Origin of the sequence: Rhizobium sp. WYCCWR 11128, from assembly GCF_013416305.1 — a bacterium.
GTDB lineage: Bacteria > Pseudomonadota > Alphaproteobacteria > Rhizobiales > Rhizobiaceae > Rhizobium > Rhizobium indicum.
In genome coordinates this window covers 57543-114655 of sequence record NZ_JACCEZ010000015.1, presented here as the reverse complement: position 1 = coordinate 114655, position 57113 = coordinate 57543, and the positions used below count along the sequence as shown (strand labels likewise).

Sequence of the window (57113 nt, the reverse complement as noted above, 5' to 3'; positions counted from 1 at the left end):
GCCCCACGCGTCATCGCCGGCTTCAGCGGCAAAGTGGTCCCAATCTCCCTTGTGCCCCCTGGCCCACACCATGACATTGATGCTCGAACCGCCGCCGAGCCCCTTGCCCATGCTGAGAGGAAGACGTCGGCCGTCCAGGCCAGGTGCCGGTTGTCCGACAAAACCCCAGTCCCGGATCGAGCCGAGATTGAGCGGCCACTGCGCAGGGTTTGTAACGGTCTCGGCCGCATCGTCACCGCCTGCCTCGAGCAGTAGGACGCTTGCATTTCCATCCTCTGCCAGTCGCGCGGCAACGACGGAGCCGCTGGACCCGGCGCCGCAGACGATGAAGTCGAAAACACCACCGACCTCGTTCTGAGGAATGGGCGGATTTTCGGGTGCATTTTGGTCATGACTATTCAGCTTCACGTGACTACCTCCGTGAATGGATTCAAAACAATAGCGAATTTGCTGGGGATTCCGGGGGCGAATGCGGGCAATGGATCCCAGTCCGAGATCGTGCGGCCTTCCATGTGCTCGCTTCGGCCCGACCTCGCTCGGTTCGACAGCCCCTGCTCGTCGTCATCGGGACAGTGCGGACTGTCCCGATGAGGCTACGTCTGTCATCGCTTCTTCGCCGAGACGGCCTTAGCGGCCTGATCAATGGTATCGGCGACCACCTTCGGCTGCGTCATGAACAGGGCGTGGCTTGCCGAAACCTTGGTGATCTTCGCCTTGATGCGCTCTGCCATGTGGATCAGCATCGCCTGATCGAATGCCTTGTCTTCGGTAGCGATGACGGCCCAGCTCGGCTTAGTGCGCCATGCAGCATTTTCCAACTTCGTGCCGAACGCCGACATGTTGATCGGGACCTGCGCATCCCTCATGAATGCAACATCCGCATCACTGACGTCATGAGCAAAGCCAGCCTTGAACTTTTCCGGGCTGACATATCCAAAGCCATCTTTCGTGGTCTCAATGACGAATTCCGATGCAGGAGCAAATCCTTGGTATTGCTGTGCCGTTGTCTCGCCGGCATCGGGGGACAGAGCGGAAACATAGACGAGGCCAGCAACCTTTGCGTCGATGCCCGCTTCCGTGATGACCGTGCCGCCCCAGGAATGTCCAACGAGAATGACCGGACCATCCTGCCGTTCCAGCGCACGTTTGGTGGCGGCAACGTCGTCTTCGAGGGAGGTCAGCGGGTTCTGGACGATCGTAACGCGATAGCCGCGCTTGGTGAGATTGTCGTAAACACCCTTCCAGCCAGAACCGTCCGCAAAGGCGCCGTGGACAAGCACAACGTTTCTGACCGGCTGGTCTTGAGAGATGGTGTCCGCTGCGTTCGCCGGCAATGCGGCGGCGGACAGTGAGGCTGCAGCAGCAATTGCGGCTACGGTGGTCGTGGTCTTGCGTGTCATGGCTATCTCCTCGTTAACTGCGATAACTGTTATCGCGATATATGTAAGCTCGCAGACTTTGGGTTTCGCGTCAAGATAATTCTTATCGCGATATTTAATTTCTCTCTAGGATGGGCTATATGGAGTCTACAGGAGCTCACAATGACCGCACGCCATAACGACCCGCCCCCTCTGCACGACCAATTGTGCTACGCAATTTACACTGCTGGTATTGCCATCCAGCGTGCTTACAAGCCCCTTCTCGATGAGTTGGGCCTGACGTACCCGCAGTACCTCGTGCTCAACGTGCTGTGGGGCGAGGATGGGCAGACGGTGGGCGCCATTGCCAATGCCCTTGCCCTGGAATCCAGCACGCTGACGCCGCTTCTAAAGCGCCTTGAGGTATCCGGCCTGCTGCGTAGGACCAGAAACCTGAGCAACGAGCGCCAGGTGTTGATTGCGTTGACCGACGAAGGCAGGGCGTTACAGCACAAGGCTGGTTGTCTCAGCGACACCTTGCTTGCAGCTTCGACCCAGACGCCACAGGAATTGGGCGCTTTGAACCGCGACGTCCGCCATCTCCGCAACGCGATCTATTCCCAGATCGGCGGCTGGGACGCGCCCGCCTGATTTGCCGTGTATGTCGGCGCCTAAGCTGTTGGCACTGTCCCCCCATCGATTGTATATTCGGTACCGGTGATCGATGCAGCCCGGTCCGAGGCGAGGAAGGCAATCAGGTTTGCGACCTCTTCCGGCTTTGCCGGACGCCCCAGCGGAATGCCGCCCAGCCCGTCCATGATGATCTTTTTGCCACCCTCGAGGTCTGTTCCGGCCTGCTTCGCCAGGCGCTCTGCAAGGTGGACCGAAGCTTCCGTTTCGATCCAGCCTGGCGACACCCGAACGACACGAACACCTTTGGGCGAAACTTCCTTCGACATCGCCTTGCTGTAAGTGGAAAGCGCTGCCTTCGCCGCAGCATAGGCCGTCGTCGATTCCGGAAGCGGCAGGACTCTCTGGATGGATGTCACATGCACCACCACACCGTTTCCTTGAGCGACCATGTCCGGAACCAGTTGCCGATCCAGGCGAACGGCTGGAAAAAGGTTGAGCGACAGCTCCTTATGCCAGTCGTCTTCCGACAGTGCAGAAAATCCACCTCCGGCCGCTGAAGAGCCACCCAGCATATGGACGATGACGTCGACGCCGCCAAGGCGCCGCCGTGTGGCCTCTGCGACGATTGCACATCCCTCTTCGGTGGTCAGGTCCGCCTCGACGAACAGATCTTCCGACAGGCTGTCCGGACGGGCCCGAGCGGCTGTCAGCACCTGCGCGCCGAGCTCCCGAAACAGTCTGACGGTCGCGGCACCAGTACCTTTGGTTCCAGCCGTAATGAGGGCCCGTTTGCCTCTCAGGTTGAGAAAGTCGGCCATTATAATATCTCCAGCCTGACGATTCTGTCGTCCTTGATGGTGAAGGCGTGGGTGAGCATCACCGGGCTACCGGGAAACTGGCCGCTCACCCTCGCCCGGACGAGTGCCTTGTCGCCGTCAACCGCGGATTCCACGGGTTCGGCACGGTATTGGGTCGCCTTCTTCGCAGCCACCCACCAGTCGCGGATTGCGACGGCGCCCTGATGGCGAGCGTTCTCATCTTCGACCACGGCATCGACCGCGAGGGTCTTCACCAGCGCATCGGCATCATTGCGACTGTCGGCGTCAAAATACATGTTCACGATATGGGGCAAATCCATCCTGTTTCTCCTCATGATCTGCTCCGATAGTTAGCGCTCGACCATTGCATAGATAAGTGGGATAAACCGGAATGCGGTATTGAACAGATCGGGACAATGGAACATGCCAGCTTGAAGGAACTCGAAGCGGCCATTGCGATTGCCCGGCGCGGGACATTCCGCGCAGCAGCCATCGATCTCGGCATGTCGACCACCGCGCTCAGCCACACCATAGGCAGGCTTGAGGCCGGGCTCGGCGTGCGACTGTTCAACCGCACCACCCGCAGCGTGTCGCTGACTGATGCCGGCAGGCTGTTTGTGCAGCAGGTAGGGCCCACGCTTCAGGATCTCCATGCTGCTCTGGATCTGGTGCGCTCCCACCGCGAGACTCCTTCCGGAACACTACGGATCAACGCAGCGCCGTTTGCGGCGCGCGCCATCATCTCACCGCTCGTGCTGGAGTTCCTGCGCCGCTATCCCGACATGACTGTCGATATCGTTACCGAGGGTAAAATGGTCGATATCGTCAAGGACGGGTTCGATCTGGGCGTCAGGGTTGAAGGCCTCGTTCCCAGCGACATGATTGCCGTTTCGCTCGGCCGGCCTCAGCGACACGCAGTGGTTGGGTCTCCCGAGTATTTCGAGAAACATGGTAAGCCCATGGTGCCTCCGGATCTTCTCAATCACAGGTGCATTCGTGTTCGCCTGCCAGACGGCTCCTTGTTTCGATGGCGGTTCGAAAAAGACGGCGAGCCGGTGCAGATAGACGTGCGGGGGCCAATCGCACTCGATGAGGCCAGCCTTACGCGGACTGCTGTGATCGAAAGCGCCGGCGTGGGCTACCTCTTTGAACAGGACATTCTCTCGGACATAGAGGCGGGGCGCGTTGTTCGTGTTTTAGAAGATTGGACGCTGCCGTATCCAGGGCTATGCCTATACTATCCTGGACGTCGAAATCTATCGGCTGGCGTCCGAGCATTCCTCGACTTAGCTCGTGAGTTCTCCCGAAAAGCGGCTTGACCCACTGCCTTCACCTTGAACGGTTTCGAACCGTTGGCCGGTGAACCCTCCTGCGTCGCTCCTGTCTATCGCCCGCCCTGCTATTGCGCCGGTTCCAGCATCGCGCAATCTTCCCCTCCGGTGCACTCTCCAGAGAGGGTACGCTGACCGAGCGCAATGATAAGGACGGTCGCGGCCCCGGCGGCTGCAGACACCCAGAATCCGCTCTGGGGACCGTAGCTGTCGACGACCCAGCCCGAGACGAAGGCGCCAAGCGCCATACCGATGCCGATGCCGGTCATCACCCAGGTGACGCCCTCCGTCAGCACCGATTCCGGTACACGACGCTCAATCAGTCCGAAGGCCGTTATAAAGGTCGGCGAGATCGCGATGCCGCTGACGAAGACGGCGATAGCAAGCAGGGCTACCGAGCTGCCGGCGATGAGAAGCGGCAGCGAGGTCAGTGCGAGGATCGCAACAGCGATCAGCAACTGACGATGAAGGGGGATGCGCAGATTAAGCGCGCCGAGGGTCAAACCCACTAGGAAGGAACCGAGGGCATAGACACCGATCACCAGGCTTGCCGCATTCGGCTGACCAAGCTCTTTGGTGATGGCGACAACACTCACTTCAGCGGTTGCGAAGGTCGCGCCGACGAAGATCAGCGCGAGTGTGATGATCTGCACCGGACGCTGGCGGATCGCGGAGCCAACCGAAGCTGCGCCGGCGACATGCCGCACCCTCGGCTCGGTGCCGCGCTGCACGATGAAGGCGGCCGTCCCGAGTGCCAGAAAAGCTGTGCTCACCATCATGCCGGCTTCCGGGAAAAGTGACACGGCGAGCCCGACGGACAGTGAGGCGCCGGCGATATAGACCAGTTCGTCCGCCGCACTTTCGAACGCGAAGGCCGTGTTGAGCTCGGGCCGATTGCGAAAGAGTTCCGTCCAGCGCGCCCGCATCAGCGCCGGAATGCTCGGCATGGCTGCCGCGAGGAAGGCTGAGGCGAAGAGCGTCCACACCGGCCAGTTCTGGTTGGTCGCGGTGATCAGCGCGATAAACGCCAGCACGGATACGATGGTTGTGGGAACGACGACTGCCGTTTGGCCCAGCCGGTCGACCGCGCGCGAAATCTGCGGCGAGATCACTGCATTGGTGAGCGCATAGGTCGCCGACACGGCCCCTGCCAGCCAATATTCGCCATGTGCCTGGGAGAGCATGGCAACGATGCCGATCGGCGCCATGGCGATGGGAAGGCGTGCGAAAAAGCCGGCTGCGGAGAAGCCCTTGGCCCCAGGTGCCGCGAATATCTGTTTATACGGATTTGACATGGGACGATCCTTCCAGTTATCGGAGAGAGCACTTATATACGGAGCGTATGTGTTTAGATAATGCATACGTCCCGTATGTCAATGAAAAAGATACGCGGCGTATGCCAATGGAGAAGCAATGCGCAAACCGCGCCAGGAGATGATCGCAGAGACCCGCGGCAAACTTATCGCAGCCGGCCGGCGCGCCTTTGGCACGATCGGCTACGCGGAAGCGTCGATGGACGATTTCACCGGCGAAGCGGGATTGACGCGCGGCGCCCTCTATCACCACTTCGGCGACAAGAGGGGCCTGCTCCAAGCCGTCATCATGGAAATCGACGCGGAAATGACTGAACGGCTGAACGAGGTCTCGGCCGCCGCTCCGACGCGCTGGCAGGGTTTTGTCGACGAGTGCTCCGCTTATATCGAAATGGCGCTTGAGCCCGAAATCCAGCGTATCATGTTTCGCGATGGCCCGGCTGTACTCGGCGACATCTCGCAATGGCAGAACACCCCCGGCTGTATCGCCGCCCTCTCCCGCAGCCTCGACCGTCTCAAGGCCGATGGCGAGATCATCGACATCGACACCGAAACCGCCGCTCGCCTCATCAATGGCGCCAGCAGCCATATGGCGCTTTGGATCGCCAATGCGGAGAATCCGGAGGCTGTTTCGAAGCGGGCGGTCGCGGGATTCAAGGCTATGCTGGGCAGCCTCCGCAGACAGCAATGAGGTGATTGATTTCCCGTTCAGGCGCCGTAGGCCCAGGTCGGTCCTCGACGATCGCGTTCCCGCCCCTCTGTAGCCGCCACTCCACACTCTGATACGTTTTTGGCACTTCTTGAAACATGCCAGATACGCAGACCCGTCAGAGATCACTCCGTCACGAAATGTCGCCCTGGGCGACAAGAACATGGAGTGCCACATGAAGAAGTTTGACAATATTCTCGCCTGGCGCCGGCTTGCCCGCGGAGCAATGGTGATGGCGGCTGGACCGATGTTGCTGTTCCCAGCCGGTTACCTTGTGCCAGCGAGTGCCGCCGACGTCACATCGGCCGGGCCAGCTACGTCCATCGGGGCCGACGAAACGATCCGCCCGTTCCAGATCCACGTTCCGCAGTCACAGCTTGACGATCTGCGCAAGCGCATTGCCGAAACGCGTTGGCCAGATAAGGAGACCGTGAGCGACACCTCGCAAGGCATCCAGCTTTCGCGCGTCCAGGATCTGGTCCGTTACTGGGGCACTGATTACGATTGGCGCAAAGCCGAGGCGGAGCTCAATGCCCTTCCGGAATTCATCACGACGATTGACGGGGTCGATATCCAGTTCATCCATGTGCGATCGCGTCATCCCAACGCCCTGCCGGTCATTCTGACCCATGGTTGGCCGGGTTCGACCTTCGAGTTCATCAAGGCGATCGGCCCTCTTACAGATCCGACTGCTTATGGCGGTAAAGCGGAGGACGCGTTTGACGTGGTCATCCCTTCCATCCCCGGCTACGGCTTTTCGGGTAAGCCGACGGAGCTTGGCTGGGGCCCCGACCGCGTTGCGCGAGCATGGGACGTCCTGATGAAGCGGCTCGGCTACGCGCACTATGTTTCCCAAGGCGGCGACCATGGTTCCGTTATCTCCGACGCGCTGGCGCGCCAGGCACCGAAGGGCTTGCTTGGTATCCATCTCAACATGCCGGCGACCGTTCCGGGCAATCTCACCAAGGCGATCAACAGTGGAGACCCGGCTCCCGCAGGACTGTCGGCGCCCGAGCGTGATGCCTATCAATCGTTGAGCACCTTCTTCGGCCGGAATGCCGCCTATGGGGCCGTGATGGTGACGCGTCCGCAGACGATCGGCTACTCGCTTTCCGATTCGCCGTCGGGCCTGGCTGCCTGGATCTACGAAAAATTTGCGCAGTGGAGCGACAGCGAGGGCATTCCCGAGCGTGTTTTTTCCAAGGACGAAATGCTGAATGACATCACATTGTACTGGCTGACCAACACCGGGGCATCCTCGTCGCGGTTCTATTGGGAAAACAACAACAACAACTTCAGCTCAGACGCCCAGAAGACCAAAGAGATCAAGATCCCAGTGGCAATCAGCGTATTCCCAAAGGAGATCTACCAGGCGCCGGAGAGTTGGAGCAAGGAGGCTTACCCCACGCTGCATTACTACCACCGTGTCGATATGGGCGGTCACTTCGCCGCCTGGGAACAGCCCCAGCTTTTCGCTGAGGAACTGCGAGAGGCATTCAGGTCGGTGCGTTGATGACATCGCCTGCAGAATGACGGCTTGGCAAATCCGCGGCTGAGAGTGGCGAATTCAAAGCCGCGGAGAATCCAGCTCGAACCGTTTCATCAAATCATCCTCATCTCACTGTATTTTCCTGGGGTCAGTTCAATGCGCCACCGGCCGCCAATACCTCGTCCGGCGTATCGACATCGAGCAAGGCTGCGTCGCCAACATCGACATCGAGCACGGGCAAGCCTGATGCCGTGACGATATCGCGCGCGCCGACATCGCCTCTAAGTCTGTGGATTGCCTGATTGAGAGAATGGGGCAGGATAACGGGATTGCCGGGCTTGCCGTGTGAGACGGCGCGCACGACGGCCTTGCCGTCCGCGTTGCGAAATGCGGAAATCAGGGCATCGAGATGCGTCGTGGAAATGCCGGGCATATCGGCCAGCATGACGAGAATGCCTTCGGCGCTGTCAGCGTCATTCGATGAGAAGCCTGCTATGAGTGAGCTCGCCATGCCGCTGGCGTAATCGGGATTGTCGACGAAAGTCAGAGCGAGCCCCTGGAGCGCAGCTTCAATTTCGCTTCTTCGATGGCCCGTGACGACAATAACGGAGGCTGCATCCGCACCGAGCGCGGTCAATGCCGACCGCCGCACAAGCGGCACGCCATCGAACTCGGCCAGCAGCTTGTGCTTCCCGCCGTCACCCATGCGGCTTGCCTTGCCGGCAGCGAGAATGACGATCGCGACCGATGCCTTACGCATGAGCCACCAGTCTTGCCGCGGCGATATCAGCCAGAACCGACAGGGCGAGCGAGGTTGCATCCCGCGTCGGGCCGAACATCCCGATGGGCGCCTTGATACGACCGATGTCGTGCTGCCCGAAAGCCATGGCTGTCAACCGCTCGACCCGCCGACGATGCGTCCGGGTGCTGCCGAGAGCGCCGATGTAGAACCCGGGCGAGCGAAGCGCGGTCTCGAGAATGGCGGCTTCGGCGTCGAGGTCATGATGCAGGAGCACGACGGCCGTGAAGGGGTCGATGATGTCGGCTGCGACCCTGCCCCCCTCGCCCTGTCCCTTGACGATCACGTCGTAGCCGGAAGCTTCGGCCAGTCGTGCGACGGCCTGCGCTTCGATCGTCTGCCCGGAAAGGACGACGCGGGTGCGGGGACGGTAGACCGTCAGGAAATCGCGCTCGAGCCAGCACGCCCGGGGCGGTGGGTCTACCGGTTCGAGCGTCTGCCGCTCTGGCAAATATGCAAGGCCGGCTGCCTGCCTGCGTTCGAGACGCTCCAGAACATGCCGCAAAGCTCCGGCATCTTTCAGGACGTGGATTGCGACGGAGATTCCGCCGCCGCAGGGAAGGACGATGTCGAAGAAGGGCGAGCCGTCGCCGAACTTGACCGTGCGGTCGCGCCCTTGCGCCATTGCAAGAAGCGCTTCGGAAGCGACCGCGGCTTCGACACATCCGCCAGAGACATAGCCGCAGAACCGCCCGTCTGCGGCAACCACCATATGAGCGCCGAGCGCACGCGCCGCTCCGCCTCGGATGTCGACGAGGGTCGCAAGTGCCGCCGCGCCGACATCATGGGCGTCTATCGCGAAGCGAAGCAGTTCCGCAGGATCGTCGGTGGACGAGGCCCTGACGGGAATTGGCGCCGTGATGGGCGCAAGTGTCTGATCCATCGGAAATCCTACAGGAAGTGACGGCGGTCCGCTTTCGAGACCGCCGCCGAAATAATCACGCCACGTCCGGCAAGCCGCCGATGAGCTTGTCAAGCGTCAGCGGATAGTGCCGAACCCTGACGCCGGTCGCGTTGTAGACGGCGTTGGCGATTGCTGCCGCGACGCCGCAAAGGCCAAGCTCGCCGACGCCCTTGGCCTTCATCGGCGAGGACATCGGATCGGTCTCGTCCATGAAGATTACCTCCTGGTGCGGAATGTCGGCATGCACCGCCACTTCGTAGCTGGCGAGATCGTGGTTGACGAAGAAGCCGCGGCGGGTGTCGACCGCCAATTCCTCGGACAGCGCGCCGCCGGCCCCCATCGTCATCGCGCCGATGACCTGGCTGCGGGCGGTGATCGGATTAAGGATTCTTCCCGCCGCACAGACCGCGAGCATCCTGCGGATGCGGCTTTCTCCTGTGGCTATGTCGACGCCAACCTCCACAAAGTGCGCTCCGAATGTCGATTGCTGATGTGTTTCGGTAAGCTCGCCCCATTTGATCGTGTCCTCGCCGACAAGACCATCCGGACCGGCGGCCTCGGCAAGAGGCACCGAACGATTGCCCGAGCGAGCCTCGCCATTCTCGAAGACGATATCTTCGGAGTTGAAGCCGAGCTTCTTGGCGATGGCCTCACGCAGCTTGACACAGGCTGCGTAGACGCCGGACGTGGAAGAGTTCGCACCGAACTGTCCGCCGGAACCCGCAGAAACCGGAAAACGCGAGTCGCCGAGTTGGACGGCGACCTTGTCGATCGTGACCCCCATCATCTCGGCGGCGGTCTGGGCGATGATCGTGTAGCTGCCGGTCCCGATGTCGGTCATGTCGGTTTCCACAGTCACGACGCCTTCCCGGTCGAGCTTTACCCGAGCTCCGGAGGGAAGGACGAGGTTGTTGCGGAAGGCGGCGGCAACGCCCATGCCGACTAGCCAGCTGCCGTCACGCCTGGAGCCCGGCCTTCCTCTTTCACGCCAGCCAAACCGCTCCGCACCGAGCGTGAGGCAGCCGATGAGATTGCGCTGGGAAAAAGGTCGCTGCGGCTTCTCCGGATCGACCTGCGTGTCGTTGACGATCCGAAACTGCACAGGATCGATCCCAACTTTTTCGGCAATCTCGTCGATGGCGATTTCGAGCGCCATCAGTCCGGGGGCTTCCCCCGGAGCGCGCATGGCATTGCCCTCCGGGAGATGAAGCGTCGCCAACCGCATCGCGGTCATCCGGTTTGCACCCGCATAGAGGAGCCGCGTCTGGTTGACGGCGGTCTCCAGTCCGCCGCCCGGAAGGTCGCCAGACCAGCTTTCGTGGGCAATGGCGGTTATCTTGCCGTCACGCTCGGTTCCAATGCGGATCCGCTGGATCGTCGCCGGCCGGTGGGTGGTGTTGTTTATCAGGAGGGGTCGGGGCAAGGCGACCTTGACGGGCCGCTTGACCGCTCGGGCCCCGACAACGGCCAGCACGGCGTCGGCCCGCAGAAATAGCTTACCGCCGAAGCCGCCGCCGATGAACGGCGACATGAGGTGGATCTTCTCCTTGTCGATGTCGAGCGTCGTTGCAAGGTCGGAGCGCCACCAGTCGATCATCTGGCTGGAGGTCCAGACGGTCACCTCGTCGCCGTTCCAGGCCGCGATCGATGCGTGCGGCTCCATCATCGCATGCGACTGGTCGGGCGTCGTATAAGATGCGTCAACAGTGACGGGAGCTGACCTGAAGGCAGCCTCGAAGTCGCCGACCGCGGTATCGGGCTGCTGCGATTCATCCGGCTTGACGGCTGAATCCTTTGCCTTGCCGAGATCGAACACACCCTTTTCTTCGGCATAGTCGACCTTGACCAGGGAGGCTGCGGCGCGTGCCTGCTCGAAGGTCTCGGCGACGACGACCGCGATTGCCTGGTGATAGTGCTGAACCTCGTCGCCGCCGAAAAGCTTGGCGGTGTTGAACCTGCCCTTCTTCCGCTCGCCGATGTCGAGCGTCGTCACCACGGCAAGCACACCCGGAGCCTTTTTGGCGGCGGAAACGTCCATGGACGTGATGCGGCCCTTGGCGATGGCCGCACCGACGGGATAGCCGTAGGCGTAGGACAAATTCGGATCGTGCCACTCATAGGCGTACATCGCCCGGCCGGTCGTCTTGAGCTGACCATCGATGCGGTGGATCGGCTGGCCGACGACCTTCAGATTGTCGATCGGGTTGGTTGTTGCTGGCGTATCGAACTGCATGGCTCAACCCCTTGCTTCAGCAATGACCGCGCCGAGCGTGCGCTCGACCAGGTCCACCTTGAAACGGTTCTGTTCGGTCGGGCGGGCGCCGGCAAGAAGCACGCCTGCCACCGCCCGCGCGCCTTTCGGCAGCTCGGCTTCGGCTGCCTCGATGCGCCACGGTTTGTGGGCGACGCCGCCGACTGCGACCCGTCCTGTGCCGTCCGGCTGGATCACGGCTCCGACCGAGACGAGCGCGAAGGCATAGGAGGCGCGGTCGCGGACTTTGCGATAGATGTGCTTGCCGCCGATCGGGGGCGGTAGCAGGACCGCCGTGATGAACTCGCCGCGCTCGAGAACAGTCTCGATATCAGGCGTGTCGCCGGGCAACCGATGAAAGTCGGCGATCGCAATCGCGCGACGACTGCCGTCGGCCTTGACCGTTTCCACAACTGCATCGAGCGCCCGCATGGCGATGGCCATGTCACTCGGATGCGTGGCGATACACGCTTCGCTTGTGCCGACCACTGCATGCTGGCGGCTGAAGCCGCCGATGGCGGAACAGCCACTGCCCGGCTGCCGCTTGTTGCACGGCTGGTTCGGGTCGTAGAAATAAGGACAGCGCGTGCGCTGCAGGAGGTTGCCGGCCGTCGTCGCCTTGTTGCGCAGTTGCCCGGAGGCGCCCGCGACAAGCGCCCTGGAAAGCAGGCCGTAGTCGCGGCGAACAGTTTCGTGAGCTGCAAGATCGGTGTTGCGGACCAAGGCGCCGATGCGCAGCCCACCCTCCGGCGTGGGCTCGATCTTGTCGAGGCCGAGACCGTTGACGTCGATCAGATGCGTTGGCGTTTCGATCTCCAGCTTCATCAGGTCGAGGAGATTGGTGCCGCCGGCGATGAACTTGGTTTCAGGATTTAAGGCGGCCGCCTTGGCCGCGGCCTCGGCGGATGAGGCGCGTTCGTAGGTGAAGGCTCTCATGCTTTTATCCCCGCGACTTCCGAAATGGCATCGATAATGTTGGAATAGGCGCCGCACCGACAGATGTTACCGCTCATGCGTTCGCGGATCTCGGCCGCAGTGACGGCCGCCTCTGCCGTAAGATCGCCAGTGACGTGGCTCGGTATGTTCGCCTTGATCTCTTCGAGCACCGCCACGGAGGAACAGATCTGTCCCGGCGTGCAGTAGCCGCACTGGAAGCCGTCATGCTTGACGAAGGCCGCCTGCATCGGATGAAGGTTTTCAGGCTGGCCGAGGCCCTCGATCGTGGTGATTTGATCGCCTTCGTGCATGACCGCCAGTGTCAGGCAGGAGTTGATGCGGTGGCCGTCGACTATGACGGTGCATGCGCCGCATTGGCCGTGGTCGCATCCCTTCTTCGTACCTGTGAGATGCAGGTGCTCGCGCAGTGCGTCGAGCAGCGACGTTCTATTGTCGACCTCGAGATCGCGGTTCTCGCCGTTAACCGCGAAAGAAACTTTCGATGTATAGGCCATGTCATTTCCTGGGGACTGTGCCGCCGCGGGCGCCACGGCTCCGGTGACCGCAATCGTTGCGGCCGACGAGATAAGTAGATCTCGGCGGGAAAGTTCCAGTTGTATCCGGCTTGGCATGAACTGTTCCACTTTGCTCGTTGGACATAGGCGCGCGTCAACGCCGTCTGCTGAGGTAGTGCAACTCCGCCTTCTGATTAGGCCCTTTCCGTTGCATACGGTTATCGATCTGGCTCATGAATTCCCCGAGCCGCGGTCATAAGATGCCGCGAACCACATCTTCAATGAAGTTGGCTTGGATGCGGAAGCGCCGGCGGAGTAACACCCGCCGATGCGCGCGAAAAAAAGCAGCGCCATGCGCAAAAAATGATGCTTTTCCGGCTTATCTTTATTCCCTACTCCCTATCGAAGCAGGTGACGAAAAGGGATGACCGCATGCCCACGCCGTTTTACTGGAACGAGCTCAATACATATGATTTTGCCGACCTCTCTCCCGAGACCACGATTGCCGTTCTGCCCATCGCCTCGACGGAACAGCACGGCCCGCATCTGCCGATCGCAACGGATGTCGCCATCGCGACCGGCATGCTGGCGGAGCTGAAGAGGCAGCGGCCGGAGGATCTGGACATCCTGGTCCTTCCGACACAGGAGATCGGCAAGGCCAACGAACACATCCACGGCCCCGGCACGCTGTCGCTCAGTGCAGAGCTGCTCATCCCCGTCTGGACGGCGATTGGTGCCAAGGTTGCCGAAGCCGGGCTGCGGAAGATGGTGATCGTCAATTCCCACGGCGGCAATGTCGACATCATGAGCATCGTCGCGCGCGAACTGCGCGTGCGCCATCAAATGGCGGTGGTCTCCACGCAATGGGGCCGTTTCGGTCATCCGGAAGGCATGGTCAGCGATCATGAGAGCAGATACGGCATCCACGGCGGCGATGTCGAGACGTCGTTGATGCTGCATTTCCGCCCCGAGCTGGTGCGCATGGACAAGGCGCAGAACTTTGCCTCGAAGGCCGAAGGGATGCGGCAGCAATCCAAATATCTTCAGCCTCTACCACCGCATTCGCTGGCCTGGATCGCGCATGACCTCAATCCCCTCGGCGTGGTCGGCGATGCCTCGATCGCCACGGCCGAAAAGGGCGAGGCGATCTGCAGCCATCAGGTCAAGGGGTTTGTCGAGCTGCTCCGGGATCTCAAGGCCTATCCGCTTTCGAATCTCTATGTGAAATAGGCTCAGCGGCCGGTTTCACATCCGGTGGGATATGACCCTTGGCCTGCAATTCCTGCACCAGGCCGAGCAGTTCGGCGAGAAGATATTCGACGAAAAGGCTGGTCGCTGCGTCGAGGGGCGCGCGGGCACGGGCAAACAGCTTCATCTGCTGATAACGCGTATGCGGCTCGGCGATCGGGCGGAAAACGAGTTCACCGCGCCGGCATTCGGTGATGACATCGAGCGGATTGAGCAGCGTCAGCCCCGTGCCGCATTTGACCAGCTGCTTCAGCATCTCCGATGCATTGGTTTCCAGCACCGGCTCGACCGAGATTGGCAGGCGCGCAAAAGCAAGGTTGATCACCTCGCGCAGGCTGGTGCCCGGCTGCGCCAGAACCAGTTTTTCCTGGGTGACATCGGCCAGGTTGATTGGCCCGGGGCCGATCAGGTGATGCCCTGGCGGCAGCACGACACCGATCGGGATATCGAAATTTCCGAGCGTGCGGATGCCAGGCGTGGCGGGGATGTTGAACCCGAGACCGATATCCACCTCGCCTGATACAACGGGGCTGGCCGTCGTGCCGCCGGTGTCGTTGCGCAGTTGGACGAAGACGCGCGGATGCTCTGAAAGAAAGCGCGCGATGATTTCGGGCAGCGGCCCGGCGGCAAGCCCAACGGTCGTCACCATGCGCACCTTGCCTGCCTGCTGCATCTTGAGGCTGCGGATGCGCCCTTCCAGGCGCTCGTAATTCTTCAGCACGTCCCGGATATGCTCGATGCAGAGTTCGCCGGCAGCCGTCAGCCGCAGGCCACGCGGGAGCCGTTCGAAAAGCGGCGCTCCGATCTCCTCCTCCAGCGCCAAAATCTGCCTGTTGACTGCCGACGACGCCACATTGAGGCGCGCGGCCGCCTTGCGGATCGAACCGCAACGAGCAATCTCGTTGATGTAGAGAAGGCGTCTGGAGTGCAGCATGGTCTCTCCGATGCATAAATTTTGCGCAGGGCGCACAAATTATCTTCAGCTTTCCGACAGATGCCGAAAAGGCATCAATGCGCACGAATTTTGATGCTTTTCAAAGCGCATGGCAATGGCTCAAATTCCCTCAAAAGGAGGCCGAGCAAGGTCTCCCTCGGTCAAAAAGGGGAACTGCCGACCATGTTGAAAGCACAGACGAAGACGCAATTCCTGAGCTGCCTCGGCCTCGCCTCGATGCTTGCCGCCGCCTCGCCGGCGCTTGCCCTCGACAAGGTGAGCTACGGGACGAACTGGCTTGCCCAAGCGGAACATGGCGGCTTCTACCAAGCCGTCGCCGACGGCACCTATGCAAAATACGGCCTCGACGTCACCATCGTCCAAGGCGGCCCGAATGCTGCAAACAGCGCGCTGCTGATCTCCGGCAAGCTCGATTTCTACATGGGTGGTCCGCAGGGAGAGATATCCGCTGTCGAGCAGGGCATTCCGCTGGTCGATGTCGCCGCGATCTTCCAAAAGGATCCGCAAGTACTGATCGTCCATCCGGATAACGGCGTCGACAAGTTCGAGGACCTCGCCAAGCTGAAAACGCTGTTCCTCAGCAAGGATGGCTACCTCACCTATTTCGAATGGATGAAAGCCAACTTCAAAGGCTTCAAGGACGAGCAGTACAAGCCCTATAACTTCAGTCCCGCCCCCTTCCTCGCAGACAAGGAGTCTGCCCAGCAGGGATACCTGACCTCCGAACCCTACGAGATCCAGAAGCAGGCAGGCTTCGAGCCAAAGGTCTTCCTGCTCGCCGACAACGGCTACTCACCCTATTCGACGATGATCACGACAACGCAGGCGATGATCGATGGCAAGCCCGATGTCGTGCAGCGCTTTGTCGATGCCTCGATCGAGGGCTGGTACAATTACCTCTACGGCGACAACGCCAAGGCGAACGCGCTGATCAAGAAGGACAATCCTGAAATAACGGACGGCCAGATCGCCTATTCGATCACCAAGATGAAGGAATACGGCATCATCGAATCCGGTGACAGCCTCGACAAGGGCATCGGCTGCATCACCGACGCCCATTACAAGAAGTTCTTCGACGAGATGACTGCCATCAAGGTCTTCAAGACCGACACCGACTATACCAAGGCCTTCACGACGAAGTTCGTCTGCAAGGGCGCCGGAATGGCGCTGAAGAAATAAGCCTCCCAGGCCAGGTCCGCCGCTTATCTGGCGGCGGACCGCACTCCTTCGATAAATGAGCGAGAAAATGTCCCTAGCCGAAACCAAGGCGGCGCCTTCGAAGGAAGCGAGAAAGCGGCCGCTGGTCGTCATGCAGTCAGTGTCGAAGGTCTTTTCCAGCGGCACGACAGCGCTTTCGGGCATGTCGCTGACGGTCGAAAGCGGCGAATTCATCAGCCTGCTTGGCCCCTCCGGCTGCGGCAAGTCCACGGCGCTGCGCATCATCGCAGGCCTTGGCGACATCACCGCGGGCAAGATCGACTGGCCAAGTTCACGCATCAATTCGAAGGGCCAGCCTGAAGGCGATATCGGCTTCGTCTTCCAGGAGCCGACGCTGATGCCGTGGAAGACCGTTTTCGGCAACGTCTACCTGCCGCTGAAACTGCGCGGGATCTCCAAGGCGGAAGCCCGCGACCGGATCACCGAAGCGCTGGCGACCGTCAATCTTCAGGATTTCGCCGATGCCTATCCGCGCGAACTCTCCGGGGGCATGAAGATGCGCGTGTCGATCGCCCGCGCGCTGGTGACAAAGCCGAAGCTGCTGCTGATGGACGAGCCTTTTGCCGCACTCGACGAGATCACCCGCCAGAAGCTCAACGACGACGTGCTGCGGCTGTGGAAGGCGACCGGCATTACCGTGATCTTCGTGACGCATTCGGTGTTCGAATCCGCTTATCTCTCGAACCGGATCGTGGTGATGAAGGCGAGACCCGGCCGCGTGCATGCCGATTTTCCGCTGACCACCAGCCTCGAGCGGGATTCGCATTATCGAACCTCGGAACAATATCGGCAGGCCTGCGAAAAGGCGTCCCGTTCGCTGATCGAGGCGATGGGCGGATCGGAGGAGCACTGATGAGCGTCGAAAGCATCGAAGCCGCCGAAGCCGTATCCCCGCCCGCCTCCCAACCGGCGAACGCCCGGCGGCGTGAGCTGGCGCTGCGCATCACCGTGCCTTTCCTGGTCATCACCGTGCTCATCATCACTTGGGAGCTTTACGTGGTGCTCTCGGGCGTTCCGCCATACATCCTGCCCGGTCCCGGCGCGGTGGCTGCGGCCTTCGTCAATGATTGGGGCACGCTGGCGCCGGCCCTCTGGGTCACGACCAAGATCACCTTCATCTCGCTGATGCTGGCGCTGATTGGCGGCGTGGGGTTTGCAATCTTCCTGGTGCAATCGCGCTGGATCGAGATCGCCTTCTATCCGCTCGCCGTTATCCTGCAGGTGACGCCGATCGTGGCGATCTCGCCGCTGATCCTGATCTACGCTCCCTCCACGCAGGTCGCGCTGCTCATCTGCGCCTTCCTCGTCGCATTCTTCCCGATCCTTTCGAACATGGTGCAGGGCCTGAAGAGCGTCGACCATAACCTCATCAACCTCTTCGAACTCTATGGTGCCTCGCGCTGGCAGACGCTGATCCATCTGAAGATCCCGGCCGCCCAGCCCTATTTCATGACCGGTCTTCGCATCGGTGGCGGGCTTGCGCTGATCGCCGCCGTCGTCGCTGAATTTGCCGCGGGCTCCGCCGGTGCCGGCTCCGGCCTCGCCTTCCGCCTGCTGGAAGCGCAGTACCGGATGAACATCCCGCGGCTCTTCGCGGCGCTGTTGATGCTCTCCATGCTTGGCGTAGCGATCTTCGGCCTCACCACCCTCATTGCCTGGCTGAGCCTTCACCGCTGGCATGAAAGCAGCATCAAACGGGAAAACTGATGACCTATTCCTTCATATCCCCGCCGAATGCGGCCCGCTTCGTGCTGAGCAATGCGACAGTGCCCGCCATCACCGTCGAACATGTCGGCGTGCCGGTCACGGAAGGACTGGCCACGGTCGATATCGTCATCAGCGACGGCATGATTGCCGCCATCCGGCCGGCCGGCGCCGCACCCGCCGATTATGCCAGGATCGATCTCAAGGACGGCATGGTCTGGCCGTGTTTTGCCGATATCCATACCCATCTCGACAAGGGCCATATCTGGCCGCGCCAGGCCAATCCCGACGGCAGCTTCATGGGCGCGCTCGATGCCGTCAGGGCCGACCGTGAAGCCAACTGGTCGGCCGCGGACGTCAAGCGGCGGATGGAATTCTCGCTCCGCTCCGCCTATGCCCATGGCACCAGCCTGATCCGCACGCACCTGGATTCGCTTGCGCCCCAGCATCGCATCTCCTTCGAGGTCTTTGCCGAAATCCGGGATGCCTGGAAAGACAGGATCGCACTGCAGGCGGTCGCCCTCTTCCCGCTGGATGCCATGGCAGACAGCGCCTTCTTTACCGATCTCGTCACAACAATCCGGCAGAGCGGCGGCCTGCTTGGCGGCGTCACACGGATGGGGCCGGAGCTTGTCTGGCAGCTCGACACGCTCTTCAGGACTGCCGCGGAGCATGGCCTAAATATCGATCTGCATGTCGACGAGACGGATGACCGCGGCGCCGAGACGCTGAAGGCAATTGCCGAGGCCGTGCTGCGCAACGGGTTCGGGGGCAAGGTGACCGCCGGCCATTGCTGCTCGCTCGCCCGCCAGGACGAAGACACCGCCGCGCGCACCGTCGAATTGGTCGCCAAGGCAGGGATCGCGGTCATCGCGCTGCCGATGTGCAACATGTATCTGCAGGACCGCCATCCCGACCGCACCCCGCGCTGGCGCGGCGTCACCCTGTTCAAGGAATTGGCCGCCGCCGGCGTCGCGACTGCGGTCGCATCCGACAATACTCGTGACCCCTTCTATGCTTATGGTGATCTCGATCCGGTCGAGGTCTTCCGTGAGGCCGTCCGGATCCTGCATCTCGACCATCCGCTCGATACCGCCGCCCGTGTCGTCACCACCTCGCCCGCCGCCATCGTCGGACGGCCGGACAAGGGCCGCATCGCCGCCGGCGATCCGGCCGATCTCGTGCTCTTCAGCGCGCGGCGCTGGAGTGAATTCCTGTCCCGTCCGCAGTCTGACCGCGTCGTGCTTCGCCGCGGCAAGGTGATCGACCGCAGCCTGCCGGATTACCGTGAACTCGATAACGTCGTTGGAGCCTGACATGGCCGATTATCAGAAGATCAAAAAAGAACTCGAGGGCATCGCTGTTGAGGACAATCCAGCGCTGGTGCGCCAGAAGAGCCGGGATTTCTATTGGTACTCGCCGATCCTGAAGGCGCAGCTCGACAATGTTTCCGCCGATCTCGTTGTCACGCCGAAGACCGAGGACGAGGTCATCCGGACGCTGAAGGTCGCCTATGCGCATGGCGTGCCGGTCACGCCGCGCGGCGCCGGCACCGGCAATTACGGCCAGGCCATGCCGCTTTCCGGCGGTATCGTGCTGAACCTTGCGGCGATGGACAAGATCAAGGAGATCCATCCCGGCCGTGTCGTCTGCGAACCGGGCATCGTACTTGCCCAACTCGACAAGCAGACCAAGGCCCATTCCGGCCAGGAGCTGCGCTTCCACCCCTCCACCGCGCAGACGGCGACGGTCGGCGGCTTCATCGCCGGCGGTTCCGGCGGCGTCGGCTCGATCACCTGGGGCGGCTTGCGCGACCTCGGAAATATCCTGCGCCTGCGCGTCGTCACCATGGAAGCCGAACCGCGCGTGCTCGATCTCACCGGCTGGGATCTCCAGAAGGTGAGCCACGCCTACGGCACGAACGGCATCATCACCGAGATCGAGATGCCGCTTGCACCCGCCTATGACTGGGTCGATGTGCTCGTCGGCTATGACGATTTCATGGAGGCGGTGCGCTTCTCCGACGCGCTGGCGAAATGCAATGGCATTCTCGTCAAGGAGATCGCGCCGATCGCAGCTCCCATCCCTTACGACTATTTCACCCGCCACAAGCCCTATATCCGTCAGGGCCAGTCGATCGTCGTACTGATGATCGCGCCACATTCCATGGATGCCTTTCTGGCTTTCACGGCGGCGCAGAAGGGCGAGATCATGTTCCGCTCCGACAAGGTGGAAAGCATGCGCGGCATCCCGCATGCCTATGAGCTCGCCTGGAACCACACGACATTGCGTGCCCTGAAGGTCGATCCGAGCTTCACCTATCTGCAGGTTCAATATCCGGGACCCGATCATGTCGCCAAGGTCCGGAAGATGATGGAGATCTTCGGTGACGAAGTGCCGGGTCATCTCGAATTCATCAAATTCGACGGCCAGATCCAGTGCTCCGGCCTGCCGCTGGTGCGTTATACCACCGAGGAGCGGCTGGAGGAGATCATCAAGATCCACCAGGACAATGGATGCCCGATCTTCAACCCGCACCGCTACACGCTCGAAGAAGGCGGCATGAAGCGCACCGACGCGGTGCAGCTCGCCTTCAAGCAGGAAACCGATCCGAAGGGCCTGCTCAATCCCGGCAAGATGATTGCGTGGGACAATCCTGATTTCGATTTCAACGCCGGCAAGAATTATCTCTTCCCAGGCCTGGCAGCCGTCATGGAGGCGTCATGAGGGTTCTTGTCCTCCACTCTCACCCGGTCGAGGAAAGTTACGGCAAGGCGCTTTACCGGCAAACCGTCGAGAGCCTTGAGAAGGCCGGGCATATGGTGGATGGCTGCGACCTCTATGAAGAGCAGTTCGATCCGGTGCTCTCGCGCTACGACCGGCTCGTCTATCACGACTATCCGGAAAACCTGAAGCTGGTGGGATCGCACGTCGAACGGCTCAAGGCGGCCGAGGGGCTGGTGATCTGCACCCCGATCTGGAACTTCGGCTTTCCGGCAATCCTGAAAGGCTATTTCGACCGTGTATGGCTGCCGGGCGTGTCCTTCGAGCTGGTCAACGGCAAGGTGGAATCGCGGCTGCGCCACATCCGCAAGCTCGCGGCCGTCCTGACCTATGGCGCAACACCCTTCCGGGCCTTCGCCGCCGGCAACCCTCCAAAGAAAATCGTCAAGCGCGTGCTGAGGGCGCAGATCAATCCGGTGAGGCCGGTGACGTTCCTCGCCCATTACGACATGAACAATTGCACGCCGGAGACGCGGGCAAAATTCCTCGCCCGTGTCGGAGGCGCGATGGAGCGCTTTTAGAAGATTTTCGCGGCCGTAACCTCGACTTCGACCAGGAACTCAGGACGCGTAAAGCCGCTGATGACGAGCAAGGTCGAAACCGGCTTCGGATCGAGCGTATAGCGATCCCGCACGGCCATATAGGCCGGGAAATCCTCACGGCGGGTGACGAAGCCCGAAATGCGGATGACGTCGGCAAAACTCATTTCCGCCTCTTCGAGGATCGCCTTGATCGCCTCGAAGCAGAGTTCAGCCTGAGCACTGATATCGCTCGGAACAGTATTGTCGAGACCGATACCAAGCTGACCCGACGTGACCAGAAGCGATGCGCCGGGCGGCACCAGCAGGCCGTGATTGTAATTTCCAAAAGGCCGGCGCACCGAGGCCGGATTGAAGGTCTTCTTCATCGATCGCTCTAAGTTTCCTATAGGTCCGCAGATCCCGCGACCCTACAGGATGCGGCAAGATATGAGAATATCGCTGTCCTCCACGATGTCTTGCGACAAAAGAGACAGGATGACCGTGGCAGTATCACTTCGGGCTATCGGACTTGCGCTCGCCTGAATTTCAGCCAAAATCCTGATGGTAATACGCGGGCCCCTGACAGCAGGGCGGCGTGCCTGAAAAATATTCCTTTAATAAATCAAAGATGATTGCAGATTGATGGCAGCGTGGCGGCGGAAATCGGCCAGCCGAGACTGAACAATTCGAGTTTAGATCTAGCTTCACGGCGCGGATGCGACATGACTTTCGTAGAATCGCAAGGGGACAGAAAGTATCGGACCAGCGAGAGAGTGGGCGGGCTCGTTGAGTGCTCGTCGCTGCAGGTGGAGCTCCGGCGTTTCGATCCGGGCTGGCAGGTCGACCTTACACTCGAATGCACGGAAATAGCCGTTCTGCTGTCGGGTCAGTCGAAGATCAGGTGGACTGGTGACGGTCACAGGCAGGAGGCTATCGCTCGGCCCGGTGTCGCTTGGATATGTCCGGCTGGTGTCCATGAGAGCGATGTAGAAATCATCGGCACCATGCCCGAGTCCCTGCACATCTTCCTGCCGCCGTCGCTCGTCGGTGAGAGCGCTCTTTCGAACTTTGATATCGACCCGGCCAGGGTGCAGCTCGCCTATGCCGGCGGCGTCCCCGATCCCATGGTGCTGCAGATCGGCCAGCTCTTTCGCGGTTTGTTGAATCGAAGTTTAGAAGCGACCGATCGACTCTTCCTCGACGGGATTCAGATGGCGCTGGTGGCGCACCTGCTCGGCACCTATTCATCTGGCCGGTGGCGACCTGCCGCGCGGGCGCCGGCCATCGATCCAAAAAGGCTGCAACGCGTCTTCGATTTCATCGAAGCCCGCATCGCCGCACAGATCTCGCTGAATGACCTTGCTGCCGAGGCCTGCCTTAGCCCCTTTCATTTTGCCCGTATGTTTCGCAAAGCCACCGGCCTGACCCCGCATCGCTACGTCACCGAGCGACGGATCGAGGCGGCCAAGGAAAAGCTGCGGCTTGCGCGATCCTCGCTCGTGGAGATCGCGCTCGATACCGGCTTCGGCTCGCAAGCGAATTTTACCCGCGTCTTTCGCAAGATGACTGGCTTGACGCCCGGCCAGTACCGCACGCTCATCACCGATTAATGGTAGCCGCCTGCCGGAGCGCACACCGGAGCGCAAGATTTGCGCATAGCGCAGCAAGAGCTGAAAATACTGCAAAACCCTTTTCGGCCTACACCTGTCTCATCGAACGGGGAGCACTCATCCCCAAACGAAAAGAGGAGGCAGGCAGATGATTACCACCGACCAAGCTCGCAGGATCATCGCCGCAGGCGAGTCGCGGGCTCAAGAAATCGGCGTGCCGGTCAATATCACGGTCCTGGACGCCGGAGCCCATCTCAAGGCGTTCAGCCGAATGGACGGCGCAGTGCTCGGTTCGATCGACCTTGCTATGGGCAAAGCCCGGACGGCCGTATTGTTTCAAACCACAAGCGAGGCCGTCTGGGAATATTGCAAGCCCGGCGCTCCCGCCCATGCCCTCGAATTATCCAACGGCGGCTTGGCTCCCTTTCCCGGTGGCATCTCGCTTTTTGCCCGCGACGGCACAGTGATCGGCGCCGTTGGCGTTTCCGGCGGAGCGGTGCCGCAGGATCTCGAAATCGCGCAGGCAGCGGCTGCAGCCGTCGTGTGATGCTTGTGCCGATCCTTGATTTTGACCAACCCAAAAGTATCGAAAGGAATGTCGCATGACCAAGACCATTTTGATCACTGGTGCAGGCTCTGGCTTCGGCAAGGCTGCCGCCATCGGCATGGCTAAGAACGGCCACAGCATCATCGCGACCACGCAGGTTTCGTCACAGGTCACGCCGTTGCGTGAGGAAATCGCCGCCCTCGGACTCAAGGACTTCCGCGTCGAGCGTCTCGATCTCACCGATCCCTACGACATCAAGCAGGCGCAGGGCTGGGACTTTGACGTCCTCTGGAACAATGCCGGCATGGGCGAAGCCGGCCCGGTCTGGGAAATCCCGATCGAGCTCGTCCGCAAGAACTACGAAGTCAACGTCTTCCTGCCGCTGGTGCTGACCCAGGGCGTCGTCCAGAAATGGGTGCGCGAACGCAAGAGGGGCAAGGTGGTCTTCACGTCCTCGATGGGCGGCCTCTTCACTCCGGCCAACTGGGGCACCTACGTCTCCACCAAGCACGCTTTGGAAGCGATCGCCGAAGCGCTGCAGCAGGAACTCGCCCCTTATGGCATCAAGATCCAGACGATCAATCCGGGCGCCTACTACACCGGCTACAACGAGACGATGGCCGACAATCCGTTCCGCTGGCTGGACGACAGCAAGAACTTCACCAAGCGCGCAGATCTGCGCAAGGGCTTCGACGATTTCTTCGCCACCCCCGAAGGTAAGATGGACCCGAAGGAAATGATCGACCGTATGATCGACGTCGTCCCGGCCGACACCGGCAGGTTCCGCAACGTGGTTCCGAAGGTAGTCGAGGACATGCTGAAGGAGCATCAGCTGAGAGCCTGGGAAAACCAGATCTGATCAGCGTTTTTGGCGGCGAGCGCTGCAAGCGGCACCCGGCCAGCGGATGTCGCGCCACCAACCCGATCCTTGGAGGAACCCATGTCCACCACCGCAACCGCAACAGTCCGCAGCCAGGAATCCTTTGTCCACCGCATCTTCAACGCTGCCCTCGGCATCGCCGCCACCATTCTGGCTATGGGTGGGCTGGAGGCTCGCGCCGCACCGCAGACGCTGACTGAAACCGAACGCCGCAACAAGACGACCGTCGAGGCTGGCTTTGAAGCGTGGGCGGCCGGCACAGGCAGCCCTTATGACCTCCTCGCCGACGACGCCCGCTGGACGATCGAGGGCTATTCGCTGGCGTCGAAGACCTATCCTAGTCGCGAGGCGTTTTTACGCGAAGTGATCCGCCCGTTTAATGCCCGCATGAAGGCGCCGCTGAAGCCCGCGATCCGCAACGTCTATGCCGACGGCGACACTGTGATCGTCTTTTTCGACGCCCGCGGCATCGCCCGCGACGGGGAGCCCTACGCCAACACCTATGCCTGGTTTCTCGACATGCGCGACGGCCGTATCGTCCGCGCCTCGGCCTTCTTCGATTCGGTCGTGTTCAACGCGTTCTGGACCCGCGTGACGCCGGCCGAATAGCCGGAACGGCCACGTGCTGGATCCATGCAGCAATCGTCAGGACGGCAATTCAATTTATCGCGTGCATCTGATCTGCCGTCGGTCGCGCGTCATCTTTGTATCACGCGCCGCGAAGCGACCAGGTGGATTGGCCTGTTGCCTTCAAAGGCCCGTCCGCTGCGCTGCACGTCCGCCGTGCTTTTGTCGCCGTCCAATTGAAACTGGTTGACCAGATCCCGCAGGCGGCCTGCCTCGGAGGACAACGAGGCAACGGCGGCCGTCGACTGCTCGACCATCGCCGCATTTTGCTGGGTCGCCTGGTCCATCTGATTGACGGCCGTGTTGATCTCGGCAAGTCCCGTCGATTGCTCGCGCGCCGAGGTGGCAATCGCATCCATGAGTTGGTTGATCTGGACGACGTACTCACCGATCGACTTCAGCGAGGTTCCGGTTTCGAGAACCAGTTTCACGCCATTTTCCACGTCAGTTGATGACTTTTGAATAAAGCCTTTGATTTCCTTGGCGGCTTGAGCTGCCCGCTGGGCAAGCTCGCGGACCTCCTGGGCGACCACGGCAAAACCTTTGCCCGCCTCTCCCGCACGGGCGGCTTCAACGCCGGCGTTCAGCGCCAAGAGGTTCGTTTGGAAGGCGATTTCATCGATTGCACCGATGATGTTCGAAATCTGCTGTGAGCTGTCTTCGATGCGGCGCATGGCCTGTTCCGCCTCAGAGACGACCGTTGCCGACCGCTGGGCACTGATATCGGCTTCTTTGGCCACATTGCGCGCCTCGTCGGTGCGTTTGGTCGACATCGTCACATTCGAGGTGATCTCGTCCAAGGCTGCAGCCGTCTCCTCGAGAGAGGCGGCTTGTTGTTCGGTGCGTTTGGAAAGATCCTGCGCGGCAGATGCAATTTCACCGGTTCCGTTGTCGATGCTGTGTACCGTCTCGAGCACGGCGCCGATGGTCGCACCCAATTGCCGGAGCGAAGCGTTGAAGTCTTCGCGCAAGGCTTCGTATTCGGCCGCAAATTGCTCCGAAAGCTGGAAGGAAATGTCGCCTGATGCAAGCCGCCGGAGACCTTCGCCCAATGTCGTGGTCGCGAAGCGCAACTGTTCCGCCTCGCGTTCGGCGCGCTGCTGGGCTGCGGCGCGCGCTGCCTCGCTCTCGCTGCGGGATTCGGCGGCTTCCTTCTCCAGCCTGACGACGTTGAGGGCATTCTGACGGAAGATTTCAACCGCGCCGGCCATCTCGCCGACTTCGTCGGCGCGACCGGCATAGGGAATATCGCTGTCAAGATCGCCATCCGACAAGCGCCTCATGGCGGAGGCGATGCTTCGGATTGGGTTGGCGATGCCCGATATCGCAAACAAGATGCCGGCTAAGGCAAGAAGCACGGCCAGCGCTGCGATCGCGGCCGTCAGCATGAAAGCGGATTGTGCGGAAGCACCGCTCGCGGCCACAAAGCCTTCGGCCTGGCTGAGAATAAAAGCAGCCAGATCTGCCACCGCCTTGTTCACCAGCTCGGCTTGTGGCTCCATATTTTCCTTGAAGAAGCGGATTGCTTCAGGCGTCTTTCCGTCATTTTCAAACGCAATCATCTGCTCTGCCAGCGCGCGATATTTGGCGAGTTCCGGCTTGATCTGATTGATCAGTTCGCGCCCCCGCTCGGTGCGGACGCCTTTTTCGTATTCGGCGACAACTTTCTCGAGCGTGGCAACGGCGGCATCGATTCGTTGCTGCCCGACATTCCGCTCCTCCGCTGTATCCTCCAGGAGGTAATGGGCATGGACCAATTTCAGGTCGAGGAAGTCATCCTTGATCTCGCGAGCCGTCACAAGCCGCTGCATCCAGAAGGTCCCGATCTGCTCAGTATTGGCACGAAGTGTCGAAATCGTGCTCAGCGAGATATAGGACAGGCCAACCATGAACAGACTGATGATCGACAGCTTTAAGATCAGGGCTTGCTTGATGCTCGGGCGCTTCATGCGGGTCTCCTCGAAGGTATCTGGAACGACCGGCATGCCGGCTGATGCAAGATCTCGCGCTAGATTCAATAATTTAGTATTAACTAAACAATGATCTCGCTCTATTTTCCTGAGATCTTCTGATCAGATCCATACTTCCGCGATCAATTAAACGCCCTGCGACTTAAAGTTCCTGGAAATCCAAGGAAATAGCAGCCATGGCGAGCGAAAATGGCAGCGCCATCAGGTCTCGATACCAAGAAATGAATCGGTCGACATTGACCCGGTTTTGGACATCGAGCCCTGATGAGAGGGAGCAGATCGGCACGATCTGGTCATCTTCGCCATGGAGAACGAGCGTTGAAACGCCAATCGCCTTCAGGACGGGAAATGCCGATCCGCTCACGCAGCTGTCCTGCCGTCTGTGACGTCGGCAAGCACCTGCATGCTTGCCAATAGGTCCACGGGACAGATACTGGACCCATGCACCAATTAGAAAAGCAATTTGCCGGCATTGAAATCGTTCTCTGGCAGTATTCCGAGAACGAAGGCGATCGGAACCGCAGGATGCAGTCGCTTTCACCGGATGAGCTGGAGCGCGCCGCGACCTACCGCTTCGAACGGGATCGGGCCTCGTTCGTTGCCGGCCGGTATCTCTTGCGGAAACTGTTGAGCGTGCAAACCGGGATATCGCCGAGCAAGGTCCCATTGTCTCCGGACAGGCACGGCAAGCTGAGGCTTGAAGGTCGTGAGAGGCCGCAATTCAGCCTCGCAAATACCGACGGGCTTGTCGCGGTCGCTGTCGCTTCAGGATGTGACCACCTGGGAATAGACTGCGAACGCGTCGATACCGAGATCGAAGCGGCGGCAGTGGATAACTATTGCAGCGCGGACGAACGGCGCTGGCTCATGGAATTGCCTGCGTCCGAACGCACGCGTGCGGCCATTGCACTTTGGACCCTGAAGGAGAGCCATCTGAAGGCACTCGGCGTCGGGCTGCGCGAGGATCCCCGCAACGTGGCCTTTTCCTGGAAGGATGGCATCCCCGTCATGGTCGATGGCGGCGATCGCGATCGGCGATGGCATCACCGTCTGGTCGAAAGTGGCAGCCAGCACGTCGTTGCGCTGGCTGCTCGCTCTCAATTCGGGCTCCCCGGCATTTCGACGCGCCTGTTTCAGGACGACAGCATGCCGTCCGAATAGCCGGCTCGGAGCTGATGAGGCATTGCGGAAGCGGTCTCCGTCGCCCAGGCGAGTTGCCCATTGTCGGGTTCCGCATCGAAATGCTGCCGGCCGAGAAGGGCATTGACGATGGTTGCGCTGCGCCAGGCCATGAGGCTGAGCTGAGAGTCGGCGATACCGTGCGAATATCGCCCCGCATTCTGCGCAAACAGCCGGTTGGTCCGCGGACCCGTCCACTGCATCGTGTAGTCGTCATTGAGAAGCGGATAGCCGTTTCTATCGAGCGTTATCCTGTCGCTCAGCGAGCCGAGAGCATCCGGCAATCGGAACCGATAGCCGGTTGCCAGAACCACCGCATCCGCATGAAGCACCTCGATGCCACCGTCGAATTGGTTCCTGACGATGAGCCGATAGGCATTGCCGTTCCGCTCCATCTGAATCACATCGCGATTTGGCGCCAGAGAGGCATTGAGTGTGCTCGGCTCGAGATAGCGCAATGCATAGAGGCGGCGGTAGATCGAATGGATCGTCGAAATCGACAAGCCGTCGCTGGTCAGGATCGAGTTTTTCAAAGCGGCCTGCTTCTGCTCGCCACCGAGCTTCAGATAGGCCTGCACATATTCAGGCGAGAAGACCTGGTTCGAAAACGGCGTATCGTTGATCGGCTCGAAATTATGACGCCGGCTGATCCATGTCAGCTCCGTCATCGAACCGGGATCGGTCAGCAAGGCTTCGACGACTTCACCGCCGCTTTGACCGCCGCCGACCACAACGATGCGGGCAGCACCGAGATCGGTGAGACGCGATTTGGCCTCGCTGTTATGAAAGCAATCGGTTCCTAGAAACGGTTTTGCCCAGTCGGGCACGAAGGGCGAAGATCCCGTGCCGATCACCAGGTTTCGCGCTTCTTCCTGCCCGTTGTCGAACCGCAGGAAGAAGCGGTCGTCGCGGTGCTCGACGTCGCGGATCTCCGTGCCAAAGCGCAACCCGTCCAGGCCGTTGGCGACCCAGGCGAGATAACGTGCAAACTCCTGCCGGGGAACGGCCTCATAATTGGCGTTCAGGAAAGCGTAGAGCCTTTTATGGGCAACCAGATAGGAGACGAACGACCAGCGGCTGGTCGGCAGGACCGGGGTGACGAGGTCTTTCAAAAAGGACGATTGCAGCTCGACGCCGGGCATCATCATGCCGGGGTGCCAGTCGAACGACGGGCGCCGCTCGAAGAAGCGGCTTCTGATCTCGGGCGCCGACTCGAACAGGCAGGCGAGGCTCAGATTGGAGGGGCCGATGCCGATGCCGGCAATATCCAGCGGCTCTGCATCCCTGCGGGCAAAAGCGACGGTCATGCGATATCCTTCTCTGTTTCCTTGAGACGCAGGGCAAGCCTTGAGTGGAAGGCGGGAGACCCGATCATGTGCAGATGGTTGGTGCCGGTGATGATTTCGGCCGCACGCGCCCGCGGCGACAGGCGGCGCCAGTCGATCAGATTGAGGCCGCGGTTGAGGCTGTCGTCGGCAGCCCAGGGATAGATCGGCACATCGTGGGGAACCAGCCGGTGCTTGCGGAAGATCAGGGCATTGTCGATCAGCACCCAAAACGTATGCTCGCGACTGCTGATATCGGGCCCGTCGTTTGGAAGCGGGTCCTTTTCGTCGCCGACAAAGCGCAGGAACTGATCGCAAGTATCCGCGTCCATCGTCGACAACAGCCGGTCCCATTCGGGGCGCATCGCCGTTTTTCCAAGCCATGCCTCTACGTCTCGATGAAGCGCATCGCGCTCGCCCGGCCGGAACCTCGGCTTTGCTCCGATCGCGAATTCCGATCCGAGATCGCAGACGTCGACCATTGCCATCATCCTGACGTCGACCTCATCACCGAGGGCGCGGGCGGCCTCGTAGGCCAGAAGCCCGCCCCACGACCAGCCGAGGAAATAGCAGGGCGCTCCCTGGCTATGCATCCTGATGTAATCGACATAGCTCTCGATGATCTCTTCGACCGGAGCGCCGACTGCCTTTTTCTCGGAAAGCGAGTGGCAAATGAAGCCAGTCGCCGGCTGATCGGCTCCGAGATAATCGACGAGCTTGACATATTCACGGGTGCTGACGAGAAGCCCCGGAAAGCAATAGAGCCGCGGCTTGGCGCCGGAAGCACGCAACACGATCACTTCCGAGATATCCCGCTCGTCGCCCTGCTCCACGACGCCGGCAAAGGAGCGTATGGTCGGGTTGTTGAAGATATCGGCGACGGTGAGCGGGGTTTTCGGCCGGCGCTGCCGCAGCTGCGAAAGGATGCGGATCGCGCCCAGCGAATTGCCGCCGATCGCGAAGAAATTGTCCTCGACGCTGATCGCTTCCAGCTTGAGAACCTGCCGCCAGACATCCAGCACCTCTTCTTCAAGCGCGGTCGTCGGCTCGACGATGGCACGCTTGACCGGCTGCGGCGCCGGCAGCGCGAAGCGATCGAGCTTGCTGTTCGGATTGGTCGGCATTTTTTCCAGTTCGACCACGGCAGCCGGCACCATATAGGACGGCAGGCTACGTTCGAGACCGGCGCGGATCGTCTCGACGTTCAACGTCTCGTCCTTCTTCGGAACGACGTAGGCAACGAGCGCCTTTTCACCGCCGGCATCGTCATCGCGCAGGACGACCAGAGCTTCGCCGACGCCGGGTTGCTGAAGCAGAGCCGCTTCGATCTCACCAAGCTCGATCCGGTAGCCGCGAAGCTTCACCTGATGGTCGACACGACCGACGAATTCGACGGTTCCGTCATCACGCCAACGCGTCAGGTCGCCGGAGCGATAAAGCCTGCCGCCCTCCGTGAAGAACGGATCGGGGATGAAGCGGTCCGCTGTCGTGTCCGGCTTGCCGAGATAGCCGCGTGCGATACCCTCGCCGCCGATATAGAGCTCGCCGGTGACGCCGATCGGGCAAGGATTGAGATCGGGGTCGAGCACATAGACCCGCCTTAATCCGACAGCACGACCGAGCGGAGCATAGACCCCCTGAAATTTCGTGCCGGCCCTCACCTTCCAGACCATCGGCGTCATGATGGTTTCGGTCGGCCCGTAGCCGTTGATCAGCCATTCCGATTTCAGCGCCCGCGACAGTAGATCGAAGGTCGGTTGCGCCAGCCCCTCGCCGCCGAAGGAGTAAAGCCGCATCGGCGGTGCGCCGTCGGTTATATCGGCCCATTCCGCCAGTTGCTGCAGATAGGTTGTGGGAATGCTGGCATTGTTGGCGCCGTGCTTGCGCATGGCCGTCAATGTCTCTTCCGGCGTCCACAGCGGCTGATCGGGAAGAATGATGCTGCCGCCCTCCATCAGCGGGTTCATCCATCGCTCGTGCCCGCCATCCGAACTGAAAGGCAGGAACGGCAGCTCGCGGGAGGCCGAACTCATGCCGTAGACACGCGAGGTGTTCTGCAGATGGTGCGTCAGCGGACCGTGCTCGACGGCGACACCCTTCGGCAATCCCGTCGATCCTGACGTGTACATGACATAGGCGAGCTGATCCTTGTGAGTGGGAATATCAAGGGGCGTATCCGGCTCGCCGTCGAGGTCGATCTTGTCGAGTTCGAGGATAATCGTGTCGAGCTCTTCCGGCAGCCGATGGCGAAGCCAGCTATGGGTCAGAACGATCTTGACGCCGCCATCGCGCAGAATGTGATGGTTGCGCACCGGCGGATGGTCGGGCTCGACCGGGATATAGGCGCCGCCCGCCTTCAGCGTCGCGAGGATCCCGACGATTGCCTCCGGCGAGCGCTTGATGAAGATGGCGACCGTCACCTCGGCGCGAACACCCAGCTGCCGCAACCGATGTGCGAGGCGGTTGGTGCCCGCCTCCAGCCAGCCATGGCTCCACTCCTCGTCGCCGTAGACGATCGCCGTCTTCTCCGGCGTCTGGCGCGAATGGGCCGATATCAGCTCGTGGACCGGTCTGTCATCGTTGACGACGTCGTCTTCATAGGGCGCCGACAACGGGTCGAGTTCGTCACTGCCGACGAGTTCGATGTCCTTGATCCGCACATTCTGCCGCGCAACGATCTGCTCGAGCACAAGGGTGAAATGCCGGGAGACACGCGCGATCAGGGCGCTGTCATAGAGATCCTGTGCATAGTCGATCAGCCCGGATGCAGCACCATCCAGACCTGCTTCGATCACCAGAGAAAGCTCGCTGTCGGCGCGCGCGCCCAGGGGCTCCAGATTGGTTGCCTGCCTGGGGATCGAATACGGCTCGCGGAATTCGAACAGGGCCTTGACCACGGCTTCCTGGGCCGCCGCTTCGTCGACGACCAATTCCTGCGTGATGCGCTCCAGCGGAACGAGCCGGCGAAGGCCCTCCTCCGTTACCGATGAGATTGCAGCAATGACATCGTCAAGAGAGTTTCTGGAGGCGAGCGACAGGATGAGGGGAAGGACCTGTTCGGCACGGCCGCGGTTCGCAAGGTGTTCCTTCTCCGGCCGCGCGATCAGGAGCCCGGTCAGCAAAGCATAGTTCCCGCTGTAGCGTGCCAGCAGCGCGCAAAAGGCGGCATGAAGCACGCGCTCGACCTGATATCCCTTATGCTGCGCATGTCGACCGAGCTTTTCCCAGAGACCAGGCTCGATCGAAAATCGATGCTGAGCGCGCGCGACACCTGCCAGCCCGCCGCTGTTGAAGCGGGTGGGAAAGGTCGAGGCCGCGTAGTCGAGACCGATCGTGTTCCGCCAATAGGAGAGGGATTCCTGCGCCTGCTCGGTCTGCAGCCATTCAGCCTCCCGCGTTCCGGCCAAGATCTCAGTCAGTTGCGTGTCGCCGGAGGGTGCGCCTTCGAGAATTCGCGTCAGGGAGCCGGCGAGAATAGACTTCTCGCGATCGTCCGAGATTACAGGATGAAGCACGATCGTCAGAAGCGACTGCCCATCGGCAAGCAAGATGATTTGAACACGCGTCGGTGGACCAGTAAGGAGATCGAAGCGCCCGTCGCGGAAGGCTTTCTGGGCGGCCAACGCATCCGGCTCTGCAAGAGCAGCGCTTTCGCCGACAATCTCGATCGGTACGGCGCTCAATGCGCCGCAGTATTGCTCGACGCGACCGCCTGCCAGCCGGCGGAACCGGGTGGCAAGCGACGGATGTTGCGCCACGAGCGTCCGGCAGGCGCCGGCAATCGTCTTGACGTCGACCGCCGGGCGCAATCGCAGCGAAATGACCTGGTCGGGAAACACCGTGTCATTGCCGATCTGCTCCAGCGACCAGATACGCTTCTGCGCGATCGTCAGCGGGAAGCTCTCGAAGACCGCGTCCGTTGCGACATCGGTCGGATAGGCATCTGCGAAGTTTGTGATCTGTTTGTTCATCCGTGCCATCCAGCCGTTTTCAGAGACGCGCATCGCCGGCGATTGCCGAGCGCAAAGAGAGGGGGCGCGGATCCGCCCAGACTGCAGCGATATGCGCCAGGCATTGCTGGCGCGAACCGGCAAAGCCCGCCGGCTCCCAGCCCAGGGGAATCCGCTTGTCTTGCGGCCAGACCGAGTAGCGACGCTCGGTGTCGATGACGGCGATCCAGAGATCGTCGTGAGGTTCAAGATTATCCATTCGCAGCTCCTGCGGTGATGATGGTCATGCGCAAGTGACGGATCCGGCAGGCTGCAGTTTAGAAAATTGATGAGAATTTTTTTCTTCGCTTACCCCTAAACCCAGCGGGAGATGGATCGTCATTCTACTAAATCGGCGCAGGAGCACGCTTCATGCTCGCAGCACCAAAAGCCCGACCGGTCCTCGACCGGCCAAGGAGAACATCATGGATTTTGACGCCGTCAAACAAAGGCGCGCTCTGCAGTCGCGCAGCTACGTCAGCCTTGCCCCCAATCTCATCCACCTCAAGACCGCTTACGGCCACCACGAAGCCGCATTCGAGGTCGAGGCCGGCATCGCGTCGGTGACCTTCTACCATGGCGATCCGGTGCAATCGGCAGAGCTTCTGATGGCGGCTGCCGAAGCCGTGACGGCAGAAGATCGCTCGATCACCTCAGTCGTCTTCGAAGGGCATCAGACAAGCCTTCCCAGACACATTGCGGATGCAGGCGGAAGGCTCGATTCGGCGATCCTGTGGCAGTGGCCCTCGCTCTGGCTGCCGCAGCTGTCCTATCCGCTGCCGCCCGTGCAGGAGATGACCGCGGGCCGCTATCATCCGCGCCGGCCGGCAAAACCGAAGGGCACGATCTACAGGCGTTTCATCCCCTGGCTGGAACGGGAAATCACCTTCACGGTGGCCGATCCGGAGACCGATCTTGCAGCATTTCATCGCTGGATGAACGATGAGCAGGTCAACACGATCTGGGAGGATGCGGGTTCGATCGACAAACATCGCGAGATCCTGGAAGAGAGGATCGCTGATCCGCATGTCCTGCCGCTGATCGGCAGTTTCGCGGACATTCCCTTCGGCTATTTCGAGGTCTATTGGGCGAAAGAGAACCGGCTCGGTCCCTTCTACGACGCCGACGACTATGATCGAGGATGGCACGTCGCGATCGGCGAGCCCGGCTATCGCGGCAAGAAATGGATCAGCGCATGGCTTCCCTCGCTGATGCATTTCATCTTCCTCGATGATCCGCGCACGAAGCGCATCGTCGGTGAGCCGCGCGCCAGTCACGAGCAGCAGATCCGCAACCTCGACCGTTCGGGTTTTGCCAAGGTCAAGCACTTCGATTTTCCGCATAAGCGGGCGCTCCTGGTGATGCTCGGCCGCGAGCGTTTCTTCGGCGATCGTCTGTGGGTGCCGGCATCATGAACGATATGAGCGACGTCAGCGGCAGCTTCCGGAAACGGCAGCGTCTCGCACCGGAAGACCTTGCCAGTCCTGAGCTTTTCAGGCTGCTGCTTCGGCTTGGCCTGCCGGCCATGTTCGGCCTGTCGATCAACGCCGCCCATCACACGATCAACATGATCTTCGTCGGGATGATCGGTGAAGACCAGATCGCGGCGATCATGATCGTCCTGCCGATCCTGATGCTCATCGCCGCCTTCGGCGAGGGGATCGGCGTCGGTGTCGCAACGGAGGTCGGGCGCACGCTCGGAGCCGGCAACCGATCCCGGGCCGGCGCCATTGCCTCGATCAGTCTTGCTGCCGGCGTCGTTTTCGGCGCGGCAAGTGCCATCGCAATCGTCGTATTTCCAGATTTGCTGCTGTTCGGCGCCACCCCTGCCCTTCAGCCGCTCGCGCAACATTATCTGATGATCATTGCGGTCTCGGTGCCGCTGACGATGGCGCAGATCATTCTCGATTTCCTGGCGATCGCAGAGGGCAATGCCCGCTTCAGCATGTGGACGCTGGTCGCCTGCTTTGCGCTGAACATGATCCTCGATCCGATCATGATCTTCGGCTTCGGCTTCGGCCTGCAGGGCGTTGCAATCGCAACCATCCTGTCGCAGCTCGTCGCGCTTTGCATCTATGCTGCCTACCACGCCAGGCGACTTGGGACGGTCCGGCTGACGTTTGGCTGGCGGTGGCGAGATATCGGTTATCTCAGGCCTGTCCTTGCTGTGGGCGCGCCGACGACGCTGACCAGTCTCGCAACCGCTGGCGCGATTGCGGCAATGGTGTCGCTTGCCGGCACCTATCACGGAGAAGCCGGCATCGCCGGCGTCGGGATTGCCTTGCGGCTGCTGGCGGTCGGAACCCTCCCCGTCATCGGCATTTCACTCGGGGCCCAGTCGATCCTGAGCTTTGCCTGGGGTCGAGGCGATACGGCCCGAGTGCTGTCGACAGTCCGCATCCTGACAGTGGTCACAAGTGCGGTGAGCGGCGCATACGGGTTGGGGGCGCTCGTTTTCTCCCAGGAGCTTGCCTCGTTCTTCACCGACGATGCGGTGGTGATCGGGATCGCAGGGCAGGCGATCATCGCGACCCATCTTCCCCTTCTGTTTTTCGGCCTGCGGCAAACGGTGTTGATCCTCTTCCAGGCTCAGGGCAGACCGAAAGCGGCGGTTGCCATCGGCCTGGCGCAGAATGGCTATCTTCTCTTTCCGCTGCTTGCTCTTCTGCCGCCGTTCTTCGGCTTTTCAGGCTTGCTGGCGGCAATATTCCTGGCCTCTGCCCTGTCCGGCCTGCTGTCGGCCGTCTGCCTGGCGAGGACGCTCAGCGCGCTCCGGCAGCGCTCTGCCGATCATCTGACCTCCATCCGTCCATATCCCAGCTTTTGTCCATGAGAGGATGACCATGAACCAGTCGATCAACCCGCACGACCTTGGCGCCCATGCGGTCGCTGACGATCTCTTTACGCCTGTCGATCCGGCGGCATTCAACGCCGTGTCTCCGCCGATCTTCCAAACGTCGCTCTTCACCTACGACAGTTACGAGGCGATGGAGGATGTCTTTGCCGGACGCACGCGTAACTACATCTATTCGCGCGGCGACAATCCGACGGTTCGCGAATTCGAACTGCTGGTCGCCCGCCTCGAGGGCGCAGAGGATGGACGGGCTTTCTCCAGCGGAACGGCCGCCATTACATCGACAATTCTCAGCCTTGTTGAGGCAGGCGACCGGGTCGTTGCGGTGCGCCATCTCTATAACGATGTCTACCGCCTTCTGGTGAAGCTGCTTGCCAGGCTCGGTGTCGCGGTGGATTTCGTCGATCCCGCCGACCACGACGAGGTCCGCAAGGCGCTGTCGGGTGCCAAGCTGCTCTACCTTGAAAACCCCACATCCTTTGTCTTCGAGCTTCAAGACATTGCGGCGCTGTCGGCCATGGCAAAGGAGGCCGGCGTCACCACCATCATCGACAATTCCTGGGCAACGCCGCTCTTTCAGAAACCGATCCAGCATGGCGTCGATATCGTCATTCACGCCGCCTCGAAATATCTCGGCGGTCACAGCGATACGGTCGCCGGCGTCGTCGTCGGCTCGAAAGAGGCCATCGCCAGGATCAATTCAACGTCTTACCCCTATGTCGGTGCCAAACTGTCACCGTTCGAGGCCTGGCTGCTGCTGCGCGGCATGCGCACGCTGCGTGTCCGTCTCAAGGAGCATGAGCGCAGCGGGCTTTTGCTGGCCGGGCGGCTGAAGGAGCATTCTGCGATCGGACGCGTTCGTCACCCGGCATTCCAGGAACATCCCGGAAGGGCGACGCTGACGGGTTATGCCGGGCTGTTTGCCTTCGACCTCAATCCCGATATCGATGTCGCACGTTTTGTGAATAGCCTTCGCGACATCCGCCTCGGTGTCAGCTGGGGGGGACCAGAAACGCTGGTGGTCCCCGCCAAGGTCGCGTTGCAGATCCCCGACCGGATGACTTCCTTCATCCGGTTCGGCGTGAGCGAGCAGACGGTTCGTTTCGCCGTTGGCCTGGAAGAGCCGGAACTGCTGTGGAGCGATTTGCAGCAGGCGCTGCACGCAGCGAAACGGTAGGCTCCTGCCGGTGCGCATGATCGGGGCGGGAAGCAGGTTCGGCGATCGCCAGATGGCAATGTTCCTCTGCCGCCTTGATCATGAAGTTGACGAGGGTCCTTGAGACGCCGAGTTCGGCTGCAATATCCTTCTGCGGCACGCCGTTGAGGCGATGGCGAATGAAGGCATCGTTGGTTCGCTTCGGCAGCGCCTCGAGCGAGGCAAGCACATTGCGCAGGGTCTCGGCAGCGACGAGCTGGTCGAGCACGGTGGGGATGGGAGCCGTAATCTCCTGAATCTGGTCTATCGACCTATGGTTGTTCAGCTTCTGGCGTCGCCGGCGGCTCTCATCGAGTGCCAGATTGTAGACCATCCGGAAGGCGTAGCCGATCGGGCAACGAATGTCGTCGGTCTTGACACCATAGGCTTTAATGACTCCATCTTGAAAGATATCCTCGGAATATGACTTTGATTTGACAACGCTTTCAATCGTTTTAAGGAGCTTATCCTTGTTTTCGATCATGGCATTGACCACGGCATTTCCGTTCACATCACGATGCAATGTGTGCATTGTCCTGTACCCTTTTTACAAATGGAAAATCAGGCTCTGTCGTTGCTGGCTGGTTCGGTCTTAGCCTTCCTTTTTTGGAGGAAAGTACACGATTTGATTGCAGTGTCTATTTTAAGGTGATAACAGGAGTCAAGTTTAAATCGACCGATCGGAGGCGAGAAAAATGGGAAAAACAATTGAGATCCTGACCGGCAAGGCAGAGCTCTGCCGATCGATCATGGGGGCTTTGCCCGACTGGTTTTCAGAACCCGAGGTTATCGAAGCGAGTGCCCAGGCGATCGAAGACCTGCCGGTGTTCGGTTATGTCGAAGCGGATGTCGTGACCGCGTTGATGGCTTTGAAGCCGCACCCGCCCGGCGCCGTCGAGATCGCGCTGATCGCGACACGACCCGAACATCACGGTCGCGGCGCCGGACGCCATCTCATCGATGCGGCCGAGCGTTTCGGCCATGAATCGGGTGCGCGGCTGCTGACGGTCAAGACGCTCGCCCCGCGCGGCCTCGACGAACCGCAGTTCGAGGCGACGCGGCGCTTCTATGACCGGAACGGCTTTGTGCGGGCGGAGGTCTTTGCAAAGCTCTGGCACGAGGACCATCCATGCCTGTTCATGGTCAAGCCACTCGCCGGCGTCCAGGCAGGTGAGACTGCGCTTTGAGACGACGGGACTTTCTGCTTGGCGCGCATTGGCAATAACTGGCGCGCAGGGCACCCGTCTCTACGCGCGGTGGACGATAGGAGCTAGTGGCGCCCCTCCGGCAGCGGGCAGGCTTCGCCGCAGCCGCCGACGCCCGGCAGGTTATAGCGCAGGCAGCAGACTTTCCTGCGCACGAATTCGAGCCCGCATTGCTGGCGCGCAATGCGGATCATGCCGAACATCGGGTTGCGGCCGCCGCCCGGCCATTGAGCTTCTTCCAGCAGCGCCAAGCCGCCTTCAACGAGGACGGGCTCATGGCGATGAGCGATCTCCTTCAGAATCCAGAAGAGATAGGCCGCGACATTGTTCCAGAGAAGCTTCGGTGCGACGCCGGCGTTGGCGGCGATCGCCGCGATGATGGGCTCGGCGTGACCGAGCATCAGCCGGTGAAGCTCGCCGGCCGGGTCAGTCGTCACGTCCGGCCTGCCGGACATCACGAATGCTTCCGGCTCGCCCGTATGCTCGTTGCAGACGAGCAAAAGCCGGTCGATCTCCAACGACAGCCCGATCCTGTTCACGAACATATGGACGCTCGGAGCAATCGTCAGCATGCTGAAATAATAGAGCGTCCACATCGAGACGATCGCACGACGGTCGCTGCCCGGAAATTTTTGCGCATATCGGCCAATGATCTCGTCGAAGATCGCTCGGTCGCAAAGATCCCTGCAGGAAACAACGATGCCCGTCTGCGGGAGAGCCCTGAGCAGCTTGCCGCGGCAATAGGCGAACGGGCTGTCGCCCACCAGACCGTCGAGGTCGACGGCCTGATGGGCGACAGGATGGTCAGCGATCAAGGTCGGGCGCTGAAACGCCCCGGTTGTCTCCATTGCCGTGCCTCACCACCGGTATTTCAGGGTGCCGGTCATGTTGCGGCCCTGGCCGAGATAGCAAAAGCCCTCTTCGCAAACTGTTTCGCGCTCATCGGCGATGTTGCGGATGGCAAAGGCTGCCGTCAGGCCCTCGTATTTCTTGTCGACTGCGCCGAAATCATAGGAGGCGGATGCATCGACATAGAAAGTCGCAGGGTTCTTCGAGGTATTGGCCACATCCGTCCAAGTCTCACCGATGTAGCGCACGCCCGCGCCAACCGACAGACCGTTGAAGGGATTGATTTCCTGGAAAGTGTAGTTTGCCCAAAGGCTGGCAATATGGGTCGGGGTGATGGCCGGAGTATTTCCGACATTGTTGCCCCCGGTCACTTCGGAGTCGTTGTAGGTGTAGGCCGCAATGATATCGAGACCGTCGGCGATTGCCGCGCGGGCTTCAAGCTCGATGCCCTTTCCGGTCACCTCGCCCTGGGAGTCGTAGGCAAAGGTCAGCGGATCGGCGAGCCTCGGCTTGTTCTGCTCGACGATGTGATAGGCGACGGCCGACAGCAGGATGTCGGAGCCGGGAGGCTGGTATTTCACGCCGAGCTCGTATTGCTCACCCTTCGTCGGCGGAAGAATTGTGTTGGTTCTCGACCGGTTGGTGACCGGATCAAAGGAGGTGGCGTAGGAAACGAACGGCGCGATGCCGTTGTCGAAGAGATAAAGCGCGCCTGCCTGTACGGAGAAGGCATTCTTGTCGACCTCCTCCGAGCTGACCGAGGGCAAGGTCGCATCTCGCGTCTGGTTCACCCAGGTCTGCCGGCCGCCGAGGTTGAAACGCCAGTTTCCGACCTCGATCTGGTCCATGGCGTAGATGCCGACCTGCCGCATATCGGCATCGGAAGCCAAGAAATTATAGTCCGGGGTAGCGCCCGAGACTCCATAGGTCGGATTGGCGATATCGAAGTCGAATGCCGGATCGGCGGCTCCGAGGCCATAGCCAAAACTCGACTGGAGATTGGTGTAGTCGAGCCCAAACAGCATCGTGTGGGCAAGCGGGCCGGTATCGAACTTCGCCTCGAGCTGGTTGTCGACCTGGAAGACGTTCATCTCGTCGCGGATCGAATTCGGGTACCGATGCGCAACAGTGTCCGTCCAGCTCAAGACGCCGAGGTAGCGAGCCTTGAGATCGAGCTGCGAATAACGCAGGTTCTGCCGGAATGTCAGGCCATTGTCGAATTCATGCTCGAACTGATAGCCGACCTGCTGCTGCTTGACCTTCTGGTAGTCATAGTCGGGATCGCTCGCCCTGATGTCGAGGATCCTCCCGTCCGAGGTCGTGATCGCGCCGACATTCGAGTCGGTCTCGTCGGCCTGCGCTAGGCCGTACACCGTGAAGGAGGTGCCCTCGTCCGGTTTCCAGGTGAAGGACGGCGCCAGGAAGTAGCGGTCGTCGGCAATATCGAAATTGGTGTCGCCGCGGCGGGCAAGGCCGACGATGCGATAGAGGAAATCGTCGTTATCTTCGCTGATCGGCCCACCGAAATCGAACATCGCTTGAGCCCGATCCTTGGTGCTGTAGGAAACACCCACTTCACGGATCGGCTCTTCGGTCGGAAGCTTCGATATCTTGTTGACGAGGCCGCCCGGCGATCCCGAGCCGTAGAGAACGGATACCGGCCCCTTGATCACCTCGATGCGCTGCAGTTGATAGGGATCGGTGCGGAACGTGCCGTAGTTGATGTAGGGCTGGCGCAAGCCGTCACGATAGTCACCGACCGTCGTGGCGTTGTAGCCGCGAATGTAGATCTGGTCGAAGCGCGGATCGAAGCCGTTCGGCCCGGTCGTCACGCCGGCCGAATAGCGCACGGCCTCGATGATGCTCTGGGCGCCACGCTGCTCGATTTCCTTCTCGGTGGTCACCGAGACCGAACGCGGCGTCTCGACGAGCGGCGTGTTGATCTTGGTCGCAGCCGAACTGTTCTTGGCGGCAACGGACGTCCGGTCGGTCTTGCTATCAGAGGATGCGCCTTGAATGACGATCGGTTCCAGCGTTGTGGCGCCAGCATCTCCGGATACGCTCTGGGCTGAAGCCGGCGATGCTGCACTTCCGATCAGGACGATCGCTGTCGTGAGAAACAGGCTATCTCTATAAATTCGCGATACATTATTAGAAACATTCAAAAAAACACGCGCCATTGCTTGGTCCCTACGCCACGGATGCGGGCGGAACCTATGGAGCGAAATTGGCCTTGTCAACATAAGATGATTATTTTAGTCACCTTTTAATCGATAAAATCTGCGCCCCCAACACTCCCGAAGGGGTTGCACTCAGCATCGAGGCCCGTAACGTTCTGTGCGGGTAAATTGCCAACGCAGGCGATTCTGTCGTGCGAGAGATCACGTGCGGACCGAGACGACTGTTAATCTGCAGGTTTTGATGGGGCGAACCGTAAATTTGGCCCGGCACAGGTGAGACTTTGAACCGATGTGACACACTTAACAACATACTGTCGTGAAGTGGTCCAAAATCATTAGGGCAAGCATATCGTCTTTCGGGGCGGAATTCGCGGCTCGTCTTGTCTCCGACCGTCTGCTCCCTAGATCCGACACATGGATACCGAGCGAACCACAGCTCCTATCAAATCGGTAAGGGCGTCTTCGCGGAAACCTCTTCAGAGGTTGAGCCCGGCCATTGTAGAGCAAGTCGAGCGCCTGCTTGGTGGACGCACGCGTGATATCCGCCTCAATGGCGAGCTGACTCAGCTTTTTGGCGAACGCTCCTGGCCGCGGACTGCCAAGATCATCCGCGCGTGGATGGTTTGGGTTATCGTGCTCGACGTCCTGACGTTGGGCCTCAACGCGATCTTGCTTCCGGCTGAAACGGTCATGTCGATGCTTTGGCCAGCGTCTATCCTTCCCCCCGCGGCTCTTGTCGCCGCGATAGCCTTCCTGCGGCCGCACGCTTTGTGGGTGCAGGGAGTTTTCCTCCTCTCTGCTGTTTTTCTCATTCTCCTGTCGGTCGCCTTGGTGGGCGTCAATACCGGTGGCGAGTTTTATGAGCGGCATTTGACCATCATGCTTTTTGTGGCCGTCACTGCCATTATCATATTTCCCGTTCCACTCGGTTGGGCGATGGCGATCGGTGCTGCCGCCCTTGGTATCTACCTTGTGTTTCAGGTGCGCAATCCGGGCATCGAAGTGGGAAGTGCTCTGGCCGGGACGCTGTTTTTCGCCAGCGGGGTGGCGGCAACCATCGTTGCCCGACGCACCGCCACCATCTTCGCTCAGAAGACTTTCTTGCTCGAGTTACGAGATCGAAGCCGGCTCGCGGCGCTTACCGACGCCAACTCGCAGCTGGAATTGCTGGCGCGGACCGACCCGCTGACGGGTGTCGCCAACCGGCGTTCGATGATGGAAACGCTAAATCATTTCTGGAACGAGGACCTTAAACGAACGAGCGGCGCGGCGATGCTGATGTGCGATGTCGACGACTTCAAACATCTCAACGATAATCTCGGACATGCCGAAGGCGACCGTTGCCTGGTGAAAGTTGCCGGCATCATTCAGAGCAGCATGAGAGACGAGCGGGACCAGGTCGCCCGGTACGGAGGCGAAGAATTTCTCGTCTTTCTCCCAAGCTCCGATGAACAAGAGGCCGGGTTGGTCGCTGAGAGAATTCGCAGCCGAGTGGAAGCTGCGTCTCTTCCAAATCCTACCTCCCGCGTCGGTCCCTGGGTCACTGTCAGCATCGGCATAGCGATATTGATGCAAAACGGTGAACTCGTGTCAGCAGAGCACATGCAGCGCCAAGCGGATGCGGCCCTCTACCTTGCCAAAAAGACCGGCCGCAACCGGGTCGTGGTCCATTCTCCAGAGGTCGATCAAAGCCTCCAATGAAGTAATTCCAGCAAAAGTACGCTGTTCCTGTTGTCCTTCTGGTGCCCAAAAACGACCGCCTTAAACGGCTTCGAGCCGGTTTGGTGTCGACCGTCCGAGCTTGCCCATTTGACAGATATCCTACAAGTCGATATGTAACATCCATCTTATCGACGATGCGGGAAAGTGACCGGGGCATGACATTGAAATCGATGAAGCCGCTGACGCGCGCCCCGCTGTTGCATGTCTCCGTGCAGGAAAGTCTGCGCGCCTATATCGACGACAATGGCCTTGCGCCGGGAACCCTGCTTCCGGCGGAAGGAGAGCTTGCCACCCAGCTCGGTGTCAGCCGCAATTCGCTGAGGGAAGGCATCAAGGCGTTGGAATCGCTCGGCGTGCTGGAGACGCGGCGCGGCGTCGGCATCTTCGTGAAGGCCTTTTCCTTCGAGCCGCTTCTCGACAACCTCGCTTACGGCCTCGGCGGCGCCCTGCGGCAGATCGAGGAGGTCCTCGAAATCCGGCGTACGCTGGAAGTGGGATTGATCGGCAAAACGATCGACGTGATCGGCGAGGAGGACATCGCCGAGCTGCGCGCCACGGTCAATCGGATGCGCGCCCATGCCGAGCGGGGCGAAACCTTTGCGGAAGACGACCAGCTGTTCCACCGACTGCTGTTTCGCTGCCAGGACAATGAAACGCTCGTGCGGCTGATCGATGTCTTCTGGCTCGCCTTCTACAAGGCATCGGATTTCGTCAATCTTGAAAATGCCGATCCGATGGCGACGTGGCGCGACCATGCCGCGATCGTCGATGCGATTGAGGCAAAAGATCTGGAGGAGGCGCGCAGGCGCCTGGATCGTCACTACGAGGGCATCGCCCGGGTGATTGCCAACAACAAGACAAGTTCAAACGTGGGAGGAACACATGAAAAGACTGTCTAGATTATCCGTTATTGCGCTTGGCGCTCTGCTGTCGACGGCTGCCGTTCCGGCTCTTGTCGTTTCGGGCGCAGCAGCTGAGGCTCAGGCAGCCACGCTGTCGGGTGGCTTCGATGTCGGCCCCGGAGGCTTCCAGGGCAACTTCAATCCGCTCGCCGCGACCGCCGGCTTCACCTGGCTCAGCGTCTACTACGAACCGCTGATCACCTATGACGAGAAGCTGCAGAAGGTCGTCGGCGCGCTGGCAAGCTCCTACGAGGTCAGCTCCGACCAGATGACCTACACGTTCAAGCTGACGGACGCCAAATGGCATGACGGCAAACCGTTCACCGCCAAGGACGCGAAGTTCACCATGGGCCTTGCTATGGATGCGAAAACCGGCTCGGTGCTCGCTGCCCGGCTGAAGGGCATATCGTCGGTCGAGACGCCGGATGAGCACACTGTTGTCATCAAGCTCAGCGCGCCGAGCAGCAGTTTTCCCGACACGATGACCAAGGTGATGATGCTGCCCGAGCATGCGCTCTCCTCGATTCCGGCCGACCAATTAGCGAAGAATACCTGGTGGTCCACCGCTCCGATCGGCACCGGTCCGTTCAAATTCACCAAATACGTCTCGGATCAATATGTCGAACTTGCCGCAAACACCGATTATCGCGGTGGCAAACCTGCACTGGAACGTGTCATCAATCGTTATTTCGCCAACCCGGCCGCAGCAATCGCTGCGCTGAGATCCGGCGAAATCCAGTTCACCTATGTCGATTCCAACGACGTGCCGACCTTCAAGGACAACAAGGACTTCCAGGTCATCGAAGGCAACTCTTTCGTCGTCAACTATCTCGGCTTCAACCACGAATCCCCGCTCTGGAAGGATGTGCGCGTCCGCCAGGCGGTGATGTACGCGATCAATCGCGATGCCATCATCCAGAGCCTCTATGGCGGTGCGGCCAAGCCAGCCAATTGCGCCTATGTCGCCGACCAGATGATACCCCAGGGCATAGACAGCTATGCCTATGATCCCGAGAAGGCCAAGCAACTGCTGACGGAAGCCGGCTGGGACCAGATCAATGGCGGCAAGCCGATCACCCTTCTGACCTATTACACCACGCCGCTGGCCACCAACGTGCTTGCCGCAGTCCAGGCGATGCTTGCCCAGGTCGGCATCAACATCGTCCCGCGCGCCGTCGATGCCCCGACCTATAACAGTATCGTGCTCAATGCGACGCCGGACATTGCCCAGTTCCAGTTGGTTTATGCCGGGCTGCAGAACGGGCCGGATGCCGGAAGCATCAATGTCGGCCTTAACGAGAAGCAGATCCCTCCGGCCGGACCGAATGTCGCCAGGGTTCGCATGCCTGACCTCACCAAGGCGCTCGATACCGCGCTGGCCGAGCCTGACAGCACCAAGCGGGATGCCGCCTACCAGGACGTCTGCAAGGTGATGAACACCAACCTGCCCTGGGCGACCCTCTGGGTGGCAAACCGCTACGGCATCGTCTCGACCAAGGTGAAGGATTTCGTCTGGACGCCGGCGCCTGGCGGCGGCCCCTACCAGGCCAACCCACAGAAATGGTCGATCGCCGAATAGGCGTTTTCCGCGAAAGCTTTGAGGGTGGCTTCGGCCACCCTGACAAGACGGCTCGATAAGACGGATTGCCGATGCTCCAATACAGTCTCAGACGCCTGATCATAGGAATGGGCATGCTCGTCGCCCTGAGCATGCTGATCTTCCTGCTGCTGCGCCTGACACCCGGCGATCCGATCGATGCCTATATCGATCCGAACCTGCCGATGTCGCCGTCAGACCTTGCCGATCTGCGCAGAAGCCTCGGGCTCGATCAGCCCTTGCCCGCGCAGTATCTGGGCTGGTTGCAACAGGCGTTGACGGGCAATCTCGGCTATTCGATCAAGCGTCTCGATCAGCCGGTTCTGGGTTTAGTGCTGTCACGGATCGGCCCGACAGTGCTCTTGATGGGCACCGCACTTGCCTTTGCCATCGTCGCAGGCATCACCTTCGGGGTGATCGGCGCCGTCCGCCGCAATTCGCTGGCCGATCTCTCCTTGTCGGTGATTGCGCTTGCCGGCATTTCCAGCCCGGCCTTCCTCAGCGCGCTGATCGGCCTTTATATTTTCTCCGTTCGTCTGCACTGGATGCCATCAGGCGGCATGCTGACGCCGGGCGAGGAATTCTCGCTCGGCGACCTCCTCCACCATCTGATCCTGCCAGCGGCACTTCTGTCTGTCGCGCAAGCCGCATTGATCATGCGTTACATGCGCGCTTCGCTGCTCGAAGTCCTGAACCAGGATTACGTGCGCACGGCCCGCGCCAAGGGCGTTCGCGAGTTCTGGGTCATCACCAAGCATGCCTTGCGCAATGCGCTTCTTCCGATCGTGACGCTGATCGGCTCCACCATCGGACTTGCAATCGGCGGCGCCATCTTCATCGAGAGCGTCTTCAACTGGCCGGGCATGGGGCTTTTGCTCGTCGATGCCGTGCAGACCCGTGACTACCCCGTCATCATGGGGGCGACGCTCGTCATCGGTACCTGCGTTATCGTCGTCAATCTTCTGACCGATATCACCTATGCGGTCGTCGACCCGCGCATCAAGGTGGGTTGATCATGCTGGCACGCTCTTCCGAACGCCGGAGCCCCGGACCACTTGCCCGCGCCTTCAGTCGGTTTCTGCTCAATCGCGCAGCCGTTGCCGGCGTCTGCATTGCCATTCCGATGCTGCTGCTGATCCTTTCCTATCCGCTATGGTGGGCTTTCCGGCCGAACGACATCGATCTTCTGGCCATGAATAGCGGCCCGACGGCAACGCACTGGTTCGGAGCCGACGGCGTCGGCCGCGACGTCTTCGCGCGCGTGCTCGAGGGCGGCCGGATTTCGCTGCTGGTCGCTGTCGCATCGACCGCGCTTTCGGCAGTCATCGGGTTTCTCTTCGGGGCAATCTCGGCGCTTGCAGGACGCTGGACGGACGCCGTCTCGATGCGCTTCGTCGATCTGGTGATGACCCTGCCGCCCGTCATCTTCCTGCTTGTGCTCGCTTCGATTGCCGGCACCGGCATCTGGCCGACGGTGCTGGTCATCTCGCTGCTCTCCTGGCCGCTGCTTGCGCGCATGATCCGCTCGCGGCTGCTGGAATTGCGCGAACGCGACTTCGTCATGGCCGCCCGCGGCATGGGCGCCGGCATCGGACATCTGCTCTTTCGCCACGGCCTGCCGAACTCGATCGATATCCTCGTGGTCTATGCAACGCTTCAGATCGCCAATGCCATCCTGCTCGAGGCGGGGCTATCCTTTCTCGGTCTCGGCATCGCCCCGCCGGCGGCAAGCTGGGGCAACATGCTGAACGCGGCCCGCTCGACCGCGGTGCTCGAACAATATCCGTGGCAATGGCTCTTCCCCGGCGCGGCGCTGATCCTTGCCGTGCTTGCAATCAATTTCATTGGCGATGGCCTCAGAGATGCCTTCGACCCGCGTGCCGAACTGAACTGACAATCGAAAGAAGCGAAAATGACCAAATTCAAGGGTGTCGTCCCCCCCGTCGTAACACCGCTCAATCCGGATCTCACCATCGACTACCCATCCTATACACGCGTGCTCGAGCATCTGATCGATGCCGGCTGCCATGGCGTATTCGTGCTCGGTTCGACGAGCGAGGTGATCTTCCATAACGAAAAGACCCGGCGGGACATCATCGAACATTCGGCCAAGGTGGTGAATGGTCGGGTGCCGCTGATCGTCGGCGTCATCGATCCGACCACGGATCGCGTCATCGCCCATGCGAAGGTCGCAAAGGCGGCCGGCGCCGATGCAGTCGTGGTGACGGCGCCATTCTATACCGTCACCAGCCAGTCCGAGATCCTCGACCACTTCCGTTACATCCGCGACGCGGTGGATGTTCCCCTGGTCGCCTACGACATTCCCGTCTGCGTTCACGTCAAGCTGCAGCGCCAGACCGTCGTCACGCTCGCCAGGGAAGGCGCGATTATCGGCCTCAAGGATTCCAGCGGCGACGACGGCAACTTCCGCTATGCGCTCCTCGATCTTGCCGAGCACAAGGACGTCTTCCTGATGACCGGCTCCGAGATCGTCGTCGACACTGCCTTGCTGATGGGCGCCCATGGCGTCGTTCCCGGTATCGCCAATGTCGATCCGCACGGCTATGTCCGCCTTTGGGATGCTGCCCAGCGCGGCGACTGGGTCGCCGCGAAGAAGGAGCAGGAGCGCCTCTGCCGCCTGTTCGAAATCGTCTGGGTCGCGCAGGGCCGGGTCAGCGGCGGCGCAGCCGGCATCGGCGCCTTCAAGACCGCCATGCGCAGCCTCGGCATCATTGATTCCGCTGTCATGCCGCGGCCGCGTGCATCCCTCAACGATGCCGAAACGGCGCGGATCGACGAGATCCTGCGTGTTACCGGCCTGCTGAACTGAGCCGACCGATGGGACAGACCGCCGAACCCGTACTCGACATCAGGGGATTGCGAACGATCTTCCGCATCCGCGGCGGCGAGATCACGGCGGTCAACAATATCGACCTGACTGTTGCCGCCGGCGAGACGCTTGCGCTCGTCGGCGAATCCGGCTCCGGCAAGTCGGTCACCAGCCTGTCGGTCATGCGGCTGCTGACCCGCAACATCGGCGTGATCGCCGCAGGCAGCATCCGCCTCGCGACCAGCGACGGCGTGGTCAGAGATCTCGTCTCCCTCGACGAAGAGAGCATGCGCAGGATCAGGGGCGACGACATCGGCATGATATTCCAGGAGCCGATGTCGAGCCTCAATCCCGTCTTCACCATCGGCGATCAGATCGCCGAGCCAATCCGCATCCATCGCGGTGCCGACCGCAAGGCGGCGATGAACGCAGCCGTCGCGTTGCTTGAAAGCGTCGGCATACCGGACGCCCGGCGCCGCGCCGGCCAATATCCGCACGAACTGTCGGGCGGCATGCGCCAGCGCGCGACGATCGCCATGGCGCTCGCCTGTGATCCGGCGCTGCTGATCGCCGACGAGCCGACAACCGCGCTCGACGTGACGATCCAGGCGCAGATTCTCGACCTGCTCCTCAAGCTGCAGCGCGAGCGCGGCATGGCCATGCTCTTCGTCACCCACAATCTCGGCGTCGTCGCCGAAATCGCCCATCGCGTGGCTGTGATGTATGCCGGCCGGATCGTCGAAGAAGGGCCGGTCGGCGAAGTGTTTCGCAATCCGAAGCATCCCTACACGATGGGCCTCCTCGCCTCCATGCCGCGCCTTGGCGATGCCGCGCGGATGAAGCTGGCCGGCGAAAAGCTTGCGGCCATTCCCGGCATGGTCCCGAGCCTGATGAACATGCCGAGCGGCTGCGCCTTTTCCCCGCGCTGCAAATTCGCGATCGAAGCCTGTCGCGCTGCCGTTCCCGCGCTCGAACAGGTCAATCCGCAGCACCGCAGCCGCTGCATCAGATGGCAGGAGATCTAGATGAGCGCACCGCTGCTCTCCGTCCGCGACCTTTCGAAACATTATACCTCCCGTGGCACGCGGCTGAACATTCTCCAGGGCATCTCCTTCGATATCGGCAAGGGTGAAGTCGTCGGGCTTGTCGGCGAATCCGGCAGCGGAAAGACCACGATCGGGCGTTCCGTCCTTCGCCTCGTCGAGCCGTCGTCAGGCAGCGTCCGTTTCGACGGGACGGAACTCACAGCACTTTCCGCCTCCGCGCTCAGACGGCAACGGCCGCGCATGCAGTATATTTTCCAGGACCCCTTCGCCAGCCTGTCGCCGCGCATGACGATCGGCGAGATCCTGACGGAAGGTCTGAAGATCCAAGGGATCGGAACCGCCCGCGACAGGCTCGAACGGGCGCAGTCGGCGTTGGCCCAGGTCGACTTGCCTGCTGATGCGATCAATCGGTACGCGCATGAATTTTCCGGTGGCCAGCGCCAACGCATCGGGATTGCCCGTGCGTTGACCTTGTCGCCCGAATTCATCGTCGCCGATGAGCCGGTCTCGGCGCTCGACGTGTCGATCCAGGCGCAGGTGATCAACCTGTTGCGCGAACTGCAGCAGCGGCTTGGCCTGACCATGCTGTTCATCTCGCATGACCTGGCCGTCGTCGAATATATCTGCGATCGGGTGATCGTGCTCTATCTCGGCCGCATCATGGAAATCGCGCCGAGTGCCGATCTCTATGCGAGACCGCAGCATCCCTATACGCGCGCGCTGCTGTCGGCGATTCCATCGCCCGATCCGGATGCCCGCCGCAACAGGCAGATCCTGAAAGGCGATATTCCAAGTCCGGCCAATCCGCCGAGCGGATGCGTCTTTCGCACGCGCTGTCCGAGCGCGCTCGAGGCCTGCGCTGGCGCCGTTCCGCAATTGCGGGAAACCGCGCCCGGCCACTTCAAGGCCTGCATTCGCGACGACCTCAACTGATCCGTCATCCATCGGAGAAAAAAAGATGACTGCGAAGACGCCGCATCCCGCCATCAGCGGAAATTGGGCGAGCCTGCTTCTACCGATCGCGGCCGATGACAGCATCGAATTCGACAAGCTCGGCGAAGAGATCGACATCCTCATCGATGCCGGCGTCGATGGTATCTATTCGAACGGCACTGCCGGCGAATTTCACAATCAGACGGAGGTGGAGTTCGACAGGATCCAGGCAATGCTGGCCGAACGCTGCAAGGCATCTTCAACGCCATTCGTGATCGGCGCCTGCCAGCCCGACCCGCTGATCATGCTCAATCGCGTCCGCCGCGCCGCCGTGTTCGACCCCCGCGCCATTCAGGTCATATTGCCGGACTGGTGGCCGCTCACCGATGCCGAGGCGATCGACTTCCTGACACGAGCGGCCGAGGCTGCCGACGGCATTCCGCTCATCCTCTACAACCCGCCGCATGCAAAACGCGTGCTGGCGCCAAGGGAGCTCGGCATGGTCTGCGCGGCAGTGCCTGAGGTGATCGGCATCAAGCTCGCCGATGGCGACGCCTCCTGGTATGCCGAGGCACGCCGGCATCTGTCCGGGCTTTCGCTCTTCGTCCCAGGCCATCATCTCGCAACCGGCACCAAGGAAGGTGTGGCAGCAGGCTCCTTTTCAAACGTGGCCTGCCTCAGTCCCCGCGGTGCTCAGACCTGGACGGTCTCGATGCGAAACGATATCGACGCCGGACTCGATCTGGAGCGACGCATCTGCACGTTTATGGACGCGCATATCGTCCCGTTTCGCCAGGAATTCGGCTATTCGAACGCCGCTCTGGACAAGCTTTTGAGTGCGATCGGCAATTGGGGACCCGTGGGCACCCGTTTGCGGTTTCCCTACCGCTCGATAGACATGGCAGAAGCGGTCAGGTTGCAACGCATCGCACGCTCCGAACTCCCCGATCTTTTCCCCTGAGTTTGCTCAAAGGACGGGCCTGGCACGAAACAAGCTGCGTTGGCTCGCCTTGATGGGCGCCGAACCGAAGAGACAAGGCCCGATGGCGCAGAACGAAAAGCTCTACCATCCCAGCCGAGCCGATATCTTGCTGGAGGCTTCCTTCAGCAGAACGATGAAGCGATCGACATCGCTTTTTTGCGTGCGAAAGGCCGGGGCGCCGACATTCACCGCGGCGATCACGGATCCGTCGAATGCCAGAACCGGCACTGAGACGGAAACGAGTTGCTCGCTGACTTCACCATAACTCACACAAAATCCCTGGCGGCGGATTTTATCCAATTCAGCAACCAACTTGCCACGATCCGTGATCGTGCGCTTGGTCAGCCGCGGCAAAGTCTCGGGGATCATTTGCAACTGCACCTGGGGGTGGAGATAGGCGAGAAGCACCTTGTACGAGCCGGCCGTGAGCGGCCGCCTTCGACCGATCATCGCCTGAACCCGCAAGTCACGCATCGGTTCGAACTTTGCAATGCACAGGGATTCCCCATTGTCGATGATCCTGAGCTGGGTCGTTTCGTTCGCCTTCTGGCCGACTTCTTCAAGAATAGGATTGGCTATTCGCACCAGATCAACCTGTGTCGAGGCCGCAGTCCCGAGAATGATCGCAGTCGTCCCCAGCCGATAAGTGCCTGTATCGCTCTTCCGCACTAGGCCGCGCCGTTCCAGTGTGCGTAACATGCGCAAAATTCTCGGCTTGGTTTCCCCAAGGTTCTGCGCCACCTCAGTCAGTCTGATGTCCGGGTTTTTGGCGACATTCAGCAATACGTCGATGCAGACATCAACAGATTGCACAATATCGCTTTTTGATGATTGTCTTTTGTCCATGGGACCAGAATTTTCTCCGCGACCGAGGCTGAAGGATTGGCATAGTTTCAAGTTACGCCTACCGTAACGCGCTTGTTTTCCGTTTGACAGCCCCCTTGAGGCCCCCTTACCAATTTGTGTCAAGAGTGGACGGGAACCCGCTCGTACCGACCAAGCAAGGTCGGCCCAAAAACGCTAAACCGGGATGGAAGAAATGGCCGCAAAAATATTGACGCGGGCAGCGATCGGGCTGCTCGGAACGATCGCTATTCCTGCAATGGTCGCCGCACAGGAAACCCCGCTGACGATCGGGATGTCGACGACGCCAACGACGCTGGATCCCCATGAAGACAGTTCGGCGCCAAACAATGCGACCTCGCGCCATATCTGGGACAGCCTCATAAACCTCACGGGAACGTCGGCAAATGCCCCGGAACTCGCCACCGAATGGAAGGTCGTCGACCCGACCCACTGGGAATTCAAGCTGCGGAAGGGCGTGAAATTCCATGACGGCAGCGAGTTCAATGCCGATGACGTCATTGCGTCGCTTCTGCGTGCCCGCGACAAGCCCAGCCAGAGCTTTGCTTCCTACACCCGCAATATTGTCAATGTCACGGCCACGGATCCCTATACCATCGTCGTCCAGACAAAGGTTCCGGATCCGATCCTGCTGAATTCCGTCAGCCGAATTCGCATTATCAGCGCCGATTGCAAGGAGGCGCCGGTCCAGGATTTCGACAACGGCAAGTGTGCAATCGGAACCGGGGCCTATTCCTTCGTCTCCTATTCGCCAGGCAGCAACCTGACCTTGAAGCGCAATGACAGCTATTTCGCTGGCCCCTCGCACTGGTCGAACGTCACGCTCCGCTTCCTGCCCGATGACGGCGCCCGCCTGGCATCGCTTCTTTCCAACGAGATCGACATTGTCGAAACCCTTCCTGCCGATGGAATGGCACGCGTGGAAGCGAGCGATAATCTGCAAGTCATCAACGGCCTATCTTCCCGCTTCGTTTATCTTGGCCTCGATGTCAGCCGCGATGTTTCGCCTTTCGTGAAGGCTGCGGATGGCTCCGATCTCGACAAGAACCCGCTCAAGGATGAACGGGTGCGTCGCGCAATGCTGATGTCGATCAACCGGCCGGCAATCGTCGACCGCGTCATGCAGAAGAACGGCACGGTGGCCGACCAATTCGTCACCCAAGGCTATGCGGGCTATTCCGACAAAGTCGAGAAGGTGGGCTATGATCCCGCCGCCGCCAAGGCGCTTCTGGCCGAGGCCGGTTATCCCGATGGCTTCAGCCTGACCCTGCATGGCCCCTCTGGCCGTTACGTCAAGGACGCTGAAGTTCTGCAGGCGGTCGGCCAGATGTTCACACGCATCGGCATCAAATCGAAAGTCGAGGTCCTGCCCTGGTCGATGTATTCGGAAGCCTATTCAAAAGGCACCTATAGCACCTATTTCGGCTCCTGGGGTGTGAACACCGGCGAAACCACCAATCCGACTGTTGCGCTGGTCGCCACGCGCGACGAGAAAAAAGGGACCGGCAGATATAATGGCGGCGGCGTATCCGATCCGAAGATCGACGAGGTGCTGGCCACGGCCAGTTCGACGCTCGATGAAGCTGCACGCGCGCCCCTTCTCGAGGAACTGTCGACCGAGACCTTCAACAACCTCTGGCTCCTCCCGATGCATTACGAAAACGTCGTGCTGGGCGCAAAGAAGACCGTGTCCTACACCCCGCGCGGCGACAAATATACGCTCGCTTACGACGTGAAACCGGCGGACTAATGCATCTGGTCCAAAAGCGTGCAGCGGTTTTGGGACAAATAAAGATTTGAAGTGCGTCGCATCGATCCACTCGCTGCGACGCGGTTTAAAACAGCAGCATGGGGCCGCACCGGGCCGTCCCTTTCTTCATCTCCCAGGAGACATTCATGCAGGAACTTGGAACGGGCGAAGCCGTCGCCCGGGCGAAGGCCATCTATGACTATGGCCAGACGGCCATCTTCGCCTCTCAGGCCGATCCCCGCCTCCATATGGTGCTTTATGTGCCACCGACGGCGGCGGACGGCCGCAAGCTCGACCTCCTGGTCGCGGTCCACGGCACCGGGCGCACGTCGGCCATCGACTTCCGCGACGGTTTTGCCGAATTCGGGCTCTACAACGACTGTGCCATCCTTTGCCCGATCTTCCCGGTTGGCGTTCTCGGCGACGGTGCGCGTTCCGGCTACAAGTTTCTTGAGGAAGGCGACATCCGCTACGATCAGGTCGTCCTTGCCATGGTCGCGGAGATGGCCGACAAATACCGCCAGGACTGGTCTAAATTCGCCATGTTCGGCTTCTCCGGCGGCGGGCATTTCGTGCATCGTTTCACCATCCTGCATCCGGAAAAGCTCTGGGCGGCATCGATCGGCGCACCTGGTTCCGTCACCCTTCTGGATCCGACGTGTGACTGGTGGGTCGGCATTCGGGATCTGGAAGCGCGCTTCGGCAAGTCCTTCCGGCCCGAAGATCTCGCCAAGGTGCCGGTGCACATGATCGTTGGCGACGCCGATCTGGAGACCTGGGAAATCACCCATAAACCGGGCGGCAAATATTATATGGATGGCGCCAACGACGCCGGCAAAACTCGGCCCGAGCGCCTTGCCGCCTTGGCGAGCTCATTCCGCAAAGCGGGTGTCGATGTGACGTTCGATCGTGTTCCGGGCGTCTCTCACGACCGGATGAAAGTTCTCGGTCACGTCAAGGCCTTCCTGGCCAAGGTGCTGGAGGAGCGGCGCGCGAAATGAGAAATGCAACGATCGTAGCGCCTCAGCCGGAGGCCGTCGAAGCCGGCGCGGAAGTTCTCGAACGCGGCGGCAATGCCATCGACGCAGCACTTGCCTGTGCTTTCGTCCAAGGCGTGGTCGACCCGCAGATGGCCGGCATCGGCGGCTTCGGCTCCATGCATGTCTACATGCCGAAAAAGGGCGTGCACGAGATCCTCGAATTTTACGCGCGCGCGCCGTTGAAGGCCGCGCCGGATATGTGGCTCGACAAGATCAAGCACCAGAGCCGCGACGGCTTCGGCTATGTGCTTGAAGGCAATATTTCCGATATCGGCTACCTTGCCGTCTGCACCCCCGGCTCGCTCAAGGGTTATGAGACTGCGCTGCGCGACTACGGCACCTTCGATTGGGCCGATCTCATCAAGCCGGCCATCCGCCTTGCCCGCAACGGTTTCATGATCCGAAACCACATGCAGTGGTATTGGGCTAAGGACCAGTCGAATGACGGTTTTGCCAACACGCTCGACAAGCTGCGCTTTTCTGAAACGGGTCGGAAAGTCTATTTCCACGACGACGGCACGCTCAAGAATGTCGGCGACCTGCTCGTCAACAAGGACATGGCAGAGACCCTCGAACGCATCGCGCGAAGCGGCGGCTCGGACATTTTCTATCACGGCGAACTGGCCGAACAGATCGCCAGCGATTTCAAGGCAAATGGCGGCTTGATCGATCAGCAGGATCTGGCGCGTTACGAATTGTCGAAGGTAGAGCCGGTTTGGGGCGACTACCGCGACCACCGCATCGCCACCTCGCCTCCACCAGGCTCGGGCTTCCCGATGCTGGAACTCCTGCATATCATGGAGCAGTTCGACGTCGGCTCGCTGCAGCATGGCAGCGCCGATCATGTCCGCATCCTGTTCGAAGCGATGAAGCGGATGACGATCGACAAGGACGCGCATATGGGCGATCCCGCCTATGTCGACGTGCCCTATTCAAAGCTGCTGTCGAAAGAGCATGCAAAGGCCCATGCCCGCGCAATCAAGGCGGGTGAGATCGCCAGCGTATCGCGCCTTGATGAGTCGCAGCGCGACACGACGCACATCTCGGTGATCGACAAGGACGGCAATGCCGTCGCGATGACCCACACCCTCGGCAGTCCCTCGGGCGCGATCACCGACGGCCTCGGCTTCATGTACAATGGCACGATGAGCCGCTTTAATCCGCTTCCCGGCAAGCCCGGCTCGATCGCGCCCGGCAAGCGGCGTCCCAGCTCGGCGGCACCGACGATCGTCTTCAAGGACGGCGAGCCCAGCATCGTCATCGGAGCGCCAGGCGGCAGCTATATCGCGCCCGCCGTTGCGCAATGCCTGATGAACATGATCGATTTCGACATGTCCGTGCTCGAAGCCGTCTCGGCGCCAAGGATCGTAGGGGTGTCAAACACGATCGACATCTGCAATCGCATTCGACACTCTGTCGAAGACGAGCTGCGGGCGCAGGGCTACCAGGTGGCGCGGTCGCCGCAGACATATGCGTTCGCCGCAGTCCACGCGATCAAGATTGACGGCGGCATCTCGAAAGGCGCGGCCGATCCACAGCGCGACGGGATGG

General features: G+C 60.7%; 53 protein-coding genes (2 of these 53 cut by a window edge). 32 read left to right on the top strand and 21 right to left on the bottom strand.

Annotated features, from left to right (window positions below; translation table 11 throughout):
- Both HX898_RS30315 and HX898_RS30310 read right to left on the bottom strand, forming a co-directional pair.
- Positions 1-408: the start of a GMC family oxidoreductase gene (locus HX898_RS30315; protein ID WP_138390317.1), read on the bottom strand. It extends 1224 nt beyond the left edge of the window; the window shows 408 of its 1632 coding nt (coding positions 1-408); it begins with the start codon at positions 406-408; its stop codon lies beyond the left edge, outside the window.
- Positions 409-602: 194 nt separating this feature from the next.
- On the bottom strand, positions 603-1400 hold the full coding sequence (locus tag HX898_RS30310) for an alpha/beta hydrolase (RefSeq protein ID WP_138330716.1): 798 nt from the start codon (positions 1398-1400) through the stop codon (positions 603-605).
- Between the two features lie 141 nt (positions 1401-1541).
- Here HX898_RS30310 and HX898_RS30305 point away from each other — a divergent pair, with 141 nt between their 5' ends.
- On the top strand, positions 1542-2009 hold the full coding sequence (locus HX898_RS30305; RefSeq protein WP_011649065.1) for a MarR family transcriptional regulator: 468 nt from the start codon (positions 1542-1544) through the stop codon (positions 2007-2009).
- A 20-nt stretch (positions 2010-2029) separates the two neighbouring features.
- On the opposite strand, the gene HX898_RS30300 is transcribed toward HX898_RS30305, so the two are convergent.
- Entirely contained in the window at positions 2030-2809 is a 780-nt protein-coding gene (locus tag HX898_RS30300; protein WP_131643476.1) for an SDR family oxidoreductase, read from the bottom strand.
- Positions 2809-3129 carry a nuclear transport factor 2 family protein gene (locus HX898_RS30295; protein WP_011649067.1) on the bottom strand — a complete coding sequence of 107 codons (321 nt, stop codon included), beginning with the start codon at positions 3127-3129 and terminating at the stop codon, positions 2809-2811. Before HX898_RS30295 ends, HX898_RS30300 begins: the two co-directional genes overlap by 1 nt.
- Before the next feature lie 96 nt (positions 3130-3225).
- Between HX898_RS30295 and HX898_RS30290 the strand changes: the two genes are divergently transcribed.
- On the top strand, positions 3226-4128 hold the full coding sequence (locus HX898_RS30290) for a LysR family transcriptional regulator (RefSeq protein WP_171597882.1): 903 nt from the start codon (positions 3226-3228) through the stop codon (positions 4126-4128).
- An 80-nt stretch (positions 4129-4208) separates the two neighbouring features.
- Here HX898_RS30290 and HX898_RS30285 read toward each other — a convergent pair whose 3' ends face one another.
- Positions 4209-5435, bottom strand: coding sequence for an MFS transporter (locus HX898_RS30285; RefSeq protein ID WP_180196575.1), 1227 nt, complete (start codon positions 5433-5435; stop codon positions 4209-4211).
- 118 nt (positions 5436-5553) lie between these two features.
- On the opposite strand from HX898_RS30285, the gene HX898_RS30280 reads away from it, so the two are divergent.
- On the top strand, positions 5554-6144 hold the full coding sequence (locus HX898_RS30280; protein ID WP_026238463.1) for a TetR/AcrR family transcriptional regulator: 591 nt from the start codon (positions 5554-5556) through the stop codon (positions 6142-6144).
- A gap of 193 nt (positions 6145-6337) precedes the next feature.
- The gene (locus HX898_RS30275; RefSeq protein WP_180196584.1) at positions 6338-7675 is read left to right on the top strand and encodes an epoxide hydrolase family protein; all 1338 of its coding nucleotides are present in this window, start codon (positions 6338-6340) and stop codon (positions 7673-7675) included.
- A gap of 124 nt (positions 7676-7799) precedes the next feature.
- Here HX898_RS30275 and HX898_RS30270 read toward each other — a convergent pair whose 3' ends face one another.
- Genes HX898_RS30270 through paoA form a run of 5 tightly spaced genes read right to left on the bottom strand, consistent with a single transcriptional unit; the run spans position 7800 to position 13185 of the window.
- Positions 7800-8411: an NTP transferase domain-containing protein gene (locus HX898_RS30270; RefSeq protein ID WP_180196574.1), complete on the bottom strand. Its 612-nt coding sequence runs from the start codon at positions 8409-8411 to the stop codon at positions 7800-7802.
- The gene (locus tag HX898_RS30265) at positions 8404-9333 is read right to left on the bottom strand and encodes an XdhC family protein (RefSeq protein ID WP_180196573.1); all 930 of its coding nucleotides are present in this window, start codon (positions 9331-9333) and stop codon (positions 8404-8406) included. The genes HX898_RS30270 and HX898_RS30265 overlap by 8 nt, the downstream gene beginning before the upstream one ends.
- Positions 9334-9388: 55 nt before the next feature.
- Positions 9389-11587, bottom strand: a complete 2199-nt coding sequence (gene paoC / locus HX898_RS30260; RefSeq protein WP_180196572.1) for an aldehyde oxidoreductase molybdenum-binding subunit PaoC — start codon at positions 11585-11587, stop codon at positions 9389-9391.
- A 3-nt stretch (positions 11588-11590) separates the two neighbouring features.
- Complete coding sequence (locus HX898_RS30255) at positions 11591-12541, bottom strand: xanthine dehydrogenase family protein subunit M (RefSeq protein ID WP_180196571.1); 951 nt, start codon at positions 12539-12541, stop codon at positions 11591-11593.
- Positions 12538-13185 carry an aldehyde dehydrogenase iron-sulfur subunit PaoA gene (gene paoA / locus HX898_RS30250; RefSeq protein ID WP_171597874.1) on the bottom strand — a complete coding sequence of 216 codons (648 nt, stop codon included), beginning with the start codon at positions 13183-13185 and terminating at the stop codon, positions 12538-12540. The genes HX898_RS30255 and paoA overlap by 4 nt, the downstream gene beginning before the upstream one ends.
- A gap of 234 nt (positions 13186-13419) precedes the next feature.
- Here paoA and HX898_RS30245 point away from each other — a divergent pair, with 234 nt between their 5' ends.
- Positions 13420-14286 (top strand): creatininase family protein, encoded by an 867-nt coding sequence (locus HX898_RS30245; RefSeq protein ID WP_171597873.1) that lies wholly within the window; start codon positions 13420-13422, stop codon positions 14284-14286.
- Here HX898_RS30245 and HX898_RS30240 read toward each other — a convergent pair.
- A complete protein-coding gene (locus HX898_RS30240) occupies positions 14249-15238 on the bottom strand; it encodes a LysR family transcriptional regulator (protein WP_138390336.1) in 990 nt (329 codons plus the stop codon). The two genes, HX898_RS30245 and HX898_RS30240, sit on opposite strands and share 38 nt — an antisense overlap.
- A gap of 183 nt (positions 15239-15421) precedes the next feature.
- Between HX898_RS30240 and HX898_RS30235 the strand changes: the two genes are divergently transcribed.
- From HX898_RS30235 to HX898_RS30210, 6 genes are all read left to right on the top strand, one after another.
- Positions 15422-16438: an ABC transporter substrate-binding protein gene (locus HX898_RS30235; protein ID WP_180196570.1), complete on the top strand. Its 1017-nt coding sequence runs from the start codon at positions 15422-15424 to the stop codon at positions 16436-16438.
- A gap of 67 nt (positions 16439-16505) precedes the next feature.
- A complete protein-coding gene (locus HX898_RS30230) occupies positions 16506-17330 on the top strand; it encodes an ABC transporter ATP-binding protein (protein ID WP_180196569.1) in 825 nt (274 codons plus the stop codon).
- Positions 17330-18184 (top strand): ABC transporter permease, encoded by an 855-nt coding sequence (locus HX898_RS30225; RefSeq protein WP_180196568.1) that lies wholly within the window; start codon positions 17330-17332, stop codon positions 18182-18184. The genes HX898_RS30230 and HX898_RS30225 overlap by 1 nt, the downstream gene beginning before the upstream one ends.
- The gene (locus HX898_RS30220; protein WP_138390340.1) at positions 18184-19497 is read left to right on the top strand and encodes a cytosine deaminase; all 1314 of its coding nucleotides are present in this window, start codon (positions 18184-18186) and stop codon (positions 19495-19497) included. Before HX898_RS30225 ends, HX898_RS30220 begins: the two co-directional genes overlap by 1 nt.
- A gap of 1 nt (position 19498) precedes the next feature.
- Complete coding sequence (locus HX898_RS30215) at positions 19499-20908, top strand: FAD-binding oxidoreductase (RefSeq protein ID WP_180196567.1); 1410 nt, start codon at positions 19499-19501, stop codon at positions 20906-20908.
- Complete coding sequence (locus HX898_RS30210) at positions 20905-21486, top strand: NAD(P)H-dependent oxidoreductase (protein ID WP_180196566.1); 582 nt, start codon at positions 20905-20907, stop codon at positions 21484-21486. The genes HX898_RS30215 and HX898_RS30210 overlap by 4 nt, the downstream gene beginning before the upstream one ends.
- Here HX898_RS30210 and HX898_RS30205 read toward each other — a convergent pair.
- The gene (locus HX898_RS30205) at positions 21483-21872 is read right to left on the bottom strand and encodes a Rid family hydrolase (RefSeq protein WP_180196565.1); all 390 of its coding nucleotides are present in this window, start codon (positions 21870-21872) and stop codon (positions 21483-21485) included. The two genes, HX898_RS30210 and HX898_RS30205, sit on opposite strands and share 4 nt — an antisense overlap.
- 336 nt (positions 21873-22208) lie before the next feature.
- Here HX898_RS30205 and HX898_RS30200 point away from each other — a divergent pair, with 336 nt between their 5' ends.
- From HX898_RS30200 to HX898_RS30185, 4 genes are all read left to right on the top strand, one after another.
- Complete coding sequence (locus tag HX898_RS30200; RefSeq protein WP_180196564.1) at positions 22209-23096, top strand: AraC family transcriptional regulator; 888 nt, start codon at positions 22209-22211, stop codon at positions 23094-23096.
- A 148-nt stretch (positions 23097-23244) separates the two neighbouring features.
- Positions 23245-23643 (top strand): heme-binding protein, encoded by a 399-nt coding sequence (locus HX898_RS30195; protein WP_138390346.1) that lies wholly within the window; start codon positions 23245-23247, stop codon positions 23641-23643.
- A 55-nt stretch (positions 23644-23698) separates the two neighbouring features.
- On the top strand, positions 23699-24502 hold the full coding sequence (locus tag HX898_RS30190; protein WP_138390347.1) for an SDR family oxidoreductase: 804 nt from the start codon (positions 23699-23701) through the stop codon (positions 24500-24502).
- An 81-nt stretch (positions 24503-24583) separates the two neighbouring features.
- Positions 24584-25132 carry a nuclear transport factor 2 family protein gene (locus HX898_RS30185; RefSeq protein WP_138390349.1) on the top strand — a complete coding sequence of 183 codons (549 nt, stop codon included), beginning with the start codon at positions 24584-24586 and terminating at the stop codon, positions 25130-25132.
- An 89-nt stretch (positions 25133-25221) separates the two neighbouring features.
- Here the strand turns inward: HX898_RS30185 and HX898_RS30180 are convergent, their stop codons facing one another.
- Both HX898_RS30180 and HX898_RS30175 read right to left on the bottom strand, forming a co-directional pair.
- Positions 25222-27099: a HAMP domain-containing methyl-accepting chemotaxis protein gene (locus HX898_RS30180; RefSeq protein ID WP_138330736.1), complete on the bottom strand. Its 1878-nt coding sequence runs from the start codon at positions 27097-27099 to the stop codon at positions 25222-25224.
- A gap of 163 nt (positions 27100-27262) precedes the next feature.
- Positions 27263-27484 carry a hypothetical protein gene (locus tag HX898_RS30175; RefSeq protein WP_138330737.1) on the bottom strand — a complete coding sequence of 74 codons (222 nt, stop codon included), beginning with the start codon at positions 27482-27484 and terminating at the stop codon, positions 27263-27265.
- 77 nt (positions 27485-27561) lie between these two features.
- Here HX898_RS30175 and HX898_RS30170 point away from each other — a divergent pair, with 77 nt between their 5' ends.
- Positions 27562-28281: a 4'-phosphopantetheinyl transferase superfamily protein gene (locus tag HX898_RS30170; RefSeq protein ID WP_180196563.1), complete on the top strand. Its 720-nt coding sequence runs from the start codon at positions 27562-27564 to the stop codon at positions 28279-28281.
- Here HX898_RS30170 and HX898_RS30165 read toward each other — a convergent pair.
- From HX898_RS30165 to HX898_RS30155, 3 genes are read right to left on the bottom strand one after another with little or no spacing between them, the layout of a single operon-like run.
- Entirely contained in the window at positions 28254-29606 is a 1353-nt protein-coding gene (locus tag HX898_RS30165) for a SidA/IucD/PvdA family monooxygenase (protein ID WP_180196562.1), read from the bottom strand. The genes HX898_RS30170 and HX898_RS30165 overlap by 28 nt on opposite strands.
- Positions 29603-33595, bottom strand: a complete 3993-nt coding sequence (locus HX898_RS30160) for a non-ribosomal peptide synthetase (protein ID WP_180196561.1) — start codon at positions 33593-33595, stop codon at positions 29603-29605. Before HX898_RS30160 ends, HX898_RS30165 begins: the two co-directional genes overlap by 4 nt.
- 19 nt (positions 33596-33614) lie before the next feature.
- Positions 33615-33833 (bottom strand): MbtH family NRPS accessory protein, encoded by a 219-nt coding sequence (locus HX898_RS30155; protein ID WP_171597865.1) that lies wholly within the window; start codon positions 33831-33833, stop codon positions 33615-33617.
- A 205-nt stretch (positions 33834-34038) separates the two neighbouring features.
- Between HX898_RS30155 and HX898_RS30150 the strand changes: the two genes are divergently transcribed.
- From HX898_RS30150 to HX898_RS30140, 3 genes are read left to right on the top strand one after another with little or no spacing between them, the layout of a single operon-like run.
- Positions 34039-35028, top strand: coding sequence for a GNAT family N-acetyltransferase (locus HX898_RS30150; protein WP_138330742.1), 990 nt, complete (start codon positions 34039-34041; stop codon positions 35026-35028).
- Positions 35025-36446 (top strand): MATE family efflux transporter, encoded by a 1422-nt coding sequence (locus tag HX898_RS30145; RefSeq protein ID WP_180196560.1) that lies wholly within the window; start codon positions 35025-35027, stop codon positions 36444-36446. The genes HX898_RS30150 and HX898_RS30145 overlap by 4 nt, the downstream gene beginning before the upstream one ends.
- Before the next feature lie 10 nt (positions 36447-36456).
- Positions 36457-37644, top strand: a complete 1188-nt coding sequence (locus HX898_RS30140) for a PLP-dependent transferase (RefSeq protein WP_138390366.1) — start codon at positions 36457-36459, stop codon at positions 37642-37644.
- On the opposite strand, the gene HX898_RS30135 is transcribed toward HX898_RS30140, so the two are convergent.
- A complete protein-coding gene (locus HX898_RS30135; protein ID WP_180196559.1) occupies positions 37535-38194 on the bottom strand; it encodes a sigma-70 family RNA polymerase sigma factor in 660 nt (219 codons plus the stop codon). The two genes, HX898_RS30140 and HX898_RS30135, sit on opposite strands and share 110 nt — an antisense overlap.
- A 163-nt stretch (positions 38195-38357) precedes the next feature.
- Here HX898_RS30135 and HX898_RS30130 point away from each other — a divergent pair, with 163 nt between their 5' ends.
- Positions 38358-38849 carry a GNAT family N-acetyltransferase gene (locus HX898_RS30130; protein WP_171597856.1) on the top strand — a complete coding sequence of 164 codons (492 nt, stop codon included), beginning with the start codon at positions 38358-38360 and terminating at the stop codon, positions 38847-38849.
- 83 nt (positions 38850-38932) lie between these two features.
- Here the strand turns inward: HX898_RS30130 and fhuF are convergent, their stop codons facing one another.
- Together fhuF and HX898_RS30120 are read right to left on the bottom strand one after the other, a co-directional pair.
- Complete coding sequence (fhuF, locus tag HX898_RS30125) at positions 38933-39715, bottom strand: siderophore-iron reductase FhuF (RefSeq protein ID WP_180196558.1); 783 nt, start codon at positions 39713-39715, stop codon at positions 38933-38935.
- 9 nt (positions 39716-39724) lie between these two features.
- The gene (locus HX898_RS30120) at positions 39725-41896 is read right to left on the bottom strand and encodes a TonB-dependent siderophore receptor (RefSeq protein WP_138390374.1); all 2172 of its coding nucleotides are present in this window, start codon (positions 41894-41896) and stop codon (positions 39725-39727) included.
- 483 nt (positions 41897-42379) lie between these two features.
- On the opposite strand from HX898_RS30120, the gene HX898_RS30115 reads away from it, so the two are divergent.
- The 9 genes from HX898_RS30115 to HX898_RS30075 all read left to right on the top strand — a co-directional run bounded on the left by HX898_RS30115 (position 42380) and on the right by HX898_RS30075 (position 51887).
- Positions 42380-43597, top strand: a complete 1218-nt coding sequence (locus HX898_RS30115; protein ID WP_180196557.1) for a GGDEF domain-containing protein — start codon at positions 42380-42382, stop codon at positions 43595-43597.
- 176 nt (positions 43598-43773) lie between these two features.
- Entirely contained in the window at positions 43774-44517 is a 744-nt protein-coding gene (locus HX898_RS30110; RefSeq protein ID WP_003550551.1) for a FadR/GntR family transcriptional regulator, read from the top strand.
- The gene (locus HX898_RS30105) at positions 44501-46099 is read left to right on the top strand and encodes an ABC transporter substrate-binding protein (RefSeq protein ID WP_180196556.1); all 1599 of its coding nucleotides are present in this window, start codon (positions 44501-44503) and stop codon (positions 46097-46099) included. The genes HX898_RS30110 and HX898_RS30105 overlap by 17 nt, the downstream gene beginning before the upstream one ends.
- Positions 46100-46170: 71 nt before the next feature.
- The gene (locus HX898_RS30100) at positions 46171-47130 is read left to right on the top strand and encodes an ABC transporter permease (protein ID WP_180196555.1); all 960 of its coding nucleotides are present in this window, start codon (positions 46171-46173) and stop codon (positions 47128-47130) included.
- A 2-nt stretch (positions 47131-47132) separates the two neighbouring features.
- On the top strand, positions 47133-48011 hold the full coding sequence (locus HX898_RS30095; protein WP_003550548.1) for an ABC transporter permease: 879 nt from the start codon (positions 47133-47135) through the stop codon (positions 48009-48011).
- A gap of 18 nt (positions 48012-48029) precedes the next feature.
- On the top strand, positions 48030-48947 hold the full coding sequence (locus HX898_RS30090) for a dihydrodipicolinate synthase family protein (RefSeq protein ID WP_180196554.1): 918 nt from the start codon (positions 48030-48032) through the stop codon (positions 48945-48947).
- Between the two features lie 8 nt (positions 48948-48955).
- Positions 48956-49972, top strand: coding sequence for an ABC transporter ATP-binding protein (locus HX898_RS30085; protein ID WP_180196553.1), 1017 nt, complete (start codon positions 48956-48958; stop codon positions 49970-49972).
- Positions 49973-50926 (top strand): oligopeptide/dipeptide ABC transporter ATP-binding protein, encoded by a 954-nt coding sequence (locus HX898_RS30080; protein ID WP_180196552.1) that lies wholly within the window; start codon positions 49973-49975, stop codon positions 50924-50926.
- A 25-nt stretch (positions 50927-50951) separates the two neighbouring features.
- A complete protein-coding gene (locus HX898_RS30075; protein ID WP_180196551.1) occupies positions 50952-51887 on the top strand; it encodes a dihydrodipicolinate synthase family protein in 936 nt (311 codons plus the stop codon).
- 102 nt (positions 51888-51989) lie between these two features.
- On the opposite strand, the gene HX898_RS30070 is transcribed toward HX898_RS30075, so the two are convergent.
- The gene (locus HX898_RS30070) at positions 51990-52754 is read right to left on the bottom strand and encodes an IclR family transcriptional regulator (RefSeq protein ID WP_171597848.1); all 765 of its coding nucleotides are present in this window, start codon (positions 52752-52754) and stop codon (positions 51990-51992) included.
- A 193-nt stretch (positions 52755-52947) separates the two neighbouring features.
- On the opposite strand from HX898_RS30070, the gene HX898_RS30065 reads away from it, so the two are divergent.
- The 3 genes from HX898_RS30065 to ggt all read left to right on the top strand — a co-directional run.
- Positions 52948-54522: an ABC transporter substrate-binding protein gene (locus HX898_RS30065; protein ID WP_180196550.1), complete on the top strand. Its 1575-nt coding sequence runs from the start codon at positions 52948-52950 to the stop codon at positions 54520-54522.
- Between the two features lie 146 nt (positions 54523-54668).
- Positions 54669-55523 (top strand): alpha/beta hydrolase, encoded by an 855-nt coding sequence (locus HX898_RS30060; protein ID WP_180196549.1) that lies wholly within the window; start codon positions 54669-54671, stop codon positions 55521-55523.
- Positions 55520-57113: the 5' portion of a gamma-glutamyltransferase gene (gene ggt / locus HX898_RS30055; RefSeq protein ID WP_180196548.1), read on the top strand. It continues 17 nt past the right edge of the window; the window shows 1594 of its 1611 coding nt (coding positions 1-1594); it begins with the start codon at positions 55520-55522; the stop codon falls past the right edge of the window. The genes HX898_RS30060 and ggt overlap by 4 nt, the downstream gene beginning before the upstream one ends.

Coding starts and splice junctions, on each gene's coding strand:
- HX898_RS30310 (WP_138330716.1), bottom strand. CDS start 1,400: ATGACACGCAAGACCACGACCACCGTAGCCGCAATTGCTGCTGCAGCC.
- HX898_RS30305 (WP_011649065.1), top strand. CDS start 1,542: ATGACCGCACGCCATAACGACCCGCCCCCTCTGCACGACCAATTGTGC.
- HX898_RS30300 (WP_131643476.1), bottom strand. CDS start 2,809: ATGGCCGACTTTCTCAACCTGAGAGGCAAACGGGCCCTCATTACGGCT.
- HX898_RS30295 (WP_011649067.1), bottom strand. CDS start 3,129: ATGGATTTGCCCCATATCGTGAACATGTATTTTGACGCCGACAGTCGC.
- HX898_RS30290 (WP_171597882.1), top strand. CDS start 3,226: ATGGAACATGCCAGCTTGAAGGAACTCGAAGCGGCCATTGCGATTGCC.
- HX898_RS30285 (WP_180196575.1), bottom strand. CDS start 5,435: ATGTCAAATCCGTATAAACAGATATTCGCGGCACCTGGGGCCAAGGGC.
- HX898_RS30280 (WP_026238463.1), top strand. CDS start 5,554: ATGCGCAAACCGCGCCAGGAGATGATCGCAGAGACCCGCGGCAAACTT.
- HX898_RS30275 (WP_180196584.1), top strand. CDS start 6,338: ATGAAGAAGTTTGACAATATTCTCGCCTGGCGCCGGCTTGCCCGCGGA.
- HX898_RS30270 (WP_180196574.1), bottom strand. CDS start 8,411: ATGCGTAAGGCATCGGTCGCGATCGTCATTCTCGCTGCCGGCAAGGCA.
- HX898_RS30265 (WP_180196573.1), bottom strand. CDS start 9,333: ATGGATCAGACACTTGCGCCCATCACGGCGCCAATTCCCGTCAGGGCC.
- paoC (WP_180196572.1), bottom strand. CDS start 11,587: ATGCAGTTCGATACGCCAGCAACAACCAACCCGATCGACAATCTGAAG.
- HX898_RS30255 (WP_180196571.1), bottom strand. CDS start 12,541: ATGAGAGCCTTCACCTACGAACGCGCCTCATCCGCCGAGGCCGCGGCC.
- HX898_RS30245 (WP_171597873.1), top strand. CDS start 13,420: ATGATGCTTTTCCGGCTTATCTTTATTCCCTACTCCCTATCGAAGCAG.
- HX898_RS30240 (WP_138390336.1), bottom strand. CDS start 15,238: ATGCTGCACTCCAGACGCCTTCTCTACATCAACGAGATTGCTCGTTGC.
- HX898_RS30235 (WP_180196570.1), top strand. CDS start 15,422: ATGTTGAAAGCACAGACGAAGACGCAATTCCTGAGCTGCCTCGGCCTC.
- HX898_RS30230 (WP_180196569.1), top strand. CDS start 16,506: ATGTCCCTAGCCGAAACCAAGGCGGCGCCTTCGAAGGAAGCGAGAAAG.
- HX898_RS30225 (WP_180196568.1), top strand. CDS start 17,330: ATGAGCGTCGAAAGCATCGAAGCCGCCGAAGCCGTATCCCCGCCCGCC.
- HX898_RS30220 (WP_138390340.1), top strand. CDS start 18,184: ATGACCTATTCCTTCATATCCCCGCCGAATGCGGCCCGCTTCGTGCTG.
- HX898_RS30215 (WP_180196567.1), top strand. CDS start 19,499: ATGGCCGATTATCAGAAGATCAAAAAAGAACTCGAGGGCATCGCTGTT.
- HX898_RS30210 (WP_180196566.1), top strand. CDS start 20,905: ATGAGGGTTCTTGTCCTCCACTCTCACCCGGTCGAGGAAAGTTACGGC.
- HX898_RS30205 (WP_180196565.1), bottom strand. CDS start 21,872: ATGAAGAAGACCTTCAATCCGGCCTCGGTGCGCCGGCCTTTTGGAAAT.
- HX898_RS30200 (WP_180196564.1), top strand. CDS start 22,209: ATGACTTTCGTAGAATCGCAAGGGGACAGAAAGTATCGGACCAGCGAG.
- HX898_RS30195 (WP_138390346.1), top strand. CDS start 23,245: ATGATTACCACCGACCAAGCTCGCAGGATCATCGCCGCAGGCGAGTCG.
- HX898_RS30190 (WP_138390347.1), top strand. CDS start 23,699: ATGACCAAGACCATTTTGATCACTGGTGCAGGCTCTGGCTTCGGCAAG.
- HX898_RS30185 (WP_138390349.1), top strand. CDS start 24,584: ATGTCCACCACCGCAACCGCAACAGTCCGCAGCCAGGAATCCTTTGTC.
- HX898_RS30180 (WP_138330736.1), bottom strand. CDS start 27,099: ATGAAGCGCCCGAGCATCAAGCAAGCCCTGATCTTAAAGCTGTCGATC.
- HX898_RS30170 (WP_180196563.1), top strand. CDS start 27,562: ATGCACCAATTAGAAAAGCAATTTGCCGGCATTGAAATCGTTCTCTGG.
- HX898_RS30165 (WP_180196562.1), bottom strand. CDS start 29,606: ATGACCGTCGCTTTTGCCCGCAGGGATGCAGAGCCGCTGGATATTGCC.
- HX898_RS30160 (WP_180196561.1), bottom strand. CDS start 33,595: ATGAACAAACAGATCACAAACTTCGCAGATGCCTATCCGACCGATGTC.
- HX898_RS30155 (WP_171597865.1), bottom strand. CDS start 33,833: ATGGATAATCTTGAACCTCACGACGATCTCTGGATCGCCGTCATCGAC.
- HX898_RS30150 (WP_138330742.1), top strand. CDS start 34,039: ATGGATTTTGACGCCGTCAAACAAAGGCGCGCTCTGCAGTCGCGCAGC.
- HX898_RS30145 (WP_180196560.1), top strand. CDS start 35,025: ATGAACGATATGAGCGACGTCAGCGGCAGCTTCCGGAAACGGCAGCGT.
- HX898_RS30140 (WP_138390366.1), top strand. CDS start 36,457: ATGAACCAGTCGATCAACCCGCACGACCTTGGCGCCCATGCGGTCGCT.
- HX898_RS30135 (WP_180196559.1), bottom strand. CDS start 38,194: ATGCACACATTGCATCGTGATGTGAACGGAAATGCCGTGGTCAATGCC.
- HX898_RS30130 (WP_171597856.1), top strand. CDS start 38,358: ATGGGAAAAACAATTGAGATCCTGACCGGCAAGGCAGAGCTCTGCCGA.
- fhuF (WP_180196558.1), bottom strand. CDS start 39,715: ATGGAGACAACCGGGGCGTTTCAGCGCCCGACCTTGATCGCTGACCAT.
- HX898_RS30120 (WP_138390374.1), bottom strand. CDS start 41,896: ATGGCGCGTGTTTTTTTGAATGTTTCTAATAATGTATCGCGAATTTAT.
- HX898_RS30110 (WP_003550551.1), top strand. CDS start 43,774: ATGACATTGAAATCGATGAAGCCGCTGACGCGCGCCCCGCTGTTGCAT.
- HX898_RS30105 (WP_180196556.1), top strand. CDS start 44,501: ATGAAAAGACTGTCTAGATTATCCGTTATTGCGCTTGGCGCTCTGCTG.
- HX898_RS30100 (WP_180196555.1), top strand. CDS start 46,171: ATGCTCCAATACAGTCTCAGACGCCTGATCATAGGAATGGGCATGCTC.
- HX898_RS30095 (WP_003550548.1), top strand. CDS start 47,133: ATGCTGGCACGCTCTTCCGAACGCCGGAGCCCCGGACCACTTGCCCGC.
- HX898_RS30090 (WP_180196554.1), top strand. CDS start 48,030: ATGACCAAATTCAAGGGTGTCGTCCCCCCCGTCGTAACACCGCTCAAT.
- HX898_RS30085 (WP_180196553.1), top strand. CDS start 48,956: ATGGGACAGACCGCCGAACCCGTACTCGACATCAGGGGATTGCGAACG.
- HX898_RS30080 (WP_180196552.1), top strand. CDS start 49,973: ATGAGCGCACCGCTGCTCTCCGTCCGCGACCTTTCGAAACATTATACC.
- HX898_RS30075 (WP_180196551.1), top strand. CDS start 50,952: ATGACTGCGAAGACGCCGCATCCCGCCATCAGCGGAAATTGGGCGAGC.
- HX898_RS30070 (WP_171597848.1), bottom strand. CDS start 52,754: ATGGACAAAAGACAATCATCAAAAAGCGATATTGTGCAATCTGTTGAT.
- HX898_RS30065 (WP_180196550.1), top strand. CDS start 52,948: ATGGCCGCAAAAATATTGACGCGGGCAGCGATCGGGCTGCTCGGAACG.
- HX898_RS30060 (WP_180196549.1), top strand. CDS start 54,669: ATGCAGGAACTTGGAACGGGCGAAGCCGTCGCCCGGGCGAAGGCCATC.